Genomic DNA, 53,151 nt, shown 5'->3' on the forward strand with positions numbered 1-53,151 from the left:
CCGCCCAACGCCCGGCCTCGCGGTTCTGCGGTCCCGCGCTCCCGCGTCAGCTGGTCAGTACGCCGTCCAGGAACGGCTGGACGGCGGCGCGCCAGCTCTCAGGCTGGTCGTAGTGGACGAGATGGCCCGCGTCCGGCACTTCCGCGTACGCGCCACGGGGCAGGACACGCACCATTTCCTGGGACTCGGCACGCCCCAGCTCGCCGTCCAGGCCCCGCACCACCAGCGCGGGGCACTGCACCTGCGCCAGCTCCTCCCAGTGCGCGTCGTACACCCAGGTGGCCCGCGAGGCGAGCATCTGGTCGCGGGAGAAGACGGGGTGCCAGCCGTCCTCGTACTCGGCCATCACCTCGGCGTAGAAGTTGCCGCGCGCCGGATTGGGGCGCTCCACCCACGGATCGTCCTCGCCGAACCACTTGCGGACGTCGGCGAGCGTGGCGAAGGGCACCGGCCAGGTTTTGAACCAGTCCTCCCACTCGCGCTGTGAGGCCGCGCCGAGCGCGGAGGCGCGCATATCGCAGATGATCAGGCCGCGGACGAGGTCGGGGCGGCGGGCGGCGAGCTGCCAGGCCGTGAGGGCGCCCATGGAGTGGCCGATCAGGACGGCGGGGGCGAGGCCGAGCTGGACCAGTGCGGCCTCGGCGTCGTCCACGTAGGCCTCGCGGGTGTACGGGCCCTGTGGGGGTTTGTCGCTCTGGCCGTGGCCGCGCTGGTCGAGGGCGACCGCGCGATGGCGCTCGGCGAGCCAGCGGGCGGTCCCCGCCCAGTGCGAGGCGCGGCCCATCAGCCCGTGCAGTAACAACACGCCGGGTGATCGGTCGACCTCCCGGGGCTTGGGTGGGTCGGCGAACTCCCAGGCGGCCAGCCGTACGCCGCCTGCTCCCGCTACCTCGATACGCCGCACCATCTGTTCTGGCACCCCCCTGACTGCGGGCTCACGTTCCGTGTTCATCCCGTACGCCTCACCGTAGGGGCACGTTATCGAACTTCCGTTCGGGAATGCGGTTTCTGGTGGCAACACCCCTCGTTCGAGTGACCGTGCTCAAGGATTGATCGGCGTAGCCGAGGGGAGATCTTCTGCGGGAGGCGGGCCGCTCGGGGAAAACGGTCCGAGGGGAATGACCCTGGGAGCTCGGGGCTCCGGGTCAGCACAGGGGAGGACAGGCCCCGGCGCCGCGAGGCGCCGGGGCCCTCTGCGTGAGGTGCGTCGTTGTGGCGGCTACGGCTACGGCTACGGATTCTGCGCGACATCGTCCCGTCCCTCCCTCGACCGCGTGGGCGCACGCGCGGGCAGGTGCGGCTGGACGCCGCCCCCACCCGGTCAGGAACCCTCGGTCATATGCCTCACGCCACAGCCTCGCACGCAAAATGTCCGGCCGCTGCGATTCTGCGCAGTGAATCTTGGAATCGTACCGCCAAGTCCCCGCAGATGCGGGTTGGTTGAGGTAGGAGTGGCTGGTTCCGTGGTCAGCGCTTGGCTACGAAGACATGCGAGGCGATCTCCGCCTCCAGCTCCGCCGCCTCCCCGCTGCTGCCCACCAGTACGCCACCCGCCGCCTGCGTCACGCTCACCACGGCGCCCGGCTGCACTCCCGCCCTGCGCAGCGTGTACATCAGCTGCGCGTCGGTCTGGATCGGCTCACCGATCCGGCGCACCACGACCGTCTTGCCCTCGTCGCCCGGGTCCAGGTCGGCGAGGCTGACCATGTTCTCGTCCAGGAACGGGTCGGCCTCGGCCTTCTCGCCCAGCTCCTCCAGGCCCGGGATCGGGTTGCCGTACGGCGACTCGGTGGGGTGCCGCAGCAGCTCCAGGACCCGCCGCTCCACCGCCTCGCTCATCACGTGCTCCCAGCGGCAGGCCTCCGCGTGCACCTGCTCCCACTCCAGGCCGATCACGTCGACCAGCAGGCACTCGGCGAGCCGGTGCTTGCGCATCACGCGCGTGGCCAGCCGACGGCCCTCGTCGGTGAGTTCCAGGTGTCGGTCGCTCGCCACGGCCACCAGGCCGTCCCGCTCCATGCGTGCCACCGTCTGGCTGACCGTCGGGCCGCTCTGGTCGAGCCGCTCGGCGATTCGGGCACGCATCGGGACCACACCTTCCTCCTCCAGCTCGAGGATGGTGCGGAGGTACATCTCCGTCGTGTCGATCAGTCCGGACATACGTGCCCCTTGATTTGCGATCGTCGCGCTAACCCGCCTTCACCAATTCTGACGCATCCCACTGACAACCGTGTCGTACCGGGGGCAGGCCGTATTGACAGGCCACTGGTACAGACCGCAACGTGATCCGCGACACCACGGAAGAGGGGCCTGCGTGAGGGGCGAAATGGCCGGGACAGGCGAGACGGGCACGACGGGCGACACCAAGCTGGCGGACCAGTACCTCCAGGCCGCGATCGGCCTGCTTGAGCGGGTCCGTACCGAAGAGGCCGACACCATCGCCGCGGCTGGCACGCTGCTCGCCGACACCGTCGAGGCGGGCGGTCGGCTGTTCGCCTTCGGCGCCGGGCACTCCGGGCTCTGCGCGCAGGACATCGTCTACCGCGCGGGCGGGCTGGCCCTGATGAACCTGCTGGCGGTCCCCGGCACGGTCGGCGTCGACGTCATGCCCGCCACGCTCGGCTCGGCGCTGGAGCGGGTGGACGGGCTCGCGGGCGCGGTCCTGGACACCAGCCCGGCGCGGCCCGGTGACGTCCTGGTGATCATCTCGCTCTCCGGGCGGAACGCCCTGCCGGTCGAGATGGCGATGAACGCCCGGGCGCTGGGCCTAAAGGTCATCGGTGTGACGTCTGTCGCGTACGTGACGGCGACCAAGTCCCGTCATCTCTCCGGCACCTTCCTCAAGGACCACTGTGACGTCGTCATCGACAACAAGATCGCGGTCGGCGACGCGGAACTCACCGCCGAGGGCGTCAGCGCACCCTTCGGCCCCGCGTCTAACGTCGTCACGGGCGCCGTGCTTCAGGCCGTGATGGCGACCGCGGCGGGCGAGCTCGCGGCCCGCGGCATCGACCCGCCACTCCTGCGCTCCGGGAACGTGGACGGCGGCCACGAGTGGAACGGCCGCGTCCTGAACGAATACGGCGACCGCGTCTTCTACCGCCACTGACCGCCCCCAGCGACAGCCAACAGCGACAGTCAGCGGGGACAGCCAGCAGGGCATGCCCGCGCCCCCTACTCCGCCGCCAGGTCCAGAGCCGACGCGACCCGGGCTGCCACACTCTCCGCGTACACCGAGTCCGCGCGTTCGAACGGGCCCCGGCTCGAGCCGCGCAGGAACGTGACAACGCCCAGCGTCCGGCCCCGGCTGCGCAGCACCGTACACAGCGCGTGCTCGGTGCCAGCGGGCCACTGACGGGCCGCGGCCCACTCGGCTGGCGTCCCCGCCTTGGCTGGCGTCCCCGCCTTGTTCGTACGCGCGCTGGCCCGGACCGAACCCGCGCGGGCCACACACTGGAGGGCCGGATGGCCGTCCGGGTAGCGCACCGGAAGGCCCGCCTTGCCCGCGAGCTGGACCGGCCCCGGCGCCCCGCCGGGCGAGGCCGCGACCCGTACGAGACGCGGGGAATCCGGCTCCGCCTCCGTCGCCAGATCGACCAGTGCGTGGTCCGCGAACCCGGCGAGCGCGAAGTCCAGGTGAACCGTCGCCGCCTCCGACGGGTCCTCGCACTCCGCGGCCGCCCGCGCCGCCCGGTGCAGCTGATTGCTCCGAAACCGCAGCCGCGCCGCCTCCTGCTCGGCCTGGCGGGACTCCGTGACGTCCTGGAACAGCCAGCCGACCCCCAGCGGAACGGGTTCCTCCGTGAGCGGCGACGCCAGCCGCAGAAAGCCGCTACGCCAGCACCGCCGCCGCTCACCCTCGTCGGTCCGCACCGACACCCACAGGTCCGCGGGCGCCGGGGGTGCGCCCTCCGCCAGTACGTGGGCCAGCGCGCTCTCGAGCTCCTCCACGCCCTGGGTGATCAGTTCCCCGAGCGGGCGTCCGAGCACCGCCGTACGCCCCACTCCCAGGGCCTGCGCCGCGTGGGCGTTGACCACCGCGGGCCGCAGATCGACGTCGACCAGCACCACCCCCCAGGAGGCGTCCTCAAGCAGCGCCTCGCTCAGCGCGATCGACCGCTCCAGGTCGATCTGCGCGTGCACCTCGCTGAACGCGCAGTAGACCCCGGCGGGCTTCCCGTCGGGCCCTCGTACGGCGGCGGACTGGGTCCGTACGAGAACGCGCCCGCCGTCCTTGGTCAGCAGCGCGAACTCGTGGACCTGCCGTCCTGGGGCGTGCATCGCGGAAAGCAGCCGCCCCTCCACCTCCTCGGCGTCGGCGCTGCGCACCGCCCATCCGGCGAAGCCCTGCCGACCGACCGCCTCATCGGCTGACCAGCCCAGAATCCGCGCGGCCTCGCGGTTCCAGTGCGTCACCACGCCGTCCGCGTCGAAGGCGCACAGTGCTGCGTCCATGCCGTCGAGCAGCGCGGCGAGCAGGTCGTCGGAGCCGGGGCCGTCAGGGTCAGGGGCGGATTCGGGGGCGGATTCGGGGTCGGGCTCGGGCTGGGGCTCGGGGTTTCCTGAGCCCAGGGAGTCCGTGGTTCCGTTGGGCTGGGAAGCACTCACCTGTTCACCCCCTGCGGGACGAGTCCACCAATCGGCATGTGCGGTACGAGGTACACAGATCATTCAACTCGAACGTGACGCAGCCCACACCTCGTTCCCGGAAATCGTTGCGCCTTGGAAATTCGCTTGTGGGGAGTCGACGGCCGTTCCTAGGCTGTGAGGTACACGAGAAGGGAGGTGGTTCGGCAGATGTATGGAAACCGGACGCGTGAGGTGACTGCGGGCTAGCGGCCTGTTGTCGCACTCTGTGCGGTGCCGGACCAGCGCGTGATCGATGCGCGCAGCCGGCCCAATCCCAAGCAGTCACCCGACCCGCGGGCTCGCCGGTACGTCCGGCCGGCTCCCCTCAGGGGGAACCCGAGCCCGCGGGTCGTCTGCGTTCTCGGGACGGTCCGCGCCCTCAGAGCGGGACCGTCCGCGCCCTCAGAGCCTGTCCTCAAGCCGACAGCGGACTCGCCCCGTCGTCCACCGCCGCCTCGGCATCCGGGTAGACCTCGAAGAGCCGGCGTACGCCGAGGGCCGCGAGCACCCGGTTGACGTGCGAGCCGTCCTCCGCGCCCTTGGCCGGGAGGATCAGCCGCAGATTGCCCTGGCAGGAGCGGATCAGACGGCGGGTCGCGATCAGCACACCCACCCCGCTGGAGTCGCAGAACTGGACCTCGGAGAGGTCAAGGACGAGATCGCGCCGACCGTCGGCGACCGCGTTGTGGACGCGCGCACGCAGCATCGGCGAGGTCGCCAGGTCCATCTCGCCGGACACGCGCACGACGACCCAGCCGCTCTGCTCGCCTTCGGTCACTCTGAGCGTCACGTCATGCCCCTCGCTTGCCGGACCCGGAAGCGTTCCCTTCGCTTCCTCACTGCGCGGCTGCCCTGCGGCCGCCTCGTAAAACTCGGATGCCACCAGGGCACCTTGGAAGGCCTATCACATTTGCGCTGAATCGATCTACGACGGTCCAGATCGGTCACTCCTGCCTGGGGTCTTATCGGCAGGTGGGGAGCACATGGGGAGCACATTGGGTCAAAGCGTCGTGCGTTGTCGTACCGGCCCACTACATTCGGGATGACGGGGTAGGGCCAAGATGATCGCAGGGCGAGGCAGGATGAGCGCGTAAGGGGAGGGGACTCATGGCCAAGCACGCACCACCCCGCTGGGACCGCAAGATGCAGCAGCGGCTCGCGCGCGGTGAGGCGGCCGCGCTCGGGGAGCTCTACGACCGCTACGCGTCACTGGTGCACAGCCTGGCCCACCGGGTGCTGGACGACGACGCCGCGGCCGACCGGGTCACCCGCGAGGTCTTCGCCCAGGTCTGGGAGAACCCCGAGGAGTACGAACCCAAGCAGGGCTCGCTGCGCTCCTGGGTCGCCGGACTGACCCACCGGCACGCGGTGCGCCGCCTGCGGCAGACCGAGACCGCCGCGCTCGCCGACGGCGGCGCCGGGACCACGGAAGACCTGGAGCGCAAGGTCCTGCGCGCCTCGGCCGCGGCCCGCGCCGACTACATCGTGACGTCGATGCCCGCGCCGCTGCGGGCCGCACTGGAGAGCGCCTACTTCCAGCGCCGTGACTACCGCCAGACGGCCACCGACCTGGGCGTGACGGAGGACGAGGCGCGACGCCGACTCCGGCTCGGGCTGCAACTGCTCTCCACGGCCAACGAACCACGCCCAGCGGCGGCACCGCCCCCGGGCTATGGGACAGCACTGTGAACGCAGACCCGTTCGAGCCCACGGGCGAGGGAGCCGGAGGATGCGGCGGTGACGGCTCCGGCGCGGGGCAGCCCGGCGCCCAGGGCCCGGGGCGCCCGCAGATACCGACACCGCGCTCCTCGGTGGAGGACACCGGCCGCCCACTCCCCGACGCCGTGCCGCCATCGCCACCGCCCGCGCCCTCGCCGCTTTCACAGGAGTCCCCACAGCCCCAACAGCCCGAGCCGCCCCAACAGCCCGAGCCGCCACACCAGCCCGAGCCGCCACACCAGCCCGAGCCGCCACACCAGCCCGAGCCGCCACACCAGCCCGAGCCGCCCCGGCTCGACCTCGACCACGGCGTGCTGAAGTCGATGCTCGGCGCCTGGGCGCTGTCCGCCTGCTCGTGCGCCGAGGCCGAGGCCGTAGAGCTGCACCTCGGCGACTGCGGCCCCTGCGCGGACGAGGCACTGCGGCTGCGGGACGCCGTGGGCCTGCTGCACCCCGAGGACAGCCTGGACCTCGACCCGGGGCTGAGGTCACGCGTGCTCGCCGGGTGCCTGGACCGCAGACCGCCCCGTATCCCCGTACCCGAATGGGCCGCTCCGTATGACGCGGAGACCGCACGCCTGGACGCGCTGCTCCAGGACATCGGCGAGGGCGAGTGGCACGCGCCCGTGCGCCTGAAGTGGTACGAGGACGAGCACCAGGTGCACCGCAGGACGACCGTCGCCGGAGTCATCGCCCACCTGCTCACCGTGGACGGCCTGGTGGCCATCGCGCTCGGCCTTGACGATCCGCTGGATGACGCGGCCACACCGGACGGCACCCGCACCCCGCAGGCGCGCACCGAGGCCTACTGGACCGCCTCGCGCCACCCGGCCACCCGCAGTGTGCGCGTCCCCTGGCGGGAGCAGAGCCACACCCTGGTCCGTACGGTCTCCTTCGCGGGCGGCGGCTCCGCCGAGCTGTCCGTGCCGTACGGCCCGCATCCGAGCCGCCCCGACCGGCTGCCGCTGCGCGACGCGTTCCTGGACCGCGCCTTCGGCTGCTGGGTACACGCGGGCGACATCGCGGACGCGGTGGACTACCCGTATGAGCCGCCCGCGCCCCGGCACCTCCACCAGATGCTCGACCTCGCCGCCCGGATGCTGCCCTCAGCGCTCGCCGCGCGCCGCCGCTCCGGGCTCGCGGCGCCGTCCAGGCAGCTGGTGGCGGCCGGTGCGCCCGGGCGGAGTGTGCGGCTTGAGGTGGAGGGCCTCGGCGGCGGCGAGTGGTTCATCGCCCTCGACTCGCCGGGGGCGGCCGCGTCGTCGGAGCGTGAGGTGGCCCACGTAGCGCTGGACAGCGTGGAGTTCGCCCAGCTGGCCGCGGGTCATGTGTCGCCGCAGGAGGCGGCGGCCGGGCAGGACGGAGACCGGGAGGCGATCCACGACGTGCTGTCGGCCGCGGCGTCACTCAGCAGCATGTGAGGGGACGTGACACAGGCGCTCAGGTGAAGACGACCGTGCGTCGCCCGTTCAGCAGGATGCGGTGCTCCGCGTGCCACTTCACGGCCCGCGCCAGCGCCTGGCACTCCACGTCGCGCCCCACCGCCACCAGCTGCTCCGGCGTCACCGCGTGGCCCACCCGCTCGATCTCCTGCTCGATGATGGGCCCCTCGTCGAGGTCAGCCGTCACATAGTGCGCGGTGGCGCCGATCAGCTTCACGCCGCGCGCGTGCGCCTGGTGGTAGGGCTTGGCGCCCTTGAAGCTCGGCAGGAAGGAGTGGTGGATGTTGATGATCTGGCCGCTGAGCTGCTTGCACAGGTCGTCCGAGAGCACCTGCATATAGCGGGCCAGCACCACCAGCTCGACGTTCTCCTCGCGCACCAGCTTCACCAGCCGCGCCTCAGCCTCCGGCTTGGTGTCCCTCGTGACCGGGATGTGGTGGAAGGGGATGCCGTACGAGGAGACCAGCTCGGCGAAGTCCGTGTGGTTGGACACGACCGCCGCGATCTCTACGGGCAGCGCCCCCGTCCTGGCCCGGAACAGCAGGTCGTTCAGGCAGTGCCCGAACTTGGACACCATCAGGATGATCCGCATCCGCTGCTCGGGGCGGTGGATCTGCCAGTCCATCTGGAAGGAGTCGCCGACCGCGGCGAAGCTGGCCCGGAGCTTGTCCACGCTTACCGGCGCCTCGGCCGAGAAGTGCACCCGCATGAAGAACAGCCCGGTGTCGTGATCGCCGAACTGCTGGCTGTCCTCGATATTGCAGCCGGTCATGAAGAGGTAGCTCGACACGGCGTGCACGATTCCCTGCTTGTCCGGGCAGGACAGCGTGAGGACGTACTGCTCGGACTGCTCGGACTGCTTGGCGGCGGGCGGCGCGGGCTGCTCAGTCATGCCGAGCAGGCTACGCGCTCAGGCCGACCGGGTCAGAATCCGCAGCACTTCCAGGGTGCTGGGCGCCGCGTCCGGGTCGTCGCCGTCGCTGACCGCCAGCCGCACATGGGCGTCGCGCGCGGCGCGTATCGCCTCCGGCCACCCGTGGTGCTCCAGATAAGCCGAGACCGGAGCGTCAGGACCGACCTCGTGCATGATCCTCAGCACCCGCAGGACGGCGACATCGACCAGCGCCGCCTCGGTCGAGTCCCGGAAGATCGTGCCGACGTACCGCTCGGCCGACCAGTTGTCCAGCCAGGTGTCCTCGACCAGCCGGTACACGGCGTCGGTGACGTCTCCGTACCCCTCGTGGCCGGCGAGCCAGCACTGCTGCTGGAAGACCGGGTCGGAGAGCATGTGCAGCGCCGAGCGCACGTTCCCGCGCCAGCGCCACCACGGCATGTCGTTCAAAGGCATGCCGCCCATGGTGGGGGAGCGACGGCCGCGACGGGAAGAGTTCTCCGAACCTTGCACGGTCATCGATCGTACGTTCCCCTATTTTGCTGCCCGACCTGCCCCTGTAGTTCACCCTCGCGTCACCGAGCGTTGACGCGAGGTCACACGACGGTTCGCGGGAGACCGGAAGGGTGCGTGGACATGACCGTTCGGCTACGTGCTCTGCTTCCCCTGCGTGCCCTGCTTCCCCGCCCGCGCAAGTCCGCCGCCCTCGCCGTGGCCGCCACAGCGGTCTGTGCGTCGCTGACGGTCGGCTGCGGTGTACTCCCTGGAGCCACGGGGGGCTCCAGGGGGCCCATCGTGGTCATGACCTGGGCACCCGAGAAAACCCGTGAGATCAACGCACCCGGCGTACCCGCGATGGCCAAGGCCTACGCCCGCTGGATCAACGCCAACGGCGGCCTGCACGGCCGCGACCTCAAGGTCCTCACCTGCAACGACCGCAACGACAAGGTCGGCGCCGCGAACTGCGCCCGGCGCGCGGTCGACGAGAACGCGGTCGCGGTCGTGGGCTCCTACAGCCAGTACGCCCGCGCCTTCCTCTCCCCGCTCGAAGCCGCCGGAATCCCCTACATCGGCGGCTACGGCCTGACCAACTCCGAGTTCACCAGCCCCGCCTCGTACCCCGTCAACGGCGGCCAGCCCGCGCTGATGGCGGGCAACGGCCGACAGCTCTCCGGCGACTGCGAACGCGTCGCGCTGGTGCGCCCCGACACGATCGCGGGCGACAAGCTGCCCGACCTCCTCAACACCGGACTCGCCGAGGGCAAGCGCGGCCCGGCCGCCGACATCCTCGCCGCCGAGGACGCCACCACCTTCACCCCACAGTCCCGGGAGGCCATCGACCAGGCGGGCGACGGCTGTGTGACCGTGGCGCTCGGCGGCCGCACGGACACGTTCATCGACTCCTTCCGGCGGGTCCAGGACGACTCCCAGGACGTACGGATCTCCTCGGTGGTCGGCAGCGTCGACCAGTCCCTGGTGGACCGTACGGGCGGCAAGGCCAGCCCGTACGAGGGCGCCTTCCTCACCGGCTGGTACCCGGCGGCGAACGACGCGCGCTGGGACCCGATGCGGAGGGTGATCCGCGAGCACGCCTTCGGCGACAACCGGATCGACCCGGCGAACGCGGGGGTGCAGACGACCTGGATCGCGTACAGCGTCTTCCGGCAGGTCGTCGAGTCGCTCGGGGACGGCTCGGAGGTCTCGGGGCTGACGGTGAGCCGGGCGCTCAACGACGGTCTGCGGGTGCAGACCGGAGATCTCACGCCGCCGCTGAGCTGGCGCTTCGAGGACACCATCGCGGTGCGTTCGTACCCGCGCATGGTGAACGCGCACGTCACGTTTCAGGTGGTACGCGGTGGGCGGCTGGTCGCGGCGCGCGAGGGGGCGGTGGACATCTCCAAGACGCTGGAACGGACGAGCTAGCGGACGAGCTGAGGTCGCGGCTTGGCGGCCTGGCGGCTTTCCCGCTGTCTGCCTCGGGTTGTCCGCCTCGGGTTGTCCGTGTCAGAGCTGGGTCTTGTTGCGCTTCGGCAGGTCGTACTTGGCGGCGATCGCGTTCCACAGGCGGGCCGCCCGCTCCTTGGCCTGGGTCGCCTCGCCGCTCGCGCGGTTGCCCGCGCCGGTCTGGCCCGTAACGCGCGCCTCGCCCTTGGGGCAGCCCTTCTTGGCCGCGACCTGGTCGGCCCATTTGGCGTAGTGCAGGTCGGCTGAAGCGGACGCCTTCCAGGCCTTGTTGAGGTGCTGAGTCAGCTCGGCGTTGCGCGGCAGCTTGTCGATCGAGACCTGGCTGAGCCGGGTGACCAGGCCGTTGCGCTGCTTCGCGGCGTCGCGCAGGTCCGACGCCGCCTTGCCCAGCCGGTCGCACTTCTTGATGTTCTCCACGGAGCGGATCACCGCGGCGCGGCTGTTGTTGCTGTCCGCGAGGAGCTTGTCGAGCTCGATCGCCTGCTTCTCGGCCGGGTCGGTGGTCGGAGTGGGGGAGGGGGTCGGCGTCGGGGACGCCTTCTCCTCGTCCGGGTCCGCGTCCGGTGAGCTCGCGGAGACGGTCTTCGCCTTGTCGTTGTCGCCGTCGCTGTCGTCGTCCGAGCCGCCGCCGCTGAGCAGGGCGCCGCCGCCGATGCCGAGGACGACGAGCACGCCGAACGCCGTGGCCAGCAGCGGCGCCTTGGACTTCGTACGGCCGCGTCCTGACGCCTCGGCGGACCTGCGGGCCGCGGCCCGGCCCTGCGGGGGTGCGGCGGGGCTCGCGTCCGGGTGCTCGAAGCGCGGCATCTGCTGGGTAGCGCCGGTCGCGGGCTCGGTGGGCCCTGTGGGCTCCGCGCGTTCCGCGGGCTCGCTGCGGAAGAGGTTGTCGAACTCGGCGGGTGGCTGCCGGTCGCCCGGCGCGCCGGGGCGGATGCCGAAGGGCGCGCGGGTGGGGGGCGTGGGCGCGGCGGGGGGCGGGGCGGCGGGGGAGTGCGTGGGTGCGGGTGCGGGTGCGGGTGCGGGTGCCGGTGCGGTGCCGGGCACGGGGGCTATGTACTGCGTGGCGTCGGCGTCGGACCCTCCCGTACCCGCCGCCGCGGGGGCTGCCGGTACGCGCCCCAGGTACTGGGTGGCGTCGGCGGGCGCCTCGGGGGGCAGCGCGCCCGGCGCGTTCGGCGCGGGCTGCTGCCACGGGCCGGGCCCGTTCCCGACCGGCGGGATGAGCTGCGTGGCCCCCTCGTCGGCGGGGGCCGTGGGCGGGACGGGGGCTATGTACTGGGTGGCATCGGCGTCAGCCCCGGAAGCTGCCCCGGGTGCCGCCTCAGGCGGCAAGGGCCCTGAGCCCCACCCCTGCTGTTGCGGCTGTGGCTGCTGCTGCGCCTGCTGGTCGGTCGGCGTCGGCGTCGGCGTCGGCGCCGGCGCGGGCCCCCAGGGCGCCCCCCACGGCTGGCCGCCCGCCGGTACCGCCTGCTGGTCCCCGTACCCGCTCTGGTCCCCGTACGCGCCACGAGGGCTCCCGTACGCGCCCCGGGGGTCACCACCGCTGGCGGGCAGCACAACGCCCTCATGCGCGGGCCGCGCCGCCGGAAGCTGCGGCTCCTCGCCCTGTCCGCTCTGCGTCGTCACCGGGACTCCTACGTTGGGGGACCTGCTCAGTCGTCGGCTCACGCTACCGGGTCGCCACAGCGGGCTGCCACGTACCACCCGATAGCTCTCGCCGAGTAAGACGACAGGCCCCCCACGCGCTGCTACAGGCCCACCAACAGCCCCGCGTACGCGCCGAGTCCGCCCCCATCCGCCCTCATCCGCCCTGGACGAGCAGGCCCGAACCCCCTCACGCGGCCATCAGCTCCACCCGCGCCCCGAACTCACGGACCACCGACTCATCCCGGAACGGTTCGAGCCGCTCCTTGAAGTCCTCCAGATACTCCGCACCACGGCTGGACCGCAGCGTGCCGAGCAGCTCCACCGCCCGCGTCCCCGTGTGGCACGCCTGCTCCACCTCACGCTGCTGCACCTGCGCCGTCGCCAGCAGTACGAGCCCGATCGCCCGCCGCCGCACCCGGGACTCCGGGTGCCCGTCCAGCGACTCCTGCGCGCTGCGCGAGGCCGCGTCCGCGTGCCCGAGGTCGCGGTGGCAGTGCGCCAACTCATCGGCCAGGTAGGCGTGGTCGAAGTGCGCGATCCACACCGGGTCGTCCCCGGCCGCAGACGCCGCGTCCGCCCGCTCCATCGCCGAGTGCGCCCGCATCGCCACCGCCTGCGTCGCCCGCGCGTCCCCGAGCAGCGCGTGCCCGCGCGCCTCGGCCGCGTAGAACATCGACTCCGCTCGTGGCGTGACCCGCCCGCGTGCCCCCTCCTGTGCCGCCCGCGCCAACTGGGCGATCTCCCGCGGACTGCCCAGTTGCGCGGCCAGGTGACTCATGGACGCGGCCAGTACGTACCCGCCGTAACCCCGGTCCCCGGCGGCCTGCGCGAGCCGCAGCGCCTGGATGTAGTACCGCTGGGCGAGCCCCGGGTGCCCGGTGTCCACGGCCATGTAGCCCGCCAGCTCGGTCAACCGCGCGACCGCAGCGAACAGTTCACGGCCCACCGACTCGCGGTACGAGCCCGCGAGCAGCCCGGACACCACCGAGTTGAGGTAGTGCACCACGACCGGGCGCACCTGCCCGCTGCCGTACTGGTGGTCCAACTCCACCAGCGCGCTGGTCATGGCCTGCACGGCCGCCACGTCGGCCTTGCCGACGCGTGGCCCCGTGGCCCTGGCGACCTGGGTGTCCATCGCCGTGATCAGCCAGTCCCGGCTGGGCTCGACGAGCGCGGACGCCGCGACCGACGAACCGGTCAGGAAGTCGCGCCGCCCCACGTCGCTGCGCCACAGCTCGCAGACCTGCTCCACCGCGCCGAGCACGGTGGGCGAGAACTGGAGCCCGACGCCCGAGGCGAGGTGCTTGCCGTTGGCCATCCCGATCTCGTCGATCGTGACTGTACGGCCCAGCTTGCGGCCCAGCGCCTCGGCGATGATCGCCGGGGCCCGGCCACGCGGCTGCTGTCCCCGCAGCCAGCGGGCCACGGAGGTTTTGTCGTAGCGGAGATCGAGACCGTGCTCGGCACCACACATGTTGACCCTGCGGGCCAGCCCGGCGTTGGAACACCCGGCTTCCTGGATGAGTGCCTGGAGTCGTTCGTTCGGCTGGCGTGCGACGAGAGGCCTGGCGGCCATGGCGTACCCCCTGAGTGCATCGGTTGACTGCATCCCCGATGATCAATGCCCAACGTTCAAACGGACGATGCAAGACATCAAGGATGTATCTGATGTATCTGGAGATGTCTTCTCGTGACTTGTATGCCGGGGAGTATCTGAGCATGTCCTGTTATGAGACGAAGACCAAGGTGAGCGCGGAACGGCGAGCATGGAACGGCGAGCGCGGAACGGTGAGCGCGGAACGGTGAGCGCGGAACGGTGAGCGCGGAACGGTGAGCATGGAACGTGGACGGTCGTCCCCCCTGCACCTGGCTACCCGCCCCCGCTGCCGATCCGCGTGCGCGCCCCCGCCCGTGCACCCATGCGCCCCATATGCAGGATCGATGCATCGCACCCGCGCACGAGACGCCCGTAACTCAAGGTGACGCCAGGAGTTGTCTTCTGCGTGGAAGACACCATCACCGGCAACGGAGCCGCACAGATCCCCAAGCAGCGCGGCGAGCAGCTGCTCGACATCGCCGTGCGATACGCGGAAGAACGGCATTGGGATGTCTGCCCCGGCACCAGTCTGGAGCCCGAGGACGGCGTCGAACACTGCTCCTGCGGCGACCGCTCCTGCGAGGCGCCCGGCGCGCACCCGGCCCGTGAGGACTGGGCGACTCAGGCGACCGGCAGCGCCACCGTCGCCAGGCGGCTGTGGTCCAAGCACCCCAAGGCGTCCATCCTGCTGCCGACCGGGCGCACCTTCGACGCGATCGACGTCCCCGAGACGGCGGGTTTCCTGGCGCTCGCCCGGATGGAGCGCATGGAGCTCACGCTCGGCCCGGTAATCCTGGCACCGAACCGCCGGATGCAGTTCCTCGTCCTGCCCGGCGCCGCCGCCAAGGCCCCTGACCTCGTACGGAAACTGGGCTGGCCGCCCGCGGCGCTGGACCTGACCGCGCTCGGCGAAGGCAGCTGGGTCGCGGCGCCCCCCACCCGCTTCGGGCCGCACGGTGCCGCGCAGTGGGCCTGCCGCCCCACGCCCGCCAACCGCTGGCTGCCGGACGCGGAGGAGCTGATCAGCCCGCTCGCCTACGCCTGCGGCCGCGAGAGCCGCCGCTGACCGCACGCGGCTCGATCTGTTTGCGCCCCGGCCGTATCGTGGCTGCTGACCGGGGCGCGGACCACGCCCCGACGGAACGTCAGTACGTCAATCAGTACGTCGATCAGGACGTCAAAGGGGGAGCGGTGACAGGCGAGTCGACAGCTCAGGCAGCGGCGGCGACTACGGAGGCGGCGGTCGCGGAAACCGCGGGGAAGCCGCCCGCGGTGCGGGTATCGGGCCTGTGGAAACGCTTCGGGGAGCAGATCGCCGTCGCGGGCGTTGATCTGGAACTGCCCGCGGGCCGGTTCATCGGCCTGGTCGGCCCGAACGGCGCGGGCAAGACGACCACCCTGTCCATGGTCACCGGCCTGCTCCGCCCCGACCAAGGCACCGTCGAGATCGTCGGCCACGACGTCTGGCGCGACCCGGTGGAGGTCAAGGCCCGCATCGGCGTCCTGCCCGAGGGCCTGCGCCTCTTCGAGCGGCTCTCCGGCCGCGAACTCCTCGTCTACATGGGCCGTCTGCGCGGACTCCCCGGCGACGAGGTCGACAAGCGCGCCACCCAGCTCCTGGACGTACTGGACCTGGCGGGCGCCCAGCACAAGCTGGTCGTCGACTACTCCACCGGTATGCGCAAGAAGATCGGCCTGGCCGCCGCCCTGCTGCACAACCCCGAAGTGCTCTTCCTGGACGAGCCCTTCGAGGGCGTCGACCCGGTGTCAGCCCAGACGATCCGGGGCGTCCTGGAGCGCTACACCGCCTCCGGCGCCACCGTCGTCTTCTCCAGCCACGTCATGGAACTGGTCGAGTCGCTGTGCGACTGGGTCGCGGTGATGGCGGCGGGCCGCATCCGCGCACAGGGCACCCTCGCGGAGGTACGCGGTGAGGCGCCCACGCTCCAGGACGCCTTCCTCGAACTGGTCGGCGCGAACGGCCGCGACGCGGGCCACTCCCTGGACTGGCTGGGCGGCGGTACGCGATGACGTCGACCACGGACACGCATCCCGCGGACGGCGGGGGAGCTGAGGCTGGGACTGGAGCTGGGATTGGGACTGGAGCTGGGCCTGGCGGCACTGCCTCCGCCCCCGCCCCCGCCACCGGTCCTGGCACCGCCTCGCTCACCCCCGTCTTCATCCAGCTGAAGCTCTCCCTGCTCCGCAACGGCCTGCGGCAGTCCGGAGGCCGCCGCGCCGCCTACATCGCCTCGATCGTCTTCACCCTGCTGTTCGCCGCACTCCAGGTGCTGGGCCTGATCCTGCTGCGCGGCAACGAGCACGCGGCCACCATCGTCGTCCTCTCGATGGCCGTACTGGCACTCGGCTGGGCGTTCATGCCGCTGTTCTTCGCCAGCGGCGACGAGACCCTGGACCCCACTCGCCTGGTGATGTTGCCGCTGCGCCCACAGCCGCTGGTACGGGCTCTGCTCGCGGCGTCCCTGGTCGGCATCGGCCCGTTCTTCACGCTCTGCCTGGTGGCGGGCTCGGTGGTCACCGTGGCGCACGGTGCGGCTGCTGTGACGACGGGCGTGATCGCCGCCGTCCTCACCTTGCTGCTCTGCGTGACCCTGTCCCGTACCATCGCCGCCGCCAACACCCGTCTGCTGACCAGCCGCAGGGGTCGCGACCTCGCCATGCTCAGCGGCGTGGTCATCGCGGTCGGCATCCAGCTGGTGAACTTCGGCACGCAGCAGCTCAGCGAGGCCGGAGGGCTGGACCGGCTCGACCCGGTGGCCGATGTACTGAGCTGGGTCCCGCCCGCGTCCGCCTTCGGCGCGGTCGCGTCGGTGAACGACGGCGCGTACGCCACCGCGCTCGCCCAACTCGCCCTCTCAGCACTGGCCTTGGTGCTGCTGCTGACCCACTGGACCCGCAGCCTCACCCGGCTGATGACCACACCGGACGGCTCCACGCTCCAAGCCGCCGAGCCCACCCGTGACAAGGCCCGCGCCGCCCACGGCCTCGCGCGCGTCCTGCCGCGCGGTCGCACCGGCACGGTCATCGAGCGCACCCTGCGCTATGCCTGGCGCGACCCGAAGACCAGGGCGGGCTGGGTGTCCTCGCTCGCCATCGGCCTGATCGTGCCCCTCTTCAACGCGCTCCAGGGCAACGGCTCGGTCTACCTGGCGTGCATGGCGGCCGGGATGCTCGGCGTGCTGATGTACAACCAGTTCGGCCAGGACACCTCGGCCTTCTGGATGGTCGCCATGACCATCTCCTCGACGCGTGACGCATACGTCGAACTCCGCGGCCGCGCACTGGCGCTGCTCTACGTCACCTTGCCGTACACGACCCTGACCGTCGGCGCGACCGCGTGGGTCGTCGACGACTGGCAGTCGTTCCTCCCGGCCCTCGGGGTCTCCTTCGCCCTGCTCGGCGCGATGCTGGGCCTCGGATCGATGGCCTCGTACCTCGCTCCGTACTCCATCCCACAGGAGGGACACCGGAACGTGGCGCCCGGACAGGCCGGGATCTCCATCGCCTCCATCTTCGGCGGGATGATCGCGGCGGCCCTGCTGTGCGTACCGATGCTGGCCCTGACCATCTGGGTCTACGTCTCCGACTCCCACGCCTGGCTGTGGCTGCTGCTGCCGGTGGGCGCGCTGTACGGCACGGGGCTTACGTGGGCGGGCCTGCGGTTCGCGGCGCCTCGGGTGGCGGGGCGACTGCCGGAGATCCTGGCGGCGGTGAGCCGAGGCTGACGCCCTGCGGTTCAGGGCCCGGTTGCCAGTTCACACCAGCCGGTCCTGCCCCGGGCCTGCTCCTCCTCGACGCCCCATCGCGGCGCGACGTCGTCGAGGAGGAGCAGGCCCCGGCTGGTCTCGTCCTCGATGCCGGGGCGACGCGGCACCGGTCCGGCGTGCGGCTCGGGGTCGGCGTGCGGCTCGGGGTCGGAGACCTCGACCCTCGTCCGCCCCTGCGCGCGGGCGACGCGTACGGAAACCGGGGTCCCCTCGCCAACGTGAGCGATCACGTTGGCGAGCAACTCGCTGAGGCAGAGCTCGGCTTCCGGGCACGGGACACCGAGATGCTCGCGCAGGGCACGGCGCGCTTCCGGGACGGCCTTCGGCAAGGCAAGCAACTCCATCGCGAACGGCCTCACGCCGAGATGTCCTTCTTGGTCTTGCTGAGCGCCTCGGCGAAGGCGTGAGCCGTGGCGAGGTTGCAGTTGCCGAGGGCGATGAGATGGTCGGGCGTGAGCCAGTCGAGCCCGAGCGAGGGCAGCTTGATGCCGTGTTCCGCGAGCGCGGAGCGGAGCTGCTCCACGCAGGTGGCGGTGTCGGTGGGAGTGCTGATGGGGGTGTCCATGAGGGACGCCTTCCTGTGCGCTGCGTGACGAATCCCTCACAGGTTGACGTGGTGCGGCGTACCGTAAAAGGGGTTCGGGCTCCACGAAGCGCATGGTGGAAGGCGGTCAACTGTGGCTGCGCGTAAGGACATCGACGGCTCAGCGAGCGTCCCCGAGTTCTACGGCAAGGAACTCCGCTGGAAGCGGGAGGAGTTGGGCCTCACCCTCCGGGAGACGGTCGAGGGCAGCTTCTACGGGCCGACGTACCTGAGCGAGATCGAGCGCGGCCAGCGGCGCATGCCGAAGGATCTGGCGCACCATGTGGACCGGGTGCTGCGCACGGACGGGTTCTTCGGGCGGCGGTGTGAGGATGCGCGGAAGGCACGGAGGAGGGGGCACGCCGACTACTACGTGGAAGTCCTGGGCCAGGAAGAGCGTGCCGTGGAGATTCAGCACTGGGACCCTGCTCTGATCCCGGGGCCGTTGCAGCTGGAGCCGTACATTCGGGCAATTGTCCGTGCTGCACATCCATACGAGTCCGCGGACAAGACTGCGGCGAAAATCGCTGCTCGCCGTGAACGCGCCTGGGTCTACGAGGACCCGAAGGGGCCCGAGTCGTGGATTGTCCTGCACGAGTCGATTCTTCGACAGCCTCTCATCGGAGCCAACGAAATGGCGGAGCAGCTTGCTCACATCGTCGAGGTCGCTGGCCACCGTCGGTTCGTTCCACAGATCCTCCCGTGGAACGCTGGTGCGCATCCGTTCCTGACGGGCACGACCAGATTCATGACCTTTGCCGACGCCCCGCCTCTGATGTACACCGAGGGCATGTATCACGGGGAGGTCGTCGATGATCCTGGGCTCGTGACGCGGTACATGAAGGCTTACGACCGCGTCAGGGCAGCCGCGCTGCCGCCGCAGACGTCCCTGAAGATGATCGAGGAGGCGGCCGAGTGTTACCGAAATGGCAGGGAAGGGGATTGATTTGAGGGCCGCAGTTCGGCGGAATGCCATCCACTCCAACGGCAACGGCGGGCACCGGGGCGAGGCCGCTGAGAACTTCCCCGGCGCCGGCCAGTGGCGCAAGTCCAGCTACAGCAACGCTGAAGGCGGCGACTGCGTCGAGGTAGCCGACGACCTCCCCGGGCTCGTCCCCGTCCGGGACTCCAAGCACCGCCACGGCCCGGTCCTCATGTTCCCCGCGACCGCCTGGGTCCCCTTCGTCACCCACCTCAAGGGGTAACCCGAAGGGGCCGGGGCAACGCCGTGGCCACCCAGTGTCCGTGAGGGTGCGGGGATGGCCGCCCTCTTGTCTCGATGGTCGCGGGGCCGGGCCGGGTGTCAAGGGCGCTCCCTACGGTCGCGTCGGCTGCGCCGATTCCGCTGTCGCTCCACCCTTGACACCCGACCCGTCCCCGCTATGCAGGCTGTGGGAGGACGGCCCAGGGGAGGCGGCGGCGGAGGTGGGGGAGTGGCGCGCGTCTCGCTGCCGGGTGCGGATGGGTTGTTGGGGCGCACGAGGGGGATGGGTGGTGCGACACCGGCTCAGCGTCTGCGGGTGGTGGGGGCCTGGTGTGCGCATGAGAGGGGCAGGGCGGTGTGACACCGGCTCAGCGGCTGCAGGCCGTGGGGGTGGCCGGTGCGCATGAGGGGGATGGGTGGTGCCGACCCGGCTCAGCGGCTGCGGGTCGTGGGGGCGGTCGGTGCGCGCGGAGGCTGAGTGGGTGGTGCTGCCCCGGCTTGGCGGCTGCGGGCTGGTGGGGGTGACCGGGCGCGCGAGTGGCGCGTGGGAGTGGCGCTCGGCCTGGCGGCCACCGGCCGGTGGGGCGTTGTGGTGTGGGGCTGGTGGGGTCAGGTCGGGGAGGGAAGTGCGACTTTGGTACACCAAAAGCCGGGCGAAAGGGGCGGCTTGCTGTACCAAAGTCTCCTTTTACGTCCGGCAGGGGTGGGATGGGGGCGCCGAGCAGCCCTCAGCTCGGCTCACCGGCCCTGGGCCCTGCCCTCGGCCTTTGCTCGGCGTCACGGGCTGGGTGTGGGCGGCGGCCGACAGCAGACCGCCGCGCCTCGGCCTCTGCCCCCTGCCGGCCTCCAGCCGGGGCCGCAGGCACCGACACAGGCAGGCCACACCCCAACGCCACCACTCGCATCCCGCAACCATCCGCAACTGTCAAGCCGGGCCCCCACACCCGACCCCACCGCTCACGCGCCCGGCCAACCCCCCACCGTCCGTAGCCGCTAAGCCGGGGCAAGCACGCACCCACCCCTTCGTGCGCACCCGAAGCCCCCACAGCCTGCGGCCGCTGAGCCGGTGCCGCACCACCCACCCCCACTCGTGCGCACCCGCGCCCCCCACCGCCCGCAGCCGCTAAGCCGGGGCGGCACCACCTCGCCCCCTCGTGCGCACCGGACACCCCCACCAGCCGCAGCCGCTGAGCCGGTGTCGGGCCACCCACTTCCCTCGTGCGCCCCAACAACTAGTCCGCACCCGGCATGCAAACGCCCGCCGCCCCCTACCCGTCCCGCTGCCCTGCTTTTTGGGCCGCCCGGTGTACCTCAGCCTTGCGGGTCCGGGTCGGGTGTCAAGGGTGGAGCGGTAGCGGAATCGGCGGAGCCGACGCGACCGTAGGGAGCGCCCTTGATGCCCGGGCCGGACCTGCCATCATCGGACGGACCGGGCGGCCACCGGTGCCCACTGCGGTACTGGCCCACCACGACACCGACCCGCCCCCGCCCCAACCAACCCGGCTCACTTCGACGCTCCCCCGTTCAACGCCCACCCCCTGGGGTGCGTGTTTATTGCGTCTCCGCCTCGAATGCCCGGGCGACAGCAAGGCTGTCCTCGTAGACGTGGTGGCGGGTGACGAGGCCGTCTTTGATGGTGAGGTGCAGGGCGAATCGCGCGCGATACGCACGTCCGGTCGGCCGGGCGGTTTGGCGGATTTCGCCGAGCACGACCGCCTCGTCTCCGTCGATGAGGATGCGCTCGACCTCCGTCGCGACGTGTTCCGGAACGTGGTACTCGGCAAGCTCGCGATAGTGGGCGGCCGCGTCGGCTCGGGTGGACCGGCGACGGATCCACGGCGTGGCAGTGTGGCCGTGCTCAGCTTCCGGCCAGCTCAGTTTCCAATCGCCCCGCTCCGCGTACAGCTCGGAGATGCGCTCGGGGTCACCCTCGCCGATCCTGCGCAGCAGTTCCTCAACCACGGTGCGCGTGCTGGTAGGTGTGGCTATCGACATGGCGAACCTCTCCCCTCCTGGTCCGCGCCTCGCCGACGCGGAGAGGCTGCCGATCTTGTCAGCGCGAACCTGCCGAGGCGATTACCTCTGGAGTAAGGCAAGCCCCTCCCAAGGTCCTGCAAAGGCGCAGGCGGTCGTGCGCGAAAACCAGTGGATCAGCGCCGCAGTGCGCCGCTACCGTGCTGCCGAGCCAAGTCGCCTAGGCAAGGACGTGCCGTTGTACACCCTGTGAGACCTCCCGAGAGCTGACGTGTCGCGCGTCGCGCATGTGCGCTGTGCCGCGCCGCGCTCCTTTTTGCTGCGGACTTCTCACTGAAACCGGTGTACCCCTGTGCTCAATAGCTGGGTGGTCATGCCCACCTGCCTGCCTACCGTTCTCCGCCGTTGCCACGCGTGCGCGTCCGAGCGCTTCCGGGCGAACGGCAAATTTCGCGTCAACGCGAACCACAAGCTCCTCGATGCCTGGCTCCTCGTGCTCTGTACCGCTTGCGGGGACACGGCGAAGCTCACGGTCTGGGAGCGGATGCATGTGCGCTCCGTACGAGCTGAGCTGTTGGATCGGATGCATGACAACGATCCTGGGCTGGCGGCTGAGTTGCTCAAGGACCCGGTTGTGCGGCGCCGTAATCGCATCGCCCTCGACTGGGCGGGCGCGTGGCGCCTCGACACGGGTGGGTCGGATCACCTGGACCGCGAGGTGATCGACGTTTCCGTCCGTTTCGCGGCGCGGATTCCTGTCCGGCCGGTCCGGCTGATCGCCGACGGTTGCGGTCTCTCGCGGGCCGAGGTGGAGCGACTGGTCGCGGAGGGGAAGATCGTTTCGGCGGTTCGGCTGAGCGGCAAGCTCTCCAGCGACTTCACCTTCACGCTCAAGCGCTGAGCCTTCCTCGGGGCCAGGGCCCCCGTCCGGGGGCTCTGCCCGGGGCCCTGGCCTGAGCTCGGTACGGTCCGACCGTTGGGCGCCCTGGCGGCTGTCCTATCGGCGGAGCGCTGTCACCGCCACCACCAGTGAGAGAAGGCATAGTACGAGGCACAGCGGCGAGTAGACAGTGGAGTTCCAGCGCTGGAACTCCGCGGCGGCACCCGAGTTCATGAGGTAGCCGCCTGTGCCTCGGGCGAACATGACCACAGCGAAGGTGAACAGGCCTGTCAGCTGGAGCCAGTTGGGACCGATGCCTGGGATGGTGTCGTTGACCATGAGGGTCAGCACGCCGGAGCCGATCAGGGCGACGCCCACCAGGACGGAGGCCAGGGTGGGCGGCATCACGCCGTCGTCCGTGCCGGCGATCGTCTTGGTGAAGGTGACTGGGTCGTCCCAAGGCCAGGGCGTGAAAGCCCAGATGAAGTGGAATACGCCGATCACCACGAGTGTGAGGGTGAGGGCGGCAGCGGCAGCGGCTGCGTTGCTGATCACTGGTCCATCCGTTTGGCTGTCTGCCGTTTGTTCGTTCACGTGCTCATGCCTGGGCTGACTTCCGTTTGTGTGCCTCGCGCAGCAGGAGCTGTGCCTCTCGGCGGTGTTTGCCGGACAGTGTTTGCCACAACGGGCGGGCGATGCGGTGGTGGTAGCGGGTCAGCGTGGCCATCGACACCTGCTGGCCGTCGGCCTGGATGACCAGGTGGGTGGTCAGCAGCCAGGACGCTGCCTCCAGCCTGAGCCAGGTGCCGGTGTCACCGCGTTCCGCGATTCGCAGTCCGCCCACATGGTTCGGTGACGGCGTCCGCGCCAGACGGAATCTGAGCAGCCCGCCCAGGACGAACCGTCCGGCGCGGCTGCGGAACGCCTCCTCGAACGCGTCTCTGGCCCACTGCTCGGCCGACCTGTCGTCGTCCGCGTACGTCATGGCGGTGAAGTCGACGTAGTGGGGGTGGATGAGGGTGCTGAGCGCGTGAATCGGCTTGGGAATGGAGCGCTGCTGGGTTATGAGCGGTGCGCTGCCATCCATGTCGTTCCGCATACGCCCGACCTCCTTCGCTGTTTCCTCGCCCGCAAGGTAACATACAGGCATGTATGTATGTGGGGTTGTGTGATGGCGGAGGCAGGGAAGGAAGCAAAGGCGGGTAGTGGGCCGCGGCAGTCGCAGGCGGATCGGCGTGCTCGGTCCCGTGGTGCCCTCCTGGAGGCCGCGGCGCGTGGGCTGTCCAAGTACGGGTACGCCAACCTGGCCCTGGCGCAGGTGGCCAGCGAGGCCGGGTATACCCGTGGTGCGCTGTACCACCTGTTCGCCAACAAGGAGGAACTCGCCCTCGCGGTCGTGCGGTGGGTGGAGGAGACATGGCAGGCCGAGGTCGGACAGCTGGGCGCTGACGAGACCGAACCTGTCGAGGCGCTCCTCGCGATCGCGCGGCGGCACGCCGTCTTCTGCCGCCAGGAGGTAGCCCGCGTCATGCTGGTCCTGCGTGTGGAGTTCGCCGAGCGGGAGGACCACCCGGTCGGCCGGGCGCTCACCGAGGCGGTCGGCCGCGTCACTGTCGAGTGTGCCGATCTGATCGCGGCTGGTCGCGCGAGCGGCTCGATCCCCGCCGGGCCGCCGCCGACGGAGACGGCGCAGGCCTACCTCGCGACGCTCGAGGCGCTCGGGATCGAACTCGCCGGGCGCGCCCCGTTCGACGTCGAACTCACCGAACGCGCGACCCGGGGCGTACTCGGCCTACCGCCCGCCACCGCCACCGCCACCGGCGCGGCCACGGCCACCGAAGAGTCAGCGGTGGCGGCCGTGGGCGACCTGCTTCAGCCCTGAAGCCGTGTCACTTCCGCCAGAACAGGTGGTGCGTCATGCCGCTCGGGCTGGGGACGACCTCCAGGTGGAACCGGTCGAGCAGCTCATCGGGGGACTCCCAGAGGCGGATCCCGGACCCGAGCTTCACCGGTGAGACCGCCACATGCAGGGTGTCGACGAGGTCGGCGTCGAGGAACTCCCGGATGGTGGTGGCCCCGCCACCGAGGCGGACGTCCTTGCCCTGCGCCGCCTTTCTCGCCTGCTCAAGGACCGTGGCCGGGTCGGCGTCGACGAAGTGGAACGTGGTGTCGGAGAGTGTGAACGAAGGGCGCTCGTGGTGGGTCAGGACGAACACCGGGGTGTGGAAGGGGGGTTCGGCACCCCACCAGCCCTGCCACTCGTGGTCCTGCCAGGGCCCGCGCTGGGGGCCGAACTTGTTGCGGCCCATGATCTCGGCGCCGATGTTGTGCGCGAAGTCGCGGATGAAGTAGTCGTCGAGGCCCCGGGTTCCCCCGGCGTCGGCGCGCATGGGCCAGCTCGCCGTGGCGCCTGCCCAGGCGAACAGCCGCTCGGGATCGACATGGCCGAACGGACGCTCGAGGGTCTGGTCCTCACCTGCGCTGATTCCGTCGCTCGAGACGGTGAAGTTTTGGACTCTCAGTAGCTGAGGCTGAGGCTGGGGCTGAGTAGGCACCTGTTCCTCCTGTGGCGTCTGGCTGCAGTTGGTTGCGGTGATGAGACCGTCCGGGACGGCAAAACTCATCTAGCTCGCAGCCGGGTGCAAGACTGCCTCGCCTGTGACCGCGATGCCCGTCTCCTCGCCGGGCCGTACCCCGGCCGGGCCCGCGACCCGTACCGACACCGGCGTGTCCAGGCCCGGTACCGCGACCGTCACCATCGCGTCGTGGCCGTAGAAGCGGACGTCGACGACCGTGCCCCGCCTCGAGCCAGCGGCCGACGGTGACGTCATCGTGAGTTGCTCGGGGCGCAGGACGACGATCCCCTGAGCGTGACCATTCGCAGCGGACGAGGAGGAGGGTGAGGGTGCGGGTGAGGATGTGGGTGTGGGTGTGGGCGCCAGGGGGATCCGGCCCAGCGCCGTGCCGACCGTCGCCCCCTCCGCCGTGCCCGGCAGCAGCACCGCGTCGCCCACGAAGTCGGCGACCCACGGGTCGGTGGGGCGGCGGTAGACCTCCTCCGGGGTGCCGCACTGGGCGACCCGGCCGTCCCGTACGACCGCCACCAGGTCCGCGCAGGACAGCGCCTCCTGCTGGTCGTGGGTGACCAGGACGCCGGTGGAGTTGGTGGCGCGGAGCGCGGCGCGGACGTCGGCTCGTACGCCTGCCCGCAGCGCGCTGTCCAGTGCGTTGAAGGGCTCGTCCAGGAGGACGATGACGGGGGCGGGGGCCAGCGCGCGGGCCAGGGCGACGCGTTGTTGCTGGCCGCCGGAGAGTTCGTGCGGCATGCGCGTGCCGTAGCCGGGAAGGCCGACCAGGTCGAGCATCTCCTCGGTGCGTACGCGGCGTTCGGCGCGCGGGGTGTGGGTCAGGCCGAAGGCCACGTTGCGGGCCACGGTCAAGTGCGGGAAGAGCGCGCCTTCCTGGGGGACGATGCCGATCCGGCGCTGCTCGGGCGGCAGGTGCTGCCCGCCGGGCCCGGCGACGACCTCGCCGCCGACCTCGACCGTGCCCCCGTCGGCGCGCAGGAAGCCCGCGACGATCCGCAGCATCGTGGTTTTGCCGCAGCCGGACGGGCCGAGTACGGCGGCCAGTTGCCCGGCGGGCACAGTGAGGTCGAGGCCGTCCAGGACCCGCTCCCGCTCGCCCGTGCCGTAGGACTTGGTGAGTCCGGTGATCCGCAGGTCACTCGTGGCGGCCCGTGGCTTCATGGGCGATCCCTTCGCGGCCGGTGGCTTCGTGGGCGATGGCTTCGCGGCCCGTGGCTTCATGAGCGGTGCCTTCCGAGGAGGTACGACGGGACGGCGGCGATCAGGATGAGGACGGCGGCATACGGCGCGGCGGCGGCGTACGACGCGGTCTCGGTCTCCGTCCACAGGCGGGTGGCGAGGGTGTCCATGCCGGTAGGGCGCAGCAGCAGCGTCGCCGGGAGTTCCTTCATGCAGACGACGAAGGCGAGCGCGGCCCCGGCGGCGATCCCCGGCGCGGCCAGCGGCACCGTGACCTCGCGCAGGACCCGCAGCGGGCCCCGGCCCAGCGAGCGGGCGACGTCCTCCAGCACCGGGGGCGCCTGCAGTACGGCGGCCCGGGTCGCGCCGACGGCGACCGGCAGGAACAACACGGCGTACGCGGCGATGAGGAGCGGGAGTTCCTGGTAGACGGGGTACGCGTAGCGGACCGCGAGGAAGACCAGGGAGAGGGCGACGGTGATACCGGGTACGGCGTGACCGGCGTAGGCGGCCTGCTCGAGCAGATGCGCGGCGCGCCCCCGGTAGCGGGCCGCGAGCACCCCGACGGGCAGCGCGAGCGCGGCGGTGAGGACGGCGCCCAGCGCGGCGACGTACAGCGTGGTCCAGCCGGTCTCCAGCAGCCGCGCCGGGTCCCAGGTGCGGGAGTTGCCGACGGACAGCCAGTACGCGAGGGTCCCGGCCGGGAAGAGCACCCCGGCCGCGGCGACCAGCGAGCACCAGCCGAGCGCGGGCACCGTGAACGCGCCCAGGCGGGTCGGGGCAGCGGGCCGCGCGGCGCCCCCACCGGTACGGGAGTGGCCCGCGCGGCCCCGGGTGCGGGCCTCGGCGGCGACCAGGAGCACCGTCATCAGGACCAGGACGACGCTGAGCGCGGCGGCCGGAGTCCGGTCGAAGCTGGCCTTGTACGAGGTGTGGATGGCCTGCGTGAACGTCTCGTACCGCATGATCGACACCGCGCCGAAGTCGGACAGCACATACAGCGCGACCAGCAGTCCGCCACCGGCTGCCGCGGGCCGCAGTTGGGGCAGCGTGACGCGCAGGAAGGTGCTCAGCGCGCCGTGCCCGAGCGAGCGCGCGGCCTCCTCCTGCGCCGGGTCGATGCCGCGCAGCGCGGCGGCGACCGGGAGATAGACGTACGGGTAGCTGACCAGGGTGAGCGCTAGGGCCGCGCCGGTGAAACCGGTGGCGCGGTCGGGCGATGCGGAGGTCCAGGCGAAGGCCGCGACGTAGCTCGGTACGGCGAGCGGCAGCGTGGCCAGCACCGACCAGGCCCGGGCGCCGGGCAGGGCGGTCCGTACCGTCAGCCAGGCCAGCGAGATCCCGAGCAGCAGGCAGCCGCCGACGACCACCGCCGCGAGCCCCACGCTGCGGCCGAGCAGTTCGACGGTGCGCTCGGTGGCGACGACGTCCCAGGCGAAGCCGGGGCCGTGCTCCAGCGCCCGTACGCCCAGGTAGATCAGCGGTAGCAGGGCCAGCGCGGCGGCCGCGCTGGCGGCCGCGAGCAGCAGAAACGGCGGTCGGCGGCCAGTTCCACCACCCGAGCCCCCGCGTCCACCACGTCCCGGCCGTTCACGTCCCGGCCGTTCACGCCCCGCCCTTCCGCCGCGCCACTCCAACAGTCCCCCGGCGCGCCCGCGCCCGGACGGCGCCGAAGCGCCGCCCGGGCGTGAGGTGGTGCGACCGGGTTCCGATGGGGCGTTGGTCGCGCTGGTGCCCCCGGTCCCCGCGTTGCTCATCTCGGTATCAGACCATTCCGGCTTCCTGAAGCATCTTCAGGGTCTGCTCCAGGGACTCCAGCTTGCTCAGGTCGATGTCGGGAGCGTCGATGGAGTCCAGCGGCGGCAGCCCCTCGACGTTGCTCTTCACGCCAGCGGCGACCGGGTACTCCTTGGTCTCGTCGCTGAAGTACGTCTGCGCTTCCTCGGAGAGCAGGAAGTCGACGGCCTTCTCGGCGGCGGCGCTCTCGCCACTGCCCTTGAGGACGCCGACGCCCGCGACGTTCACCAGCGCGCCCGCGTCGCCCTTGGTCGGGTAGTGCAGCTTGGCCTTGACCTTGTCGGCGCCCTCTTCGGCGACCTTCTCGTACCAGTAGTAGTGGTTGATCAGGCCCAGCTCGGCCTTGCCGTCGTTGACGGCGGCGAGCACCGGGGTGTTCTTCTCGTACACCTGCGGGTCGTTGGCCTTGAAGTCCTTGAGCCACTTGCGGGTGGCGTCGTCACCCTCGAGGACGCGCATACCGGTGACGAACGCCTGGAAGGAGGCGTTGGTCGGGGCGTAGGCGACCTTGCCCTTCCACTCGGGCTTGGTCAGGTCGTGCACGCTGTCCGGGACCTTCTTGACCTTCGCCGGGTCGTACGCGATGACCCGGGCGCGCCCGGAGACGCCGACCCAGCTGCCGTCCTCGGCGCGGAACGCCTTGTCGACCTTGTCCAGGGATGCCTGCGGCAGGTCCGCGAGGCGGCCCTCCTTGGCCAGCGCGCCCAGCGCACCGGCGTCCTGGGACAGGAACAGGTCGGCATCGGTCTTGCCGCCCTCCTCCAGGAGCTGGGCGGCGAGCTCGGCGCTGCCGCCGTAGCGGACCTCGACCTTGTTGCCGGTGGCCTTCTCCAGCTTCTCCAAGAGGGGGGCGATCAGGTCCTCGTTGCGGCCGGAGTAGATGGTCAGGGTCTGGCCGGAGGCCTTGTCCTTGGCCTTCGTACCGGAGTCGGAGCCGGAGCCGGTGTCGGAGTCCTTGTCGTTGCCGCCGCAGGCGGCCATGAGCGGGGCGAGGAGTGCGACCGCGGCGACGGCGGTGATGCTGCGAGCGGTGGGGCGTCTCATGGGTGGTGCCTTCCTCGGAGTCTGTGAGCCCCCTATAGATAAGGTGTGCCTAACCTAAGGGTCAAGTGTTATGGGTGCTCGTGTCCAATCCGAGATGTAGCGGAACCTCACCGGCTGTGACACAAACCCGCACCACTGCGGCCCTGGCGGCGGATGCGCGACGTACGCTCCGACGAGACCGACGACGTGCATCACCGAGCAGTGAGGCTGAGATGGACAGCGCAGAGTACGAGCGCAGGATCGCCGCCCGTTTCGCGAACTTCGACCAGGACCGCAACGGCTACATCGCCCGTGAAGACTTCGGCACCGCCGCCAAGGCGCTGCTCGCCGAGTTCGGCACGCCGGCCCGTAGCGACAAGGGCCAGTCGCTGTACATCGGCGCCGAGGCGCTCTGGCAGGGCATGGCGGGCATCGCGGATGTGGACGGCGACCAGCGGGTCTCTCGCGACGAGTTCGTCACCGGAGCGGTGAAGCGCCTACGGGACAACCCCGAGCGCTTCGCCGAGATCGCCCGCCCCTTCCTCCGTGGCGCGATCGCCGTAGCCGACGAAGACGGCCAGGGCGCCACCGCCGAGGCCGCCGAACGCGCGCTGCGGGCCCTTGGCGTGGCCCCCGAGGCAGCGGCGACGGCGGCGAAGGCGCTGTTGGACGGCAACGGCCGCATCGCGACGGAGGACCGCGTACTGGCCGCCTTCGCGGCGTACTTCACCACGCCTGAGCCGGAGGAGTGAGTCGGAGGCGTGAGGTGGGGCTTCACGGGCGCCACCCGCACCACCCGCACCACCCGGCCGGAGTCAGGCCTACCTCTCCGCGGACGGCCCTCCGGGCGGTGCCCCGAACCGCTCCCGCAGTTTGTACTTGAGGACCTTGCGCAGGGTCTCGTTGCGGGGGAGCGCGGCCACCAGCTCCAACTGCTCTGGGAGCTTGTGTACGGACAGGCCCGCCTCGCGGAGGTAGGCCGTGATCTCGGGCAGCGTCAACTCGGGTGCGTGCGGCGGCTGTTCGACGACCGCGCAGACGCGTTCCCCGCGCTCCGCGTCCGGGAGGCCGATGACCGCCGCGTCACCGACGGCGGGGTGCTGGTGGAGCAGGTTCTCTATCTCCGTGGCGGAGATGTTCTCGCCCTTGCGGATGATGACGTCCTTGAGGCGACCGGTGAGGACCAGGTGGCCGCTCGCGGTGAGGCGGCCCAGGTCGCCGGTGATGAGGAAGCCGTCCGCGTCGAAGGCGGCGGCGGTCTGGGCCGGGTCGAGGTAGCCGCGGCAGACGGCCTCGCCGCGTAGGCGTACCTCGCCCTCGGTGCCGGTGGCGAGCGGTTTGCCCTCCGGGTCCGTGATGCGGATCTCCATGCCGGGCGGGGGGCGGCCCTCGGTGGTGGCCAGGTTCACCCGGGTGTCGTCCGGGGAGCCCATGGTGATCATCGGGACCTCGGTCATGCCGTAGCCGTGCGTGAGTTGGCAGCCCAGCTCCGCGCGGACCGCATCGTAGAGCTCCGGTGGCTTGGGCGCGCCACCGCCCGCCAGGAGCCGCAGGGTGGGGATCAGTGGCTGGCCGGTCGGCTGTTTGCGCTGCTCGGCCAGGAACATGGAGTAGAAGGCCGTGGAGCCGCCCGCCGTCGTCACTCCGTGCCTGCGGTAGCCGTCCAGCGCGTCCGGGAGGACGAACTTCTCGAAGAGGACGGCGGGGAACCCGTACAACAGGAGCATCACCAGGTAGTCGGGCCCGCCGATGTGCGCGAAGGGGAAGGCGATGGAGCCGATGTCGTCTCCCGACAGGCGCAGCGCGTGCGCCAGGCAGGAGCCGCCCGCGATGAGGGAACGGTCGGTGTGCAGTACGCCCTTGGGGTCGGAGGTCGTCCCCGAGGTCCAGTAGATCCAGCGCACCTCCGTCCCGGAGGTGGGTGTGGGTGTGGGTGTTGGGGTGCGGGGGAGTACGGACGGGTCGCCGTCCGGCAGCGTGTCGTACGCCGCGAAGATGCCGCGCGCGCCGAGTCGCCGGGCCATCGCCGTATGGTCGAAGCCCCGCCACATCCCGGGCGAGCCGAAGAAGTCCGCGCCGGACTCGCGCAGCGCGAAGCCCACCTCACGGTCCCGGTAGAAGGGGATCAGCGGGGTCTGGACCGCGCCTATGCGGGTCAGCGCGGCGGAGAGCAGCACGGTCTCGATGCGGGTGGGCAGCTGCCAGGCCACCACCGTGCCGGGGCGTACGCCCATGTCGTACAGGCCCGCCGCGACGCGCTCCGCGCGGGTCCGCAGCTCACCGAAGGTCAGGGCCCGGTCGTCGGCGGGGTCGGCCTCGGCCTGGATCAGGGCGGCGCGGTCCGGGGTGAGTGCGGCGCGCCGGCTGATCAGTTCCCAGAGGGTGGGCGACGCGTCCAGCGTGTGGGCGTGTGCGTCGGCGTGTGCGGTGTCGTCGTCGCTGGCGCTCATCGCGAACCCTCCGTAACTGATGGGCTGTCAGATTGTGGCGAGAGCGTAGGCCTCGGCGCCTTGTCGGTCCAGACCTCGGAGGGCTAGCCTCTTTCTGACGGTCCATCAGATACGTCCGGCAGTTACGCCGAAGAGGGGAACCCGATGGAACTACCTCGGATCATCAGCGTCGACGACCACGTCATCGAGCCCGCACACCTCTTCGAGACCTGGCTGCCGAAGAAATACCAGGACCGTGGGCCCAAGTCCCTCACCGCGGGCATCGGCGAGCTCGAGTACACCGGCGGCAAGTACGTCATCACCATGGACCCGGACGGGCCGCCCACCGACTGGTGGATCTACGAAGACCTCAAGTTCCCGTACAAACGCAACATCGCCGCCGTCGGCTTCGACCGTGACGACATGACCCTGGAGGGCATCACCAGGGCTGAGATGCGCCGAGGCTGCTGGGACCCGGCGGCCCGGCTCGCCGACATGGACCTCAACCACGTCGAGGCGTCCCTCTGCTTCCCCACCTTCCCGCGCTTCTGCGGCCAGACCTTCGCCGAGGCGCACGACAAGGAGGTCGCGCTCGCCTGCGTACGCGCGTACAACGACTGGATGGTGGAGGAGTGGTGCGGCGACAGCGGCGGCCGCCTGATCCCGCTCTGCATCATCCCGCTCTGGGACATCGAGCTCGCCGTCGCCGAGGTCAGGCGCAACGCCGCGCGGGGAGTCCGGGCCGTCACCTTCTCCGAGATCCCCACCTACCTCGGGCTCCCCTCCATCCACTCCGGCTACTGGGACCCCTTCTTCGCCGTCTGCCAGGAGACCGGCACCGTCGTCAACATGCACATCGGCAGCAGCTCGCAGATGCCCGCCGCGTCCCCGGACGCGCCACCCGCCGTGCAGGCCGCGCTCAGCTTCAACAACGCCATGGCCTCGATGATGGACTTCCTCTTCTCCGGCGTCCTGGTGAAGTTCCCGCAGCTCAAGCTGGCGTACAGCGAAGGCCAGATGGGGTGGATCCCGTACGCCCTGGAGCGCGCCGACGACGTGTGGGAGGAACACCGTGCCTGGGGCGGGGTCCGGGACCTGATCCCCGAACCGCCGTCCACGTACTACTACCGCCAGATGTTCTGCTGCTTCTTCCGCGACAAGCACGGCGTGGCATCCCTGGACGTCGTCGGGCGCGACAACGCCACCTTCGAGACCGACTATCCGCACGTCGACTCGACCTTCCCGCATACGAAAGAGGTCGCGCTCGACCATGTGAAGGGCCTGGACGACGCGACCGTCTACAAGCTGATGCGCGGCAACGCCATCCGCATGCTCAGCCTCGACCTCGACACCTAGGCAGGCTGGGAGTGGACCTCACCTACACCGCCGAAGAGGAAGACTTCCGGGCGCGGCTGCGCGCGTGGCTCCAGCGCGTGCTGCCGAAGCTGCCGCCCCGCCCCGCCCCCGACGACTGGCCCGGGCGCCGGGCGTACGACCTCGGCTGGCAGCGGATGCTGTACGACGCCGGATACGCGGGCCTGCACTGGCCGGTGGACGCCGGAGGGCAGGGCGCGACACCCACCCAGCACCTGATCTACCTGGAGGAGACCGAACGCGCGGGCGCCCCGTACGTCGGCGCCAACTTCGTCGGGCTGCTGCACGCCGGGCCGACCATCGCCGCCGTAGGCACCGCGGACCAGCGCGCCCGGTGGCTGCCGCCGGTGTTGCGCGGCGACGAGGTCTGGTGCCAGGGGTTCAGCGAGCCGGACGCGGGGTCTGACCTGGCCTCGCTGCGGACACGCGCCGTACGGGACGGTGACGCGTACGTCGTCAGCGGCACCAAGATCTGGACCTCGCACGCCGAGGTGGCCGACTGGTGCGAACTGCTGGTGCGCACCGACCCCGACGCGCCCAAGCACCGGGGGATCTCCTGGCTCGCGATGCCGATGGACGCGCCGGGCGTCACCGTACGGCCGCTGCGTACCCTCGCGGGTTCGACGGAGTTCGCCGAGATGTTCCTGGACGAGGTGCGGGTGCCGGTGGCGAACCGGGTGGGCGCGGAGCACGACGGCTGGCGGGTCACCATGGTCACGCTGTCGTTCGAGCGGGGCACGGCCTTCGTGGGGGAGGTCGTGGCCTGCCGCCGTACGCTTGGGCAGCTCGCCGCCGAGGCGCGGAAGAACGGCCGTTGGGATGATCCCGTACTGCGCCGGAGGCTCGGGAGGCTGAGCGCGGAGTTCGGCGCGCTGTGGCGGCTCACGCAGTGGAACGTGAGCGAGGCGCAGCACCAACGTACGGGGGGCGTCCCGGGGACCGGCGGCTCGGTCTTCAAGCTCCGCTATTCGCACGCCCGCCAGGAGCTGTACGACACGGCGGCGGCCGTACTCGGACCTGACAGCCTGGACCTGGCGCGGGAGTGGAATCTGGACCGGCTCTCGGCACTCTCGTACACGATCGCGGCCGGTACGTCGCAGATCCAGCGCGACATCGTCGCCGAGCGGATACTCGGCCTGCCGAAGGGGCGGTGAGGCGGGTCCATGGACTTCCAACTGACGGATGACCAGCGTGCGTTGCGGGCGGGAGTGCGGGAGATGCTGCGGCGCCGCTTCGGGCGGGAGGCGCTACGGGCCGCTGCCGCTCCTGGGGACGCTGCCGCTCCTGGGCTCGCTGCCGGTGACGCCGAACCCGCGCTTGACCGGGGCCTGTGGCGGGAGCTGGGCGCGGCCGGGTTCTTCTCGCTGCGGTTGCCGGAGAGCGAGGGCGGCGCCGAACTCGGGTTGCCCGAGGCGGTGCTGGTCTTCGAGGAGGCGGGGCGGGTGCTGCTGCCGGGGCCCCTGGTGGCCACGCATCTCGCGGCGGGCGAGGTGCCTGGGGCCGCGTCGGGGGAGACGGTGGTCACCGAGGTGTCGCGGGGGCTGGTCCCCTGGCTGAACGCGGCGGATGTCGTACGGCGGGACGAGGCGGCCGAGGGCGGGGTGGTCAGGGTGGCCGGGGCCGTACCGGTGCGGTCGGTGGACCCGACGACCCCGCTGCACCGGGTGCCTGAGGCCACGGGGCCCGGCACCAGCCCCGTAGGCCCGCTCCTCACCGCCGCCGAGCAGCTCGGCAGCGCCGCCCGTACCTGCGAGATGGCCGTCCAATACGCCAAGGAGCGAGAGCAGTTCGGACAGCCGATCGGCGCCTTCCAGGCAGTCAAACACCTGTGCGCGCAGATGCTGGTACGGGCCGAGGTGGCACGCGGCGCGGTGTACGCGGCGGCCGTGACCGGTGACGTACGGGAGATCGCGGCTGCCGCGCTGCTCGCCGACGAGGCGGCGGTCGACAACGCGCGCGACTGTCTCCAGGTGTACGGCGGCATGGGCTTCACCTGGGAAGCCGACGTCCATCTGCACCTCAAGCGGGCCTGGCTGCGCGCCGAGCTGGGATGGTCCGCGGGCGAGGCGGAGGAGATGCTGGCGGCCGCGCTGTGAGGCGCGCGGTGAGGAGTGTCGAACAGGCTGACTACACAGCGTCGATATCGACCCGTGTCCTGGGCGCGCTCGTCACGGCACGGAGTCGGGCCCTCGCTCCGGTACGCTCCGTGGGATGCGAGTGGTTCTGATGGTGAGCCATACCGGTGTTGCCCGACTGGCGGCCCCGGAAGCGGCGATGCGCACCGCTCGCAGGGCATGGCGGTGCAGCGCGCCGTGCTGTTCGAGTCCCCGGCAAGCGCGTCGCACAGTATGCCGCACGCGTACTCCTTCGCGCTGGAATATGCCTGAAGCGCTTGTTGGGGTGACTGTACGTCAACCATGCTGTCTCGTACGGGGATCACGCTCCGTGATCCCATGGAGACACGAGGCGATGTGTCCGCCGGTTCGGATGGTGTGAGCGGTGCAGGTGCTTCAGGTACAGACGGAGGTCGGGGCGGACCCTGCTGAGGTAGGCCGCGTCCGTAGGTGGGTCAAGGTGTGGCTGGCCCGCTCCGGGATAGAGCTGGATGAGACGTTGGCCGAGTCAGTGATCCTGATCGTGTCGGAGCTGGTCACCAACGCCGTCGTGCACACCGGCGAGCCCGCCGTGCTGAGCCTGCGGCTCCCCGGTGTCCTCGCGGAGAGCCCGGGGACGGTACGGGTCGAGGTGGCCGACATCAGCAACCGGCCGCCCCAGCCCCGGCACGCCGACGGGGACGCGACCCACGGCAGAGGCCTCGAACTCGTCGACGGACTCGCCTCGCGCTGGGGCTGGCAGCCCGAGGGCGCGGGCAAGCGCATCTGGTGCGAGGTGGACCGCCAGGCGGACTGCCAGAGGGATCGCCAGGCGGACCGCCAGGTGGATCGCCAGGCGGACCGCCAGGTGGATCGCCGCGAGGTCGCGAGCGCCGGTCAGGTGCGACCAGCGTGCGCTGTCGCTTTTCCGGCATAGCCGAACAGAACGCCGGGCAGGTATTGACGTGGCGTGATCGGCTGATCACTCTGGTGTCCAGCGATGCGCCGTGAGGGGACGTCGAGGGGGCCTGAGGCGGGGTCAGGTCCGGCTTGGCGAGCGCGGGTCGTGCTTCGGCGCCAGCCGGAGTGATGGCGGCGCGCACTGCCGTGCTCGGGGCGCCAGGCGCGCGCCGCCACCGTTCCTCAGGCACCGTTCCTCAGGTACCGCTCACCAGGGCACCGCTGCTCAGAGCGTGGCCACGGGAGCGACCGGGCTGCCCGTCGCACCGACGAAGGGTTCCGGTACGGCCGACAGCAGGAACGTATAGCGGGATTCTTGTGCACAGGCTGTGGACAACTCTTCGAGCTGGAAGTTCTGCCCCTGCAGCATGCCCATCTCGACCAGGTCGAGCGCGTGTACGGGCAGCCACAGGTTCTCGATCTCCGGCGGAAAGATCTCAAAGGTCAGCGTGTCATTGGCGACCGCCGCGACATCCCGCGCGTGGAACCACTCGGGGGTGCGGACCGACAGCCCCGGCGACGGGTACCCGTACGCGTGCTTGTCGCCGGACAGGTAGACCTGCATCTGCCCGGTCCGTACGAGGACGATATCGCCCGAGCGCACGGTGACCCCCGCGAACTCCTCGGCCTCGGCCAGGTCTTCCGGGGTCACGCCATGGCCGCCCGGTAGCCGGTCCAGGCCCTTGGCGCGGGCGATGTCCAGCAGGACGCCGCGCGAGACGAGAGGCCCGGCCTTGTCGATGCCGCTGAACCTGGCGCCGGTGTGCGCGGTGATCGTGTCCGCTGGCCGCCCGTTGTAGAGCCGCCCCGAGTGTGAGACATGGGTGAGCGCGTCCCAGTGGGTGGCCGCCTGGAGCCCCATGGTCACGGCGTCGTCGCTACAGGCGACCGTGCCAGGGCCGAACAGCTCCTGGTTGATCTGCACCATGCTGTGGAACGGATTGATCCGCCCCGGGATCACCCCCGTCTGCACCCCGTCCTGCTGAAGCGGCAGCGCGAGGGGGACCCGGCGCCCGGTCCTGACCTCGGCCGCGGCCTGCCGTACGACCTCGTCGGTGATGAGGTTCAGGGTGCCGATCTCGTCGTCGGCACCCCAACGGCCCCAGTTGTTCACGCGCTTGGCGATGTCGTGGAACTCCGGTGGGAGGGACGGGGGCTGCGGTTCGTCGGCGGCTGGCATGTGGGCCTCCTGATCTCCGCGTGATCTCGCGTGATCTCGCGCTGCGTCGTGCCTGCGTCTTGCGCTTTCTCGTCCGATGACTCAAGAATCTAACGGTCCGTCAGAAACCTGGGGAAGGGGCCGGGCGTGGGGAACTTCTTGGCAGGCAAGGTCATCGCCGTCACCGGAGCCGGTCGGGGCATCGGACGGGCGGTCGCGCTGGCCGCCGCGAACGAAGGCGCGAAGGTCGTGGTGAACGACTACGGCGTCTCCATCGACGGCGGTGAACCGGCGAGCGAGATAGCCGAGTCCGTGGTCAAGGACATCCAGGCGGCGGGCGGCGAAGCGGTCGCCGTCGCCGACGACATCTCGACCATGGCGGGTGGCCAACGGGTCGTGGACGTGGCGCAGACGGAGTTCGGGCGCCTGGACGGCGCCGTCTGTGTGGCCGGGATTCTGCGCGAGCGGATGCTGTTCAACATGTCGGAGGAGGAGTGGGACCCGGTAATCGCCACGCACCTCAAGGGCACCTTCACGGTGTTCCGCGCGGCATCGGCGCTGATGCGCAAGCAGGGCACCGGCACGCTGATCGGGTTCACCAGCGGAAACCACCAGGGCAGCGTCTCGCAGGCCAACTACGCCTCGGCCAAGGGCGGCATCATCTCGCTGGTGCGGAGCGCGGCCCTGGGGCTGCACAAGTACGGGGTCACGGCGAACGCGATAGCCCCCGTCGCCCGTACCCGGATGTCCGCCAACGTCCCCGTGGAGCTGACGGAGATCGGCGAGCCGGAAGACGTCGCGGCCCTGGTGGTGTACCTGCTGAGCGAGCGGGCCCGCGAAGAGAAGATCACCGGGCAGGTGTACACGATCGCCGGACCGAAGATCGCGGTGTGGGCCCAGCCACGGGAGCTACGGGCCGGGTACGCGGACGGGGGCTGGACCCCGTCCAAGATCGCGGACTTCCTCCCGGGAACGGTGGGCACGGACCCGATGCCGATGCTCGCTCAACTGGAGGCGATGGCCGAGGCGGCGGCGCGCAAGGCGCGGCCCAACGCGTGAATCCCGACCGGCCCCGCATCCGGCCCCCCATCCGGCCCCGCATCCGGCGCCGCAGGCGGCCGGACAAGCGGTCCCACAATCTGGAGGAAGCACCGTGGAGTTCGGCTTCGACGCGGCGGACGACGCGTTCCGCCAGGACGCCCGCAGCTGGCTCCAGGCGCACCTCACCGACGCGTTCGCCGACGCCGCGGGCCAAGGAGGCCCCGGCAGCGAACACGAGGGCGCCGAAGCCCGCCGCGCCTGGGAGCGCGAGCTAGGCGCGGGCGGCTGGATCGGCATCGGCTGGGACGCCGCGTACCGGCGCCAGCAGGCGGCCAGGACTGCCACGCTCACCCAACAGGTCGTCTGGGCGGAGGAGTACGCCCGCGCCAGGGCCCCCGCCCGCTACGGCCACATCGGCGAGAACCTCCTCGCCCCCACGCTCCTCGCGTACGGCACCGAGGACCAGCGACGCCGCTTCCTCCCGCCCATCGCCCGCGGCGAGACGCTGTGGTGCCAGGGCTACAGCGAACCGGGCGCGGGGTCGGACCTCGCCGGGGTCCGTACGACCGCACGCCGCGACGTCGCCCACGACGGCAAGGCAACTTCCGGTAGGGCAACCTACCGCGTCACCGGGCAGAAGACCTGGACCTCACTCGCGCGCGAAGCCGACTGGTGCTTCGTCCTGGCCAGAACCGAGGCGGGCGCGCGGCGGCACCGGGGCCTGTCGCTGCTGCTGGTGCCGATGGACCAGCCGGGCCGTATCGAGGTGCGGCCGATCACCCAACTCACCGGCACGAGCGAGTTCAACGAAGTCTTCTTCGACGGGGCCGTGGCGGCGGCCGAGGACATCGTCGGCGGCGAGGGCAACGGCTGGTCCGTCGCCATGGGCCTGCTCGCGCTCGAACGCGGGGTCTCCACGCTCGTGCAGCAGATCGGCTTCGCCGAGGAACTGTCGGGCGTACTGCGCGAGGCGGCGCGTGCCACGGCTGCTGATCCCGTGCTCAAGGACCGCCTCGTACGACAGTGGGCCGAGCTGCGCACCATGCGCTGGAACGCCCTGCGCACGCTGGGCAGTTCGAGCGAGCCGTCCCACCCAGGCGCGCCCAGCGTGGCCAAGTTGCTGTGGGGCGGCTGGCATCAGCGCCTGGGGGAGCTGGCGATGCAGGTGCGCGGCGCTTCCGCGACCGTCGGCCCGTACGACTGGAGCGGCGAGCGGGCGTACGAACTGGACGCCTGGCAGCGGCTGTTCCTCTTCACCCGGGCCGACACGATCTACGGCGGCTCGGACGAGATCCAGCGCGACATCATCGCCGAGCGCGTGCTCGGTCTGCCCAAGGAGCCCAAGGGAGGCGTTCGGTGAGAGGCGTTCTGTTCGACGGCAAGCACACCCAGGTGGTCGATGACCTGGAGATACGTGACCCCGGGCCCGGTGAAGTCATGGTCGCGGTAGCCGCGGCGGGGCTGTGCCACAGCGACCTGTCGGTCATCGACGGCACGATTCCCTTCCCGCGGCCCGTGGTGCTCGGGCACGAGGGCGCGGGGGTCGTCGAGTCGGTCGGGCCCGGCGTCTCCCACGTGGCGCCGGGTGACCATGTGGCGCTGTCCACGCTCGCCAACTGCGGGGCCTGCGCGGAGTGCGACCGGGGGCGGCCCACGATGTGCCGTAGGGCGATCGGTATGCCGGGCCAGCCGTTCTCGCGTGGCGGGCGGCCGGTGTACCAGTTCGCGTCCAACTCGGCTTTCGCGGAGCGGACGGTGGTGAAGGCCGTACAGGCGGTGAGGATTCCCGAGGACATTCCGCTGACCTCAGCCGCGCTCATCGGGTGCGCGGTGCTGACGGGCGTCGGTGCCGTACTCAACCGCGCACGCGTGGACCGTGGTGACAGCGTGGTGGTGATCGGCGCGGGCGGGGTCGGGCTCAACGTCCTTCAGGGTGCGCGGTTCGCGGGCGCGCTCACGGTGGTGGCGGTGGACGCGAACCCGGCGAAGGAGGCGATGGCGCGGCAGTTCGGGGCCACGCACTTCATCGACGCGTCGCAGTCCGCGGACACCTCAGCCGCCGTACGGGAGATCCTGCCGAACGGCGCGGACCACGTCTTCGAATGCGTTGGCAGTCCGCGGCTGATCCGTCAGGCCGTGGACCTGCTGGACCGGCACGGGCAGGCCGTCCTGCTCGGGATGCCAGGCCCCAAGGCCGAGGCGACCTTCGTCCCCGCGAACCTGTTCCTGGACAAGTCGATCCTTGGCTGCCGCTATGGGGCGTCGCGGCCGCAACGGGACATCGCGCTCTACGCGGAGCTGTACCGGCAGGGTCGGCTGCTCCTGGACGAACTGGTGACGGAGACGTACCCGGTGGAGGACTTCGCGAAGGCGGTGGACGACGCGGAGCAGGGGCGGTTGGCGCGGGGGGTGCTGACGTTCGGGTGAGTTCCAGCTATCCGGCCGCCGCCGTCCGGAACGTGCGCCGGTACGCCGTAGGCGTCACCCCAAGCGCCCCCTGCACATGCTGCCGCATCGACTGCGCCGTGCCGAAACCCGCGTCCCGCGCGACCTGGTCCATGGAGAGCCCGGTGCTCTCCAGCAGATACCTGGCCCGCTCCACCCGCTGCTGGGTGAGCCACTGACCAGGACTGACGCCCGTCTCCTCGCGGAAGCGGCGCGTGAAGGTCCGTACCGACATGGACTCCTGCTCGGCCATGTCGCGCAGCTGGATCGGTTCGTGCAGGCGGCCAAGCGCCCAGGCCCGCGCGGCGGTGGTGGTCGCCAACCGTGGCTCAGGCACCGGCCGTTGGATGAACTGGGCCTGCCCGCCGTCCCGATGGGGCGGTACAACGGTGTAGCGGGCTACGTGGTTGGCGACCGCCGTGCCGTGGTCGCGGCGCACGATGTGCAGACAGAGGTCGATGCCCGCGGCGACGCCAGCGGAGGTCAGGACGTCGCCGTCGTCGACGAAGAGGACGTCCGCGTCGACCTTGACGCGAGGGAAGAGCCGTTGGAAGTGCTCGGCCGATGACCAGTGGGTGGTGGCGGGATGCCCGTCGAGGTAACCGGCCGCGGCCAGGACGTACCCACCGGTGCAGATGGCGACCATTCGGGTGCCGGGCCTGAGGTGCGCGAGCGCGGCGCTCAGTTCCGGCGTCAGCCGCCCCTCCTCGTACACCGGTCCGAGCTCGTACGACGCGGGGACGACGACGGTGTCGGCCGTGGCCAGCGCCTCGGGGCCGTGCTCGACGAGTACGGCGAAGTCGGAGTCCGTACGGACCGGTCCTGGCGGCCGGATCGAGCAGGTGATGATCTCGTACAGGGGGTGGCCGGGGTGGCCGGTGGTGAGGTCCTTGGCGCGGCCGAAGACGCGGTGCGGGATGCCGAGTTCGAAGGGGAGCAGGCCGTCCAGGGCTAGGACGACGACGCGGTGGGGTGCGGGGGCTGGCTGGGCGGTCGGGGTGGGCAAGGCGGGCATGGCCCGATCGTAGCGAATGCTGTCCGTCGGGCCAGTCGATTGACGTGATCGCGACCAGCAGGCTGGAGCGCGTGACATCGACGAACACGCAGCTGAGCACGCAGCTGAGCACGCCAGTGAAGAGGCCCACTCCGCGCAGGAGCACGCGCCGCCAGCCGCGCATTCACCGAGCGTGGATCGTCGCGGCCGTGACCTTCGTGACGCTGGTCGGCGGGGCGGCCTTCAACGCCCTGCCGGGCGTGCTGATCGATCCGCTGCACCAGGAGTTCAGCTGGTCGCGCGGCGAGATCGGGTTCGCGATCTCGCTCACGATGGCGCTGTACGGGCTGACCGCGCCGTTCGCCGCCGCGCTGATGGACCGTTTCGGCATCCGCCGGGTCGTGGTGGTGGCGCTGAGTATGACCGCCGCGGGCTCGCTGCTCAGCGTGTTCATGACGGCGAGCTGGCAGCTGATGCTGTACTGGGGCGTTCTGGTCGGCCTCGGCAGCGGCTCGATGGCGCTGGCGTTCTCGGCGACGGTCACCAACCGCTGGTTCGTCGCGCGCCGGGGCCTGGTCACCGGCATCCTGACGGCCGGGGGTGCCTCCGGACAGCTCGTCTTCCTCCCGCTGTGCGCCTGGATCGTCGAGGAGCACGGCTGGCGGCCCGCCGCCGTCACGGTCACGCTCGCGGCGGCGGCCGTCGTTCCCCTTGTATGGCTGCTGCTACGCGACCATCCGGCCGATGTCGGTCTGGCCCCGTACGGTGGGGAGTACGTCGAGAAGCCCGCGCCGCAGCGCGGGGCGGCGCGGCGTGCCCTGCGGGTCCTGGCTGACGCGGCGAAGACCGGGCCGTTCTGGCTGCTCTGCGCCACGTTCGCGATCTGCGGTGCCTCGACGAACGGGCTGATCCGCACCCACTTCGTCCCGGCCGCCCATGACCATGGCATGGCGATCACGGTGGCGGCATCGCTCCTCGCCGTCATCGGGGTCTTCGACATCATCGGCACGATCGGCTCCGGCTGGCTGACCGACCGCTACGACCCGCGCCGCCTGCTGGCCGTGTACTACGCGCTGCGCGGGGTCTCGCTCCTGCTGCTGCCGATGCTGCTCGCGCCCGCCGTCCAGCCGCCGATGCTGTTCTTCGTCGTCTTCTACGGGCTGGACTGGATCGCCACGGTGCCGCCCACGATCGCCCTGTGCCGCGAGCACTACGGCGATGACAGCGCGATCGTCTTCGGCTGGGTGCTCGCCTCGCACCAGGTCGGCGCGGCGGTGGTCGCGTTCCTGGGTGGGGTGGCGCGGGATGTCTTCGGCTCGTACGACGTGGTCTGGTACGGGTCGGGGGCGCTGTGTGCGGCGGCGGCGCTGATGGCGTTGGTGATCAGGAGGGGGCGGCGGGGCTAGGCGGCGGGTCCGCGAGCTGTTTGAACTGCCCCTGGTGGAACAGCAGCGGCCGCCCCTGGTCCGTGGACTCCGTGGACTCCGTGGTGTCCGTCGCCCCCAGCGCATCCACTCGCCCCACCACGATCAGATGGTCACCCCCGGTGTGCACGGCGTGGATCGTGCAGTCGATCCACGCGGGCACGCCCGCAAGCCGTGGTGCACCCGACGCGGGCGCCGCGTCATAGGCGACCCCCGCGAACTTGTCCGCCCCGCTCACCGCGAAGCCGCGGCACAGCTCGCCCTGGTCGGCGCCGAGCACGTTCACACAGAAGGCGCCCGCCCGGGCGATGCGGGGCCAGGTGGTCGACGTACGCGCGACCATGAAGGCGACCAGGGGCGGGTCGAGGGAGAGCGAACTGAAGGACTGGCAGGCGAAACCGGCCGGCTGTCCGGTCGTGTCGTCCAGGGCGGTGATCACGGTGACGCCGGTGGCGAAGTGGCCCAGTACGCGCCGGAACTCCCCCGGATCGACCGGCAGCCGCTCGTCGTCGCCGACCGCGCGCAAGTCGGGGCGGGGCAGTGCTTCCACCGGCTCGGCGACCGTGGCGGCACCGACTGACCTGAGGTATCGGACGGCGGTGGCGGCCATCCCTGCATGTCCCATCACGCTATCCATTAGAACTGACGGACCGTCAGAAGAGAAGAGTCGGAAGGCTTGGAGGGCTTGGAGGGCCTCGGGGGTTTGGAAGGCTCAACGTCCGTGGTACCCGGGCGTGCGGCGCTCAACGAAGCTGGCTACGCCCTCGTTGGCGTCCCGCGTCGTCATGTTGATCTCCTGCGCCGAGGCTTCGGCGGCGAACGCGGTGGCCCGGTCCGACTCCAGCGAGGCGTTTACCAGGTGCTTGGTCATCGCGATGGCCCGGGTAGGGCCCTGGGCGAGTCGTTCGGCCCACTCGTGGGCAGTCTTCGCCAGGTCCGCGTCGGGGACGACCCGGTTGACGAGCCCGAGCCGCTCGGCTTCTGCGGCGGGTACGGAGTCGCCGAAGAACATCAGCTCCTTGGTGCGCTGCGGGCCGATGAGCCGGGGCAGCAGGTAGGCGCCGCCGCCGTCGGGGACGAGCCCGCGGCGTACGAACACCTCGATGAACTTGGCCTGTTCGGCGGCGATCACCAGGTCGCAGGCGAAGGCGAGGTGTGCTCCGATTCCGGCAGCGGTGCCGTTCACGGCGGCGATGACCGGCTTCTCGCAGTCCAGGACGGCGGCGATGAGGCGCTGGGCGCCTTGGCGGATGGTGCGGGCTACGTCGCCGGGGACGCGTTCGGTGGGGGTGGGTGGCTGGGCTCCGCGGAGGTCCGCCCCGGCGCAGAAGCCTTTCCCGGTCGCGGTGAGGACGACGGCGCGGATGGCGGGGTCGGCTGAGGCGGCGGAGAGCAGCGCGATGAGGTGTTCCCGCTGGTCCCAGGTGAGGGCGTTCATGGCTTCGGGGCGGTTGAGGGTGATCCAGGAGACGCCGTTGTCAGTGGTGTGCCGTATCAATGAGTCAAGGGAATCGGAGGAGGAGGGGGGTGTCATGGGAAAGCTCCGTTTCGTACGAGAGGCGCGCGGGCCCAGGTCCAGGCGCAGCCCCGGGCTCGGGCTCGGGCTGCAAGCCTCAGCGGCACACCGCGAGCGCGTCCAGCGCCACCGCACCCTGGCCGCGGGGAAGCACCATCAGCGGGTTGATGTCGAGTTCGGCGAGCACGTCGCCGAGTTCCAGTGCCATGCGCTGGACCCGCAGTACGACCTCGACCAGCGCGTCGACATCGACCGGAGGCCCCCCGCGTACCCCGTCGAGCAGGGCCCGGCCGCGCAGTTCCCAGAGCATGGCCCGAGCCTGGTCCTCACCGAAGGGCGGCACGCGCACGGCCACGTCCCGCAGCACCTCGACGAGTACGCCGCCGAGCCCGACCGTGACCGTCGGCCCAAAGAGCTGGTCATGGGTGACGCCGACGACCATCTCCACGCCCCGCTCGACCATCTGGCACACCAGCACCCCGTCCAGGTCGACGCCCTCGTAGCGGGCGATGTCCGTCAGTTCCCGGTAGCCGTCCCGTACCTGGCTGGCCGAGGTCAGGCCGATCTTGACCAGCCCGAGTTCGGTCTTGTGGGCGAGCCGCGCACCGGAGGCCTTCATCACGACGGGGTAGCCGACCAGCCCCGCGGCCCGGACGGCGGCGGCCGCGCTGGTCACGAGCTGCTCGCGCGGGACCCGTATCCCGTACGCGCGCAGCAGCTGCTTCGCCGCGTGTTCGCTCAGCTGCTGGCCCGGGCGCATCAGGGCCTGGGTCTTGCGGAAGGACGGGGACGGCGTGCGTGGGGCCTCGTCGAAGGGGGAGCGGTAGGCGGCGGTGAAGCGGTGGTGGTCCAGCCAGGCGCGGACGGCGGTGATGCAGTTGGCGAAGGTGCGGAAGGTGGCGACGCGGGAGGAGCCGAGCAGGGTGCGGCGGTAGGCGTCCTCGGTGCCGACCGGCGAGCCCCACACCACACACACCAGTTTGTCCGTCTGCTCCGCCGCGTCCACCAGATCCTGCGCCAGCTTGTCGCTCATCGGCGGGAAGGGGCCGGTGATCGGGCAGATCAGCACGCCGACGGACGGGTCGGCGAGGATCGCGTCGATGATCTTGCGGCCGCGCCAGTCGCCGACGGGGTGACCGCCGTTGTCGATGGGGTTGGCGACGTTCAGGTACTCCGGTATCCACTGGTGGAGCTCCGCCTGCTTGGCGGCGGAGAGCGGCGGCAGGTGGAGCCCCGCCTCCGTGGCCAGGTCCGAGAAGTGCGCGCCCGTGCCGCCCGAGATCGAATACACGGCGACGCCTTCGGCCTGCGGGGGGCGCGCCCTGGCCAGCAGGGCCGCGGTGTCCTGGAGTTCGTCGAGCCCGTCGACGCGTAGTACGCCGTACTGCCGCATCGCCGCGTCCACCACGGCGTCGGCGCCGGTCAGCTTGCCGGTGTGGGAGGCGGCCATCCGGGCGCCGGTCTCGGTGCGGCCGACCTTGACCGCGACGACGGGGACGCCGCGTCGGGCGGCGCGGTCGGCGGCGAGCAGGAAGGCGCGGCCGTCCTTGAGCCCTTCGACGTAGCAGGCGATGGCGCCGACCTCGGGCTGCTCGGCGAAGTACGCGAGGAAGTCGGAGGTCTCGAGGTCGGCTTCGTTGCCGGTCGGTGCCCAGTGGGAGAGGCGTACGCCGAGTTCCTGCATCGCGAAGACCGGGCGGCCCTGGTGTCCCGACTGGGTGATCAGCGCGATCGCGGGACCGTCCAGGTCGTCGCGGAACGTCTCGAAGGCGTTGAGGTTGGTGTTGGGGCCGAGCAGGCGCAGCCCCGAGCGCTCGACGGCGGCGGCGAGGCGGGCCTGGGCGAGGGCGCCCGCTTCCCCGGTCTCGGCGAAGCCGGAGGCGAAGGCGACCGCGAACCTGACCTTGGCCTCGGCCAGTTCCTCGATCACGGGGAGGGGGTCACCGACCAGCAGTACGGCCAGATCGACCTGTTCCGGCAGGTCTCCAACGGAGGGAGCGCAGGGTATGCCGAAGACGGACTGACGGGTGGGGTGTACGGGGTGCAGCCGGGCACCGACCCGCTGGGCCCAGGCGATCAGCTGGCGGGTGATGCCGGTGTTCGGGCGGCCGTCGGCGTCTGATGCGCCGATCACGGCCACGGACTCGGGGTGGAAGAAGCGGTCCAGGTCCGGTACATCGGCGTGCAGCGGGCGCCCGCTGACGTCCAGGTCGGCGGCCGGGCTTGTGGGCCTGCCGGTGCTGTCGGTGTCGGCCGTACTGCTGTGCACGGCCGGCGCTGGGCGCTCGCCGCAGGCCACCACGCGGGCCGGGCGGGAGTCGGTGGTGAGGGTGCCGTGGGTCGATCCAAGCATCGCTGACGCCCGCCTCCTGTAACGGTCAACAGAACTGACGCATAGTCAGATTACTGAACTGACGCGCCGTCAGGAACAGGCTTGCGCGGAATGCTGGGTGAAGGGAGTGGGGGTAGAGGGGTGGTGGGGGCTAGGTGGGGGCTACTACTGAGGCCTCTACTGGGCTGCGGCGGCTTTCGCTCGATCGTTGGTTGACGCATCGGCCGGTGTCTTGGTGGCGCTGGACTTGGCTCTCGCTCGCTCTCTGACGATCGCCTTCGCGATCTTCTTGGCGTTGAGGGCCAGTTCGCGGAGCGCGCCGCTGACGGGGGTGGTGTAGCCGGTGAAGTAGAGGCCGGGGGTCGCCGTGGGGGTGCGGCGGCCGTGGCTTACCGGCAGGCCGCGGGCGTTCAGTACGCCGAGGTGGCCGACCAGGGGCTCGAGGGCGGTGCGGTAGCCCGTTGCCGCGATGACCGTCTGGGGGCTGAGGCGGGAGCCGTCCGCGAGGACGACGTCGCCGCTCCCACTGTTCTCGCCGCGCTCGAAGGACGCGACGGCGGCCACCGGCTCGACGTGGCCGTGGCGCACCGCGTTGACGAGTCCCATGTCCAGGACGGGGAGCGTGCCTTCCTTGGCCCGTACTCGCGGGCCGGTGGAGGGGCGCGGCATGCCCTGTGCGGACAGGTCGGGGGTGGCCAGCTTCGCGAGCGGGCGGCTGAGCCGGTCGACCAGGCTGGCTGGGAGGCGGCGGAACAGGACGCCGCTGCGCTGCGCGGACCAGCCGAGTGTCGTGCGCCGCAGGATGCACGGGGCGGTGCGGACCGCGAGCCTGACCCGTGCCGCGCCGCCCTCGACCAGGTCGACGGCGATCTCGGCGCCGGTGTTGCCGACGCCCACGACGAGGACGTCCTGTCCGGCGTACGGGGCCGCGTTGCGGTAGTCGGCGGCGTGCAGGAACTTGCCGGGGAAGGTGTCGAGGCCCGGCCAGTCCGGGAGGTGGGGGGTGTGGTTGTAGCCGGTGGCGATGACGACGGCGGACCCGGTCAGCTCGCGTCCGCCGCTGCCGTGCAGCAGCCAGCCGTCGCCTGCGGGCGCGCGGTCGATCCGGGATATCTCCACGCCGGTGACGATCTCCAGGTCGTGGAAATCGGCGTACCTCTCCAGGTAGCGGATCACGTTGTCCCGGGCCACCCAGCGCCCGAAGGAGCGCGGCATGGTGAGTCCGGGCAGGCTGGAGAGCCGTCGGGTGGTGTGCAGCCGGAGCCGGTCGTAGTGCTGGCGCCAGGACGCGCCGATGGAGTCGGATCGCTCCAGCACCACGGCCCGTACGCCCTGCGCGCGCAGGGCAGCCGCAGCCGAGAGCCCGCCGGGGCCGCCGCCGATGACGTATACGGGGTTTTCCGGGTGAGGTTGCGAGATGTCGGCCATAAACCGGAGCGTAACGGTCCAAGTCGTTGAGGTGGCCAGGTCAAGAGGGAAAGGGGTTGCGAATCGATCACGGTGGGTCGCGTACCCCGTTACGTGCGCACCCCGTGCGCACCCCTTGCGCGCTGTGCGCCTCGTCCGTAGAACTGACGTACCGTCAGATAGGGGTTGGGGTATGCAGACGATCTGGCTCGGTGGTGCCGAGTGGCTCGCGGTGGCGCGTATCGGGCTCGGCCTGTGGTGGCTGGAGAGCTGGCGCCACAAGGACAAGGCGGGCTGGTTCCAACGCGGCACCGGGATCGCCTGGGCCGCGGACGTGGCCGGTAAGCACAAGTGGCCGCTCGTGAGGACCGGCTTCGCGAAGGTCGTGGAACCTCGCCCGAAGGTGATGGCGTACATCGTCGTGTACGCCGAACTCGCGCTGGGGCTGGGGCTGATCCTGGGCTTCCTGACGCCGATAGCCCTGGTCGGCGGGCTACTGCTGAACCTCCTCTACCTCGTGCTGATGATCCACGACTGGGCTGAGCAGGGGCAGAACGCGATGATGGCGCTGATCTCGCTGGTCGCGCTCTTCGCGATGTCCTGGCAGACCTGGTCGCTCGACAACGCGCTCGGGATCTTCTGATGGCTGGGCCGGAGGTGCAGCCGAAAGCGGAGAGGGAGGGGGCGGAGCGTGGGGTGGTGCCGCGCTTTGACCAGCCTGAGGTCGACGCGTTCACCCGGCCGTACTGGGACGCCGCAGCCAGCGGGCAGCTGCTGCTGCGGCGCTGTGCGGCCTGTGCCCGGGCGCACCACTATCCACGCGAGTTCTGCCCGCACTGCTGGAGCGAGGACGTGGCGTGGGAGGCGGCGAGCGGGCGGGCCACTCTCTATACGTGGTCCGTCGTGCACCGCAACGACCTCCCGCCGTTCGGGACGCGGACCCCGTATGTCGCGGCCGTGGTCGACCTCGCGGAGGGGCCCCGGATGATGACCGAGGTCGTCGACTGCGCGGAGGCGGATCTCCGGATCGGGATGGAGCTGGAGGTGACGTTCCGGGAAGGAGGCGGGGAGGAGAGGAGGGACGGGGAGGTTGCCGTGGCGGTCTTTCGGCCGGGTGGTGGCGCTGGCTGAGCCTCCCGCGTTGCGCGCCCGGACCCTGTTGTCCGCACCCTGGGAAAATCCTGGTGCGACGTCGACATCAGGGTTGTTATGTTCGGTGAGCGCGGGCGGCTCTCAGGTGTGCTTCCTTCTCCACATCTCTTATATGAATCAGCGCACCACCCTTCCGCCCGCGCTCAGCTTCGGCATCGCGCCCGCCCACACCGGCGGGCGCGACGCATTTGGCGACGCGCGCGTCGCCACAGGACACGGGCACGGCCACAGGAAGCGGCCGCGGACACGGGGGAGAGGATCGGTCGGACATGACCACCGAGATACGACAGGACAACGACCGCGCGGCGACCGGCGCTGGACCCCGTGGTCTGGCGGCCGTCCTGCTGTCCCGTCGCGGCAGCGTCTACCTGCCCGCCGTGGACGACGATGCCACGACCCCACCCGGGAACGCCCCGGTCTCGCCCGGGAGCGCGCGGGTCTCGTCCGCCGACGCTGTGACCTCGTCCGCCGGTGTCGTACTCCTCGAGGCCGAACTACTGGAGCGCGGCTACCTGCTCTCCGTACCGCTGCGCGCGGCGTACGCCGCGTTGAGCCCCGGCGCGCTGTCCGTGGCGGGCCGCGCGCTCCTCGCCGACGTCGACGAGGCGCTGGGCGCCGACCGGGACCACACACCCCTCTTCCGCGGCTTCCCGGACAGCACGCCCGAGGACACGTACGCGTTCTACGTCGACCGGGTGCTGACCCTGTTGCTCCAGAACCCGGAGCAGCCCTGCGTGCTGTGCGCCGAGATGGGTACCGTCCACGCGGTCTCACCCTGCGCGCACCTGGTGTGCCGGAACTGCTTCGACGGGTCGGACTTCGCCGCCTGCCCCATCTGCCACCGCCGCATCGACGCCGACGACCCGTTCCTGCGGCCCGCCGCGCGCCGACCCGAGGCCGATGAGCAGGCCGATGAGCAGGCCGATGAGCGCCGCGCGCTGCCGGACCGTACCCGCGTCCTCGCGTTCGGCGGGGACCTCGCCGCCCGCGACACGGCGGCCTGTGAGGAACTGCGCGGCCTCCTCGACCGCACGGCCGCGCTCTCCCCTCAGGACGCCGACGACCTCGCCACGCTCCTGGACACCCGCAGCCGTACGGACCTGTGGTGGCTCCCGCGGCAGTTGCCGGGCCGGGAGACGAAGGCACGCGTACTCGCCTGGCTGCTGCGGCCTTGGGCAGACCGCCCCGCCTCCGCCCCAGCCCCCGCCTCCGCAGGCCAGGCCGAGGTGCTCGCGGACGTCACGGCGCGCATCGACACGGCGACCGACATCCTGCGTCTGCTCGCGGTGTGGTCGGGCGGTGACCCGGGTCTGGTGGACAGGCCGCGTATCGCCCCGCTCCCGCGCCCGGTACGCCGCTGCCTGCTCGCCGCACTCGACGCGCTCGACCCGAAGCTGGCCGTCCCCGACATGCGCCGCCGCCGTCGCGCCTGGATCGCCGCCGCGCATGCCCTGCACGCGTTCGAGTACGCGACCCGCTACCCTCGCGCGGCCCTCGCTGTAGCGGCCCTGCGAGAGGTCAGGCTTCCTGAGGCCTCGGGCTCCGGCGGCTCGCTTCCCGGCGCCTTGCTCGCCGACGCCCCGCTCACCACATTCCTGCGCTCTACGGCGGAGCAGCACCCCGGCGTAGACGCCACGGGCGCCAAGGTCACCGTCGAGACCTGGGGCGGCAAGGTCGAGTCCGCGCTCGCCTCCCGCGACACCGTCACCGCCGTCGCACTCCTGGCGCAGCGCCCCGGCGAACTCCTGCGCCGCCTCGATCACTTGCTGCGCCTGGCCGGAGCGGACGCGGGCCACGTACTGGACGCGCTGCCCGCCGCCCTGCCGCGGGTGTCTCCCGCCGTACTGCTGTCCACGCTCGGCGCACTACGCAGCCGCCGTCAGCCACCGCGTACCCGGGTGTTCTTCCCCAAGGGCGGCAGCACCCAGGCGTACGTGGCGGAGGACGAGCGCGCCGCCCCCACCCCCACCGCCGTAGAGGCCGCCGTGAGCGCGCTCACCGCCGAGGTGCTGCGACGGGCGGCCGCCGCAGGCCCGGCGGTCGAACTGGCCGTCGTCGATGCGGCCCTGGACGGCGTCATTGCGCCGTTCACCCAGCGCACCGCCTCGCGGGCCCTGGTCACGCTGCCGCGCGGCAGTGAACTGGCGCTGCCCGAGGGGAAGTCCCTTCGTTTCTTCCTGCACTGGATGGAGAGCGAAGAGTCCGGCACCACCGACCTGGACCTGTCCCTCGCCCTGTTCGACGAGCAGTGGCAGCACGTCGGCACCTGCGACTACACCGAACTGCGCTTCGCCCGCACTGCGGCCGTGCACTCCGGTGACCTCACCAGCGCCCCCGCCCCGCAGGGCGCGAGCGAGTTCATCGACCTCGACCTGGACGAACTGGAGCGGGCGGGCGTCCGGTACGCGGTAGCCGTCTGCTTCTCCTTCAACAGCGTCCCCTTCGTCGAGCTCGCCGAGGCGTTCGCCGGTTTCATGGCACGGCCGGCCCGGCCGACACGGCCCGCCCGGCCGACACAGCCGGGGGCCGAACCGGGCGAGGGTGGCCGGGGCGAGGTGTTCGACCCACGGGCTGTCGAGCAGCGCTTCGACCTGACCAGTTCGTCGTGCGCCGTGGTCCCGCTCGTCGTGGACGTCCCCGGCAGGACCATGCGCTGGCTGGACATCGCCGAGGGCGTGACAGGAACGCACCACGCCGTCCACCGGCACGCCTCCAGGCTGGCCGTACTCGGCGACGCCCTCACGGACCTGTTCGCTTCGGGTGCGCGCGTCGGACTGGGTGAGCTGGCTACGTGGCAGGCCGCGGCCCGCGCCACGACGGTCGCCGTCCGCCACGCTGACGGATCGGTCACGGCGTACCGGCGCCGGGAGGGCGAGGGAGCGGCGGAGTTCGCGGCGCGTATCGGTGCGCCAGAGGGCGGGGACGGGGCCCACTACGGTGGGGACGGGATCCACGGCGGCGGATACGGCTTCCACGACGGCGGAGACGGAATCCCCGACGGCGAGTTCACCCGCGCCGGACTGGCCTACCTCCACCGCGGGGACATCCAACTCGCCGAGAACTGCGAAGTGTTCGCCCTGCACCCGGGCGGCCTGGACGCGGGTTCGGTCCGGCTGCGCACGGCGGCGGATGTGGTCAATGGGCTGGCCGCCGCCGCCGCGGGACTCGGGACTCGGGACTCGGGACTCGGGACCGAAGGTTTGATGAACGGATGACAATGTGACCGACCAGCTCGTCCCCACCGAACTGCGGGCTGCCGACCTGCTCCTTCGCCCCTGGCGGCCCGACTCGACCAGTGACGCCGAGGCCGTTCTACGCGGCTTCACCGACCCCGAGTTCCAGCGCTGGAACACCCCGCAGCAGCCCATCGAGACCTTCGCCGACGCCCAGGCCATGCTCCAGCGCCAGGCCCAGCGCTGGATGCGGGGCGAGCAGGCGTCGTACTGCGTCACGGACGCGGCCTCGGGCGCGGTACTGGGTCACGTATCCCTCAACTCCATCCAGCCGCCGACCCGTTCCGCGGCCGTCGGCTACTGGGTCCTGCCGGAGGCCCGAGGCCGCGGAGTGGCCCCGCGCGCGCTGGAGCTGATCAGCACGTGGGGCTTCGGAACGGCCGGGCTGCACCGCATCGAGCTCGACCACGCGGTCGGCCACGAACTGTCCTGCCGCGTCGCCAAACGCTGCGGCTACCTGTACGAAGGCACCCTCCGCGGCGCCATGTTCGAGTCCAACAACCGCAACGCCTTCCGAGACGCCCACCTCCACGCCCGCTTGGCGGGGGACGGGCCGGCGTCGTAACTACCTGGGGTGTGGAGGGTCGGGGTGGGGTGGGGTGGTGGGGGTGGGGCGGGGCTGCGTTGTGGTGGGCCAGTGCCGCGTTGGGCGCCGGTGGCCGCCCGGTTCGTCGGATGGTGGCGG

At 71.2% G+C, this 53,151-nt stretch carries 48 protein-coding genes; 24 read left to right on the forward strand and 24 right to left on the reverse strand.

Features of this window, described 5'->3' with window-relative positions; genetic code table 11:
- Nucleotides 1-46: 46 nt before the first annotated feature.
- Together GCN81_RS14520 and GCN81_RS14525 are read right to left on the reverse strand one after the other, a co-directional pair.
- Nucleotides 47-907: an alpha/beta fold hydrolase gene (locus GCN81_RS14520; protein WP_156725009.1), complete on the reverse strand. Its 861-nt coding sequence runs from the start codon at nucleotides 905-907 to the stop codon at nucleotides 47-49.
- 560 nt (nucleotides 908-1,467) lie between these two features.
- Nucleotides 1,468-2,160, reverse strand: a complete 693-nt coding sequence (locus GCN81_RS14525; RefSeq protein WP_156725010.1) for a metal-dependent transcriptional regulator — start codon at nucleotides 2,158-2,160, stop codon at nucleotides 1,468-1,470.
- 166 nt (nucleotides 2,161-2,326) lie between these two features.
- Between GCN81_RS14525 and GCN81_RS14530 the strand changes: the two genes are divergently transcribed.
- On the forward strand, nucleotides 2,327-3,109 hold the full coding sequence (locus tag GCN81_RS14530) for an SIS domain-containing protein (RefSeq protein ID WP_156725011.1): 783 nt from the start codon (nucleotides 2,327-2,329) through the stop codon (nucleotides 3,107-3,109).
- A gap of 65 nt (nucleotides 3,110-3,174) precedes the next feature.
- Here the strand turns inward: GCN81_RS14530 and GCN81_RS14535 are convergent, their stop codons facing one another.
- Both GCN81_RS14535 and GCN81_RS14540 read right to left on the reverse strand, forming a co-directional pair.
- Nucleotides 3,175-4,608 (reverse strand): PAS domain-containing protein, encoded by a 1,434-nt coding sequence (locus GCN81_RS14535; RefSeq protein ID WP_156725012.1) that lies wholly within the window; start codon nucleotides 4,606-4,608, stop codon nucleotides 3,175-3,177.
- A 436-nt stretch (nucleotides 4,609-5,044) separates the two neighbouring features.
- Nucleotides 5,045-5,419, reverse strand: coding sequence for an STAS domain-containing protein (locus tag GCN81_RS14540; RefSeq protein ID WP_156725013.1), 375 nt, complete (start codon nucleotides 5,417-5,419; stop codon nucleotides 5,045-5,047).
- A gap of 317 nt (nucleotides 5,420-5,736) precedes the next feature.
- On the opposite strand from GCN81_RS14540, the gene GCN81_RS14545 reads away from it, so the two are divergent.
- Nucleotides 5,737-6,318 (forward strand): RNA polymerase sigma factor, encoded by a 582-nt coding sequence (locus GCN81_RS14545; RefSeq protein ID WP_156725014.1) that lies wholly within the window; start codon nucleotides 5,737-5,739, stop codon nucleotides 6,316-6,318.
- A complete protein-coding gene (locus GCN81_RS14550; RefSeq protein ID WP_407697968.1) occupies nucleotides 6,315-7,769 on the forward strand; it encodes a maleylpyruvate isomerase mycothiol-dependent enzyme family protein in 1,455 nt (484 codons plus the stop codon). Before GCN81_RS14545 ends, GCN81_RS14550 begins: the two co-directional genes overlap by 4 nt.
- A 19-nt stretch (nucleotides 7,770-7,788) precedes the next feature.
- Here GCN81_RS14550 and purU read toward each other — a convergent pair whose 3' ends face one another.
- On the reverse strand, nucleotides 7,789-8,682 hold the full coding sequence (gene purU / locus GCN81_RS14555) for a formyltetrahydrofolate deformylase (protein WP_156725015.1): 894 nt from the start codon (nucleotides 8,680-8,682) through the stop codon (nucleotides 7,789-7,791).
- 18 nt (nucleotides 8,683-8,700) lie between these two features.
- On the reverse strand, nucleotides 8,701-9,201 hold the full coding sequence (locus GCN81_RS14560; RefSeq protein WP_156725016.1) for an SCO4402 family protein: 501 nt from the start codon (nucleotides 9,199-9,201) through the stop codon (nucleotides 8,701-8,703).
- Between the two features lie 117 nt (nucleotides 9,202-9,318).
- Here GCN81_RS14560 and GCN81_RS14565 point away from each other — a divergent pair, with 117 nt between their 5' ends.
- Entirely contained in the window at nucleotides 9,319-10,605 is a 1,287-nt protein-coding gene (locus tag GCN81_RS14565; protein WP_156725017.1) for an ABC transporter substrate-binding protein, read from the forward strand.
- A gap of 81 nt (nucleotides 10,606-10,686) precedes the next feature.
- Here the strand turns inward: GCN81_RS14565 and GCN81_RS14570 are convergent, their stop codons facing one another.
- Nucleotides 10,687-12,273 carry a hypothetical protein gene (locus GCN81_RS14570; RefSeq protein WP_156725018.1) on the reverse strand — a complete coding sequence of 529 codons (1,587 nt, stop codon included), beginning with the start codon at nucleotides 12,271-12,273 and terminating at the stop codon, nucleotides 10,687-10,689.
- A 208-nt stretch (nucleotides 12,274-12,481) separates the two neighbouring features.
- Nucleotides 12,482-13,870, reverse strand: coding sequence for a transcriptional regulator (locus GCN81_RS14575; protein ID WP_156725019.1), 1,389 nt, complete (start codon nucleotides 13,868-13,870; stop codon nucleotides 12,482-12,484).
- Between the two features lie 427 nt (nucleotides 13,871-14,297).
- Between GCN81_RS14575 and GCN81_RS14580 the strand changes: the two genes are divergently transcribed.
- The 3 genes from GCN81_RS14580 to GCN81_RS14590 all read left to right on the forward strand — a co-directional run bounded on the left by GCN81_RS14580 (nucleotide 14,298) and on the right by GCN81_RS14590 (nucleotide 17,637).
- A complete protein-coding gene (locus GCN81_RS14580; RefSeq protein ID WP_156725020.1) occupies nucleotides 14,298-14,957 on the forward strand; it encodes a bifunctional DNA primase/polymerase in 660 nt (219 codons plus the stop codon).
- Nucleotides 14,958-15,163: 206 nt separating this feature from the next.
- Nucleotides 15,164-15,922 carry an ABC transporter ATP-binding protein gene (locus tag GCN81_RS14585; protein WP_156725059.1) on the forward strand — a complete coding sequence of 253 codons (759 nt, stop codon included), beginning with the start codon at nucleotides 15,164-15,166 and terminating at the stop codon, nucleotides 15,920-15,922.
- Nucleotides 15,919-17,637 (forward strand): transporter, encoded by a 1,719-nt coding sequence (locus tag GCN81_RS14590; RefSeq protein WP_231626718.1) that lies wholly within the window; start codon nucleotides 15,919-15,921, stop codon nucleotides 17,635-17,637. The genes GCN81_RS14585 and GCN81_RS14590 overlap by 4 nt, the downstream gene beginning before the upstream one ends.
- A gap of 11 nt (nucleotides 17,638-17,648) precedes the next feature.
- Here the strand turns inward: GCN81_RS14590 and GCN81_RS14595 are convergent, their stop codons facing one another.
- Nucleotides 17,649-18,038 (reverse strand): ATP-binding protein, encoded by a 390-nt coding sequence (locus GCN81_RS14595; protein ID WP_231626719.1) that lies wholly within the window; start codon nucleotides 18,036-18,038, stop codon nucleotides 17,649-17,651.
- A complete protein-coding gene (locus GCN81_RS14600) occupies nucleotides 18,035-18,244 on the reverse strand; it encodes a hypothetical protein (protein WP_156725021.1) in 210 nt (69 codons plus the stop codon). Before GCN81_RS14600 ends, GCN81_RS14595 begins: the two co-directional genes overlap by 4 nt.
- 112 nt (nucleotides 18,245-18,356) lie before the next feature.
- Between GCN81_RS14600 and GCN81_RS14605 the strand changes: the two genes are divergently transcribed.
- Together GCN81_RS14605 and GCN81_RS14610 are read left to right on the forward strand one after the other, a co-directional pair.
- On the forward strand, nucleotides 18,357-19,208 hold the full coding sequence (locus GCN81_RS14605) for a helix-turn-helix domain-containing protein (protein WP_156725022.1): 852 nt from the start codon (nucleotides 18,357-18,359) through the stop codon (nucleotides 19,206-19,208).
- A gap of 1 nt (nucleotide 19,209) precedes the next feature.
- Complete coding sequence (locus GCN81_RS14610) at nucleotides 19,210-19,467, forward strand: DUF397 domain-containing protein (RefSeq protein WP_325065107.1); 258 nt, start codon at nucleotides 19,210-19,212, stop codon at nucleotides 19,465-19,467.
- Nucleotides 19,468-21,017: 1,550 nt separating this feature from the next.
- Here GCN81_RS14610 and GCN81_RS14615 read toward each other — a convergent pair.
- On the reverse strand, nucleotides 21,018-21,461 hold the full coding sequence (locus GCN81_RS14615; protein ID WP_156725024.1) for a nuclear transport factor 2 family protein: 444 nt from the start codon (nucleotides 21,459-21,461) through the stop codon (nucleotides 21,018-21,020).
- Nucleotides 21,462-21,813: 352 nt separating this feature from the next.
- On the opposite strand from GCN81_RS14615, the gene GCN81_RS14620 reads away from it, so the two are divergent.
- Entirely contained in the window at nucleotides 21,814-22,341 is a 528-nt protein-coding gene (locus GCN81_RS14620) for a DUF1062 domain-containing protein (protein WP_231626728.1), read from the forward strand.
- Nucleotides 22,342-22,437: 96 nt separating this feature from the next.
- Here the strand turns inward: GCN81_RS14620 and GCN81_RS14625 are convergent, their stop codons facing one another.
- Nucleotides 22,438-22,875, reverse strand: a complete 438-nt coding sequence (locus GCN81_RS14625) for a DUF3995 domain-containing protein (protein ID WP_231626720.1) — start codon at nucleotides 22,873-22,875, stop codon at nucleotides 22,438-22,440.
- 43 nt (nucleotides 22,876-22,918) lie between these two features.
- Complete coding sequence (locus GCN81_RS14630) at nucleotides 22,919-23,419, reverse strand: hypothetical protein (protein WP_231626721.1); 501 nt, start codon at nucleotides 23,417-23,419, stop codon at nucleotides 22,919-22,921.
- 72 nt (nucleotides 23,420-23,491) lie between these two features.
- On the opposite strand from GCN81_RS14630, the gene GCN81_RS14635 reads away from it, so the two are divergent.
- A complete protein-coding gene (locus GCN81_RS14635; protein ID WP_156725026.1) occupies nucleotides 23,492-24,202 on the forward strand; it encodes a TetR/AcrR family transcriptional regulator in 711 nt (236 codons plus the stop codon).
- Between the two features lie 7 nt (nucleotides 24,203-24,209).
- Here GCN81_RS14635 and GCN81_RS14640 read toward each other — a convergent pair whose 3' ends face one another.
- The 4 genes from GCN81_RS14640 to GCN81_RS14655 form a co-directional block, all read right to left on the reverse strand.
- Nucleotides 24,210-24,875 carry a dihydrofolate reductase family protein gene (locus GCN81_RS14640; RefSeq protein ID WP_231626722.1) on the reverse strand — a complete coding sequence of 222 codons (666 nt, stop codon included), beginning with the start codon at nucleotides 24,873-24,875 and terminating at the stop codon, nucleotides 24,210-24,212.
- 69 nt (nucleotides 24,876-24,944) lie between these two features.
- Nucleotides 24,945-26,069 carry an ABC transporter ATP-binding protein gene (locus GCN81_RS14645; protein ID WP_156725028.1) on the reverse strand — a complete coding sequence of 375 codons (1,125 nt, stop codon included), beginning with the start codon at nucleotides 26,067-26,069 and terminating at the stop codon, nucleotides 24,945-24,947.
- A 56-nt stretch (nucleotides 26,070-26,125) separates the two neighbouring features.
- Nucleotides 26,126-27,844, reverse strand: a complete 1,719-nt coding sequence (locus GCN81_RS14650; protein ID WP_231626723.1) for an ABC transporter permease — start codon at nucleotides 27,842-27,844, stop codon at nucleotides 26,126-26,128.
- A gap of 7 nt (nucleotides 27,845-27,851) precedes the next feature.
- A complete protein-coding gene (locus tag GCN81_RS14655) occupies nucleotides 27,852-28,928 on the reverse strand; it encodes an iron ABC transporter substrate-binding protein (RefSeq protein ID WP_156725029.1) in 1,077 nt (358 codons plus the stop codon).
- A 212-nt stretch (nucleotides 28,929-29,140) separates the two neighbouring features.
- On the opposite strand from GCN81_RS14655, the gene GCN81_RS14660 reads away from it, so the two are divergent.
- Entirely contained in the window at nucleotides 29,141-29,659 is a 519-nt protein-coding gene (locus GCN81_RS14660; protein ID WP_156725030.1) for an EF-hand domain-containing protein, read from the forward strand.
- A 69-nt stretch (nucleotides 29,660-29,728) separates the two neighbouring features.
- On the opposite strand, the gene GCN81_RS14665 is transcribed toward GCN81_RS14660, so the two are convergent.
- Nucleotides 29,729-31,357, reverse strand: a complete 1,629-nt coding sequence (locus GCN81_RS14665; protein WP_156725031.1) for a class I adenylate-forming enzyme family protein — start codon at nucleotides 31,355-31,357, stop codon at nucleotides 29,729-29,731.
- Between the two features lie 144 nt (nucleotides 31,358-31,501).
- Here GCN81_RS14665 and GCN81_RS14670 point away from each other — a divergent pair, with 144 nt between their 5' ends.
- The 4 genes from GCN81_RS14670 to GCN81_RS14685 all read left to right on the forward strand — a co-directional run bounded on the left by GCN81_RS14670 (nucleotide 31,502) and on the right by GCN81_RS14685 (nucleotide 35,740).
- Entirely contained in the window at nucleotides 31,502-32,692 is a 1,191-nt protein-coding gene (locus GCN81_RS14670; protein ID WP_156725032.1) for an amidohydrolase family protein, read from the forward strand.
- 11 nt (nucleotides 32,693-32,703) lie between these two features.
- Nucleotides 32,704-33,864, forward strand: coding sequence for an acyl-CoA dehydrogenase (locus GCN81_RS14675; protein ID WP_156725033.1), 1,161 nt, complete (start codon nucleotides 32,704-32,706; stop codon nucleotides 33,862-33,864).
- A gap of 9 nt (nucleotides 33,865-33,873) precedes the next feature.
- Complete coding sequence (locus tag GCN81_RS14680) at nucleotides 33,874-34,806, forward strand: acyl-CoA dehydrogenase family protein (RefSeq protein ID WP_156725034.1); 933 nt, start codon at nucleotides 33,874-33,876, stop codon at nucleotides 34,804-34,806.
- Nucleotides 34,807-35,209: 403 nt separating this feature from the next.
- Nucleotides 35,210-35,740 carry an ATP-binding protein gene (locus tag GCN81_RS14685; protein WP_156725035.1) on the forward strand — a complete coding sequence of 177 codons (531 nt, stop codon included), beginning with the start codon at nucleotides 35,210-35,212 and terminating at the stop codon, nucleotides 35,738-35,740.
- 249 nt (nucleotides 35,741-35,989) lie between these two features.
- Here GCN81_RS14685 and GCN81_RS14690 read toward each other — a convergent pair whose 3' ends face one another.
- Entirely contained in the window at nucleotides 35,990-36,943 is a 954-nt protein-coding gene (locus GCN81_RS14690) for a cyclase family protein (RefSeq protein WP_156725036.1), read from the reverse strand.
- Nucleotides 36,944-37,069: 126 nt separating this feature from the next.
- Here GCN81_RS14690 and GCN81_RS14695 point away from each other — a divergent pair, with 126 nt between their 5' ends.
- The 3 genes from GCN81_RS14695 to GCN81_RS14705 all read left to right on the forward strand — a co-directional run bounded on the left by GCN81_RS14695 (nucleotide 37,070) and on the right by GCN81_RS14705 (nucleotide 40,390).
- Nucleotides 37,070-37,981: an SDR family oxidoreductase gene (locus GCN81_RS14695; protein WP_156725037.1), complete on the forward strand. Its 912-nt coding sequence runs from the start codon at nucleotides 37,070-37,072 to the stop codon at nucleotides 37,979-37,981.
- A gap of 94 nt (nucleotides 37,982-38,075) precedes the next feature.
- Nucleotides 38,076-39,323 carry an acyl-CoA dehydrogenase family protein gene (locus GCN81_RS14700; protein ID WP_156725038.1) on the forward strand — a complete coding sequence of 416 codons (1,248 nt, stop codon included), beginning with the start codon at nucleotides 38,076-38,078 and terminating at the stop codon, nucleotides 39,321-39,323.
- A complete protein-coding gene (locus GCN81_RS14705; protein ID WP_156725039.1) occupies nucleotides 39,320-40,390 on the forward strand; it encodes a Zn-dependent alcohol dehydrogenase in 1,071 nt (356 codons plus the stop codon). The genes GCN81_RS14700 and GCN81_RS14705 overlap by 4 nt, the downstream gene beginning before the upstream one ends.
- A 7-nt stretch (nucleotides 40,391-40,397) precedes the next feature.
- Here the strand turns inward: GCN81_RS14705 and GCN81_RS14710 are convergent, their stop codons facing one another.
- Nucleotides 40,398-41,423 carry a GlxA family transcriptional regulator gene (locus GCN81_RS14710; protein ID WP_156725040.1) on the reverse strand — a complete coding sequence of 342 codons (1,026 nt, stop codon included), beginning with the start codon at nucleotides 41,421-41,423 and terminating at the stop codon, nucleotides 40,398-40,400.
- 92 nt (nucleotides 41,424-41,515) lie between these two features.
- Between GCN81_RS14710 and GCN81_RS14715 the strand changes: the two genes are divergently transcribed.
- Nucleotides 41,516-42,808 carry an MFS transporter gene (locus GCN81_RS14715; protein ID WP_156725065.1) on the forward strand — a complete coding sequence of 431 codons (1,293 nt, stop codon included), beginning with the start codon at nucleotides 41,516-41,518 and terminating at the stop codon, nucleotides 42,806-42,808.
- Here GCN81_RS14715 and GCN81_RS14720 read toward each other — a convergent pair.
- The 4 genes from GCN81_RS14720 to GCN81_RS14735 all read right to left on the reverse strand — a co-directional run bounded on the left by GCN81_RS14720 (nucleotide 42,786) and on the right by GCN81_RS14735 (nucleotide 48,102).
- The gene (locus tag GCN81_RS14720; protein ID WP_156725066.1) at nucleotides 42,786-43,436 is read right to left on the reverse strand and encodes a flavin reductase family protein; all 651 of its coding nucleotides are present in this window, start codon (nucleotides 43,434-43,436) and stop codon (nucleotides 42,786-42,788) included. The two genes, GCN81_RS14715 and GCN81_RS14720, sit on opposite strands and share 23 nt — an antisense overlap.
- Before the next feature lie 102 nt (nucleotides 43,437-43,538).
- A complete protein-coding gene (locus tag GCN81_RS14725; RefSeq protein WP_156725041.1) occupies nucleotides 43,539-44,360 on the reverse strand; it encodes an enoyl-CoA hydratase/isomerase family protein in 822 nt (273 codons plus the stop codon).
- Between the two features lie 79 nt (nucleotides 44,361-44,439).
- Nucleotides 44,440-46,695, reverse strand: coding sequence for an acetate--CoA ligase family protein (locus GCN81_RS14730; RefSeq protein ID WP_156725042.1), 2,256 nt, complete (start codon nucleotides 46,693-46,695; stop codon nucleotides 44,440-44,442).
- A gap of 156 nt (nucleotides 46,696-46,851) precedes the next feature.
- The gene (locus GCN81_RS14735) at nucleotides 46,852-48,102 is read right to left on the reverse strand and encodes a flavin-containing monooxygenase (RefSeq protein ID WP_156725043.1); all 1,251 of its coding nucleotides are present in this window, start codon (nucleotides 48,100-48,102) and stop codon (nucleotides 46,852-46,854) included.
- A gap of 172 nt (nucleotides 48,103-48,274) precedes the next feature.
- On the opposite strand from GCN81_RS14735, the gene GCN81_RS14740 reads away from it, so the two are divergent.
- From GCN81_RS14740 to GCN81_RS14755, 4 genes are all read left to right on the forward strand, one after another.
- Nucleotides 48,275-48,724 carry a DoxX family membrane protein gene (locus tag GCN81_RS14740; protein WP_156725044.1) on the forward strand — a complete coding sequence of 150 codons (450 nt, stop codon included), beginning with the start codon at nucleotides 48,275-48,277 and terminating at the stop codon, nucleotides 48,722-48,724.
- The gene (locus tag GCN81_RS14745; protein ID WP_156725045.1) at nucleotides 48,724-49,212 is read left to right on the forward strand and encodes a Zn-ribbon domain-containing OB-fold protein; all 489 of its coding nucleotides are present in this window, start codon (nucleotides 48,724-48,726) and stop codon (nucleotides 49,210-49,212) included. Before GCN81_RS14740 ends, GCN81_RS14745 begins: the two co-directional genes overlap by 1 nt.
- 290 nt (nucleotides 49,213-49,502) lie before the next feature.
- Complete coding sequence (locus GCN81_RS14750; RefSeq protein WP_156725046.1) at nucleotides 49,503-52,448, forward strand: MXAN_6230/SCO0854 family RING domain-containing protein; 2,946 nt, start codon at nucleotides 49,503-49,505, stop codon at nucleotides 52,446-52,448.
- A gap of 4 nt (nucleotides 52,449-52,452) precedes the next feature.
- Nucleotides 52,453-53,031, forward strand: a complete 579-nt coding sequence (locus GCN81_RS14755; RefSeq protein ID WP_156725047.1) for a GNAT family N-acetyltransferase — start codon at nucleotides 52,453-52,455, stop codon at nucleotides 53,029-53,031.
- Nucleotides 53,032-53,151: the final 120 nt, after the last annotated feature.

This window comes from Streptomyces apocyni (assembly GCF_009739465.1).
Taxonomy (GTDB): domain Bacteria; phylum Actinomycetota; class Actinomycetes; order Streptomycetales; family Streptomycetaceae; genus Streptomyces; species Streptomyces apocyni.

Excerpts from the sequence above, each read along its gene's own strand:
- GCN81_RS14520 (WP_156725009.1), bottom strand. The coding sequence starts at position 907 with ATGGTGCGGCGTATCGAGGTAGCGGGAGCAGGCGGCGTACGGCTGGCC.
- GCN81_RS14525 (WP_156725010.1), bottom strand. The coding sequence starts at position 2,160 with ATGTCCGGACTGATCGACACGACGGAGATGTACCTCCGCACCATCCTC.
- GCN81_RS14530 (WP_156725011.1), top strand. The coding sequence starts at position 2,327 with ATGGCCGGGACAGGCGAGACGGGCACGACGGGCGACACCAAGCTGGCG.
- GCN81_RS14545 (WP_156725014.1), top strand. The coding sequence starts at position 5,737 with ATGGCCAAGCACGCACCACCCCGCTGGGACCGCAAGATGCAGCAGCGG.
- purU (WP_156725015.1), bottom strand. The coding sequence starts at position 8,682 with ATGACTGAGCAGCCCGCGCCGCCCGCCGCCAAGCAGTCCGAGCAGTCC.
- GCN81_RS14560 (WP_156725016.1), bottom strand. The coding sequence starts at position 9,201 with ATGACCGTGCAAGGTTCGGAGAACTCTTCCCGTCGCGGCCGTCGCTCC.
- GCN81_RS14565 (WP_156725017.1), top strand. The coding sequence starts at position 9,319 with ATGACCGTTCGGCTACGTGCTCTGCTTCCCCTGCGTGCCCTGCTTCCC.
- GCN81_RS14575 (WP_156725019.1), bottom strand. The coding sequence starts at position 13,870 with ATGGCCGCCAGGCCTCTCGTCGCACGCCAGCCGAACGAACGACTCCAG.
- GCN81_RS14590 (WP_231626718.1), top strand. The coding sequence starts at position 15,919 with ATGACGTCGACCACGGACACGCATCCCGCGGACGGCGGGGGAGCTGAG.
- GCN81_RS14600 (WP_156725021.1), bottom strand. The coding sequence starts at position 18,244 with ATGGACACCCCCATCAGCACTCCCACCGACACCGCCACCTGCGTGGAG.
- GCN81_RS14615 (WP_156725024.1), bottom strand. The coding sequence starts at position 21,461 with ATGTCGATAGCCACACCTACCAGCACGCGCACCGTGGTTGAGGAACTG.
- GCN81_RS14620 (WP_231626728.1), top strand. The coding sequence starts at position 21,814 with ATGCCCACCTGCCTGCCTACCGTTCTCCGCCGTTGCCACGCGTGCGCG.
- GCN81_RS14630 (WP_231626721.1), bottom strand. The coding sequence starts at position 23,419 with ATGCGGAACGACATGGATGGCAGCGCACCGCTCATAACCCAGCAGCGC.
- GCN81_RS14635 (WP_156725026.1), top strand. The coding sequence starts at position 23,492 with ATGGCGGAGGCAGGGAAGGAAGCAAAGGCGGGTAGTGGGCCGCGGCAG.
- GCN81_RS14645 (WP_156725028.1), bottom strand. The coding sequence starts at position 26,069 with ATGAAGCCACGGGCCGCCACGAGTGACCTGCGGATCACCGGACTCACC.
- GCN81_RS14650 (WP_231626723.1), bottom strand. The coding sequence starts at position 27,844 with ATGAGCAACGCGGGGACCGGGGGCACCAGCGCGACCAACGCCCCATCG.
- GCN81_RS14655 (WP_156725029.1), bottom strand. The coding sequence starts at position 28,928 with ATGAGACGCCCCACCGCTCGCAGCATCACCGCCGTCGCCGCGGTCGCA.
- GCN81_RS14660 (WP_156725030.1), top strand. The coding sequence starts at position 29,141 with ATGGACAGCGCAGAGTACGAGCGCAGGATCGCCGCCCGTTTCGCGAAC.
- GCN81_RS14665 (WP_156725031.1), bottom strand. The coding sequence starts at position 31,357 with ATGAGCGCCAGCGACGACGACACCGCACACGCCGACGCACACGCCCAC.
- GCN81_RS14670 (WP_156725032.1), top strand. The coding sequence starts at position 31,502 with ATGGAACTACCTCGGATCATCAGCGTCGACGACCACGTCATCGAGCCC.
- GCN81_RS14680 (WP_156725034.1), top strand. The coding sequence starts at position 33,874 with ATGGACTTCCAACTGACGGATGACCAGCGTGCGTTGCGGGCGGGAGTG.
- GCN81_RS14690 (WP_156725036.1), bottom strand. The coding sequence starts at position 36,943 with ATGCCAGCCGCCGACGAACCGCAGCCCCCGTCCCTCCCACCGGAGTTC.
- GCN81_RS14710 (WP_156725040.1), bottom strand. The coding sequence starts at position 41,423 with ATGCCCGCCTTGCCCACCCCGACCGCCCAGCCAGCCCCCGCACCCCAC.
- GCN81_RS14720 (WP_156725066.1), bottom strand. The coding sequence starts at position 43,436 with ATGGCCGCCACCGCCGTCCGATACCTCAGGTCAGTCGGTGCCGCCACG.
- GCN81_RS14725 (WP_156725041.1), bottom strand. The coding sequence starts at position 44,360 with ATGACACCCCCCTCCTCCTCCGATTCCCTTGACTCATTGATACGGCAC.
- GCN81_RS14730 (WP_156725042.1), bottom strand. The coding sequence starts at position 46,695 with ATGCTTGGATCGACCCACGGCACCCTCACCACCGACTCCCGCCCGGCC.
- GCN81_RS14735 (WP_156725043.1), bottom strand. The coding sequence starts at position 48,102 with ATGGCCGACATCTCGCAACCTCACCCGGAAAACCCCGTATACGTCATC.
- GCN81_RS14740 (WP_156725044.1), top strand. The coding sequence starts at position 48,275 with ATGCAGACGATCTGGCTCGGTGGTGCCGAGTGGCTCGCGGTGGCGCGT.
- GCN81_RS14745 (WP_156725045.1), top strand. The coding sequence starts at position 48,724 with ATGGCTGGGCCGGAGGTGCAGCCGAAAGCGGAGAGGGAGGGGGCGGAG.
- GCN81_RS14750 (WP_156725046.1), top strand. The coding sequence starts at position 49,503 with ATGACCACCGAGATACGACAGGACAACGACCGCGCGGCGACCGGCGCT.